The sequence below is a fragment of the Amycolatopsis sp. NPDC045836 genome, from assembly GCF_056431745.1.
Window position 1 is genome coordinate 453,192 of the sequence record NZ_JBWKKF010000003.1, and the last position, 50,673, is coordinate 503,864.

49 protein-coding genes (1 of these 49 cut by a window edge) are annotated in these 50,673 nt (G+C 72.3%); 16 read left to right on the forward strand and 33 right to left on the reverse strand.

Annotation, left to right across the window (positions count from 1 at the left end; genetic code table 11):
- Positions 1-326: the 3' end of a 5'-3' exonuclease gene (locus AC07EG_RS07125; protein ID WP_478252110.1), read on the forward strand. It extends 622 nt beyond the left edge of the window; only the last 326 of its 948 coding nucleotides appear in the window; its start codon lies beyond the left edge, outside the window; its stop codon occupies positions 324-326.
- A 94-nt stretch (positions 327-420) separates the two neighbouring features.
- Here the strand turns inward: AC07EG_RS07125 and AC07EG_RS07130 are convergent, their stop codons facing one another.
- The 5 genes from AC07EG_RS07130 to AC07EG_RS07150 form a co-directional block, all read right to left on the reverse strand.
- On the reverse strand, positions 421-1,632 hold the full coding sequence (locus tag AC07EG_RS07130; protein WP_478252111.1) for a GNAT family N-acetyltransferase: 1,212 nt from the start codon (positions 1,630-1,632) through the stop codon (positions 421-423).
- Between the two features lie 9 nt (positions 1,633-1,641).
- Entirely contained in the window at positions 1,642-2,022 is a 381-nt protein-coding gene (locus tag AC07EG_RS07135) for a DUF4333 domain-containing protein (RefSeq protein WP_478252112.1), read from the reverse strand.
- A gap of 37 nt (positions 2,023-2,059) precedes the next feature.
- A complete protein-coding gene (locus AC07EG_RS07140; protein ID WP_478252113.1) occupies positions 2,060-3,268 on the reverse strand; it encodes a GNAT family N-acetyltransferase in 1,209 nt (402 codons plus the stop codon).
- A gap of 42 nt (positions 3,269-3,310) precedes the next feature.
- Positions 3,311-4,141: a DUF4333 domain-containing protein gene (locus tag AC07EG_RS07145; RefSeq protein ID WP_478252114.1), complete on the reverse strand. Its 831-nt coding sequence runs from the start codon at positions 4,139-4,141 to the stop codon at positions 3,311-3,313.
- A gap of 101 nt (positions 4,142-4,242) precedes the next feature.
- Positions 4,243-7,005 carry a DEAD/DEAH box helicase gene (locus tag AC07EG_RS07150; protein ID WP_478252115.1) on the reverse strand — a complete coding sequence of 921 codons (2,763 nt, stop codon included), beginning with the start codon at positions 7,003-7,005 and terminating at the stop codon, positions 4,243-4,245.
- An 81-nt stretch (positions 7,006-7,086) separates the two neighbouring features.
- Between AC07EG_RS07150 and AC07EG_RS07155 the strand changes: the two genes are divergently transcribed.
- Positions 7,087-7,677, forward strand: a complete 591-nt coding sequence (locus tag AC07EG_RS07155; RefSeq protein WP_478252116.1) for a hypothetical protein — start codon at positions 7,087-7,089, stop codon at positions 7,675-7,677.
- On the opposite strand, the gene AC07EG_RS07160 is transcribed toward AC07EG_RS07155, so the two are convergent.
- The 7 genes from AC07EG_RS07160 to AC07EG_RS07190 form a co-directional block, all read right to left on the reverse strand.
- A complete protein-coding gene (locus tag AC07EG_RS07160) occupies positions 7,665-8,546 on the reverse strand; it encodes a diacylglycerol/lipid kinase family protein (protein ID WP_478252117.1) in 882 nt (293 codons plus the stop codon). The genes AC07EG_RS07155 and AC07EG_RS07160 overlap by 13 nt on opposite strands.
- The gene (tatC, locus tag AC07EG_RS07165) at positions 8,546-9,514 is read right to left on the reverse strand and encodes a twin-arginine translocase subunit TatC (protein WP_478252118.1); all 969 of its coding nucleotides are present in this window, start codon (positions 9,512-9,514) and stop codon (positions 8,546-8,548) included. The genes AC07EG_RS07160 and tatC overlap by 1 nt, the downstream gene beginning before the upstream one ends.
- Before the next feature lie 94 nt (positions 9,515-9,608).
- Complete coding sequence (tatA, locus tag AC07EG_RS07170; protein ID WP_478252119.1) at positions 9,609-9,938, reverse strand: Sec-independent protein translocase subunit TatA; 330 nt, start codon at positions 9,936-9,938, stop codon at positions 9,609-9,611.
- Positions 9,939-9,949: 11 nt separating this feature from the next.
- Positions 9,950-10,174 (reverse strand): bacteriophage holin, encoded by a 225-nt coding sequence (locus AC07EG_RS07175; RefSeq protein WP_478252120.1) that lies wholly within the window; start codon positions 10,172-10,174, stop codon positions 9,950-9,952.
- Between the two features lie 19 nt (positions 10,175-10,193).
- On the reverse strand, positions 10,194-11,144 hold the full coding sequence (locus AC07EG_RS07180; protein ID WP_478252164.1) for a helix-turn-helix transcriptional regulator: 951 nt from the start codon (positions 11,142-11,144) through the stop codon (positions 10,194-10,196).
- Positions 11,145-11,164: 20 nt separating this feature from the next.
- Positions 11,165-12,148: a helix-turn-helix transcriptional regulator gene (locus tag AC07EG_RS07185; protein ID WP_478252121.1), complete on the reverse strand. Its 984-nt coding sequence runs from the start codon at positions 12,146-12,148 to the stop codon at positions 11,165-11,167.
- 63 nt (positions 12,149-12,211) lie between these two features.
- A complete protein-coding gene (locus tag AC07EG_RS07190; RefSeq protein WP_478252122.1) occupies positions 12,212-13,042 on the reverse strand; it encodes an SDR family NAD(P)-dependent oxidoreductase in 831 nt (276 codons plus the stop codon).
- Positions 13,043-13,131: 89 nt separating this feature from the next.
- On the opposite strand from AC07EG_RS07190, the gene AC07EG_RS07195 reads away from it, so the two are divergent.
- Positions 13,132-13,689, forward strand: coding sequence for a TetR/AcrR family transcriptional regulator (locus AC07EG_RS07195; RefSeq protein ID WP_478252123.1), 558 nt, complete (start codon positions 13,132-13,134; stop codon positions 13,687-13,689).
- 134 nt (positions 13,690-13,823) lie between these two features.
- On the opposite strand, the gene AC07EG_RS07200 is transcribed toward AC07EG_RS07195, so the two are convergent.
- Positions 13,824-14,849, reverse strand: a complete 1,026-nt coding sequence (locus tag AC07EG_RS07200; protein WP_478252124.1) for a WD40/YVTN/BNR-like repeat-containing protein — start codon at positions 14,847-14,849, stop codon at positions 13,824-13,826.
- 153 nt (positions 14,850-15,002) lie between these two features.
- Here AC07EG_RS07200 and AC07EG_RS07205 point away from each other — a divergent pair, with 153 nt between their 5' ends.
- Positions 15,003-15,419 carry a DUF6069 family protein gene (locus tag AC07EG_RS07205; RefSeq protein WP_478252125.1) on the forward strand — a complete coding sequence of 139 codons (417 nt, stop codon included), beginning with the start codon at positions 15,003-15,005 and terminating at the stop codon, positions 15,417-15,419.
- A gap of 106 nt (positions 15,420-15,525) precedes the next feature.
- Here AC07EG_RS07205 and pafA read toward each other — a convergent pair whose 3' ends face one another.
- Positions 15,526-16,884 carry a Pup--protein ligase gene (gene pafA, locus AC07EG_RS07210; RefSeq protein ID WP_478252126.1) on the reverse strand — a complete coding sequence of 453 codons (1,359 nt, stop codon included), beginning with the start codon at positions 16,882-16,884 and terminating at the stop codon, positions 15,526-15,528.
- A gap of 183 nt (positions 16,885-17,067) precedes the next feature.
- Here pafA and AC07EG_RS07215 point away from each other — a divergent pair, with 183 nt between their 5' ends.
- Positions 17,068-18,444, forward strand: coding sequence for a phosphatase PAP2 family protein (locus AC07EG_RS07215; protein ID WP_478252165.1), 1,377 nt, complete (start codon positions 17,068-17,070; stop codon positions 18,442-18,444).
- Between the two features lie 57 nt (positions 18,445-18,501).
- Here AC07EG_RS07215 and prcA read toward each other — a convergent pair whose 3' ends face one another.
- The 4 genes from prcA to dop all read right to left on the reverse strand — a co-directional run bounded on the left by prcA (position 18,502) and on the right by dop (position 21,995).
- A complete protein-coding gene (prcA, locus tag AC07EG_RS07220) occupies positions 18,502-19,260 on the reverse strand; it encodes a proteasome subunit alpha (RefSeq protein WP_478252127.1) in 759 nt (252 codons plus the stop codon).
- Between the two features lie 37 nt (positions 19,261-19,297).
- Entirely contained in the window at positions 19,298-20,152 is an 855-nt protein-coding gene (prcB, locus tag AC07EG_RS07225) for a proteasome subunit beta (RefSeq protein ID WP_478252128.1), read from the reverse strand.
- Between the two features lie 58 nt (positions 20,153-20,210).
- Positions 20,211-20,405 (reverse strand): ubiquitin-like protein Pup, encoded by a 195-nt coding sequence (locus AC07EG_RS07230; RefSeq protein WP_113692219.1) that lies wholly within the window; start codon positions 20,403-20,405, stop codon positions 20,211-20,213.
- A gap of 87 nt (positions 20,406-20,492) precedes the next feature.
- On the reverse strand, positions 20,493-21,995 hold the full coding sequence (dop, locus tag AC07EG_RS07235; protein ID WP_478252129.1) for a depupylase/deamidase Dop: 1,503 nt from the start codon (positions 21,993-21,995) through the stop codon (positions 20,493-20,495).
- A gap of 56 nt (positions 21,996-22,051) precedes the next feature.
- Between dop and AC07EG_RS07240 the strand changes: the two genes are divergently transcribed.
- Positions 22,052-22,570 (forward strand): NUDIX hydrolase, encoded by a 519-nt coding sequence (locus tag AC07EG_RS07240; RefSeq protein ID WP_478252130.1) that lies wholly within the window; start codon positions 22,052-22,054, stop codon positions 22,568-22,570.
- 13 nt (positions 22,571-22,583) lie between these two features.
- Here the strand turns inward: AC07EG_RS07240 and AC07EG_RS07245 are convergent, their stop codons facing one another.
- The 6 genes from AC07EG_RS07245 to arc all read right to left on the reverse strand — a co-directional run bounded on the left by AC07EG_RS07245 (position 22,584) and on the right by arc (position 28,786).
- Positions 22,584-23,204: a hypothetical protein gene (locus AC07EG_RS07245; RefSeq protein ID WP_478252166.1), complete on the reverse strand. Its 621-nt coding sequence runs from the start codon at positions 23,202-23,204 to the stop codon at positions 22,584-22,586.
- Positions 23,205-23,259: 55 nt separating this feature from the next.
- Entirely contained in the window at positions 23,260-24,198 is a 939-nt protein-coding gene (locus AC07EG_RS07250; protein ID WP_478252131.1) for an aldo/keto reductase, read from the reverse strand.
- Between the two features lie 84 nt (positions 24,199-24,282).
- Positions 24,283-25,335 carry a glycoside hydrolase family 5 protein gene (locus AC07EG_RS07255; protein WP_478252132.1) on the reverse strand — a complete coding sequence of 351 codons (1,053 nt, stop codon included), beginning with the start codon at positions 25,333-25,335 and terminating at the stop codon, positions 24,283-24,285.
- A 117-nt stretch (positions 25,336-25,452) separates the two neighbouring features.
- Positions 25,453-26,472, reverse strand: coding sequence for a hypothetical protein (locus AC07EG_RS07260; protein ID WP_478252133.1), 1,020 nt, complete (start codon positions 26,470-26,472; stop codon positions 25,453-25,455).
- Between the two features lie 34 nt (positions 26,473-26,506).
- Positions 26,507-26,854 carry a hypothetical protein gene (locus AC07EG_RS07265; RefSeq protein ID WP_478252134.1) on the reverse strand — a complete coding sequence of 116 codons (348 nt, stop codon included), beginning with the start codon at positions 26,852-26,854 and terminating at the stop codon, positions 26,507-26,509.
- Between the two features lie 117 nt (positions 26,855-26,971).
- Positions 26,972-28,786 carry a proteasome ATPase gene (gene arc, locus AC07EG_RS07270; protein WP_478252135.1) on the reverse strand — a complete coding sequence of 605 codons (1,815 nt, stop codon included), beginning with the start codon at positions 28,784-28,786 and terminating at the stop codon, positions 26,972-26,974.
- A 221-nt stretch (positions 28,787-29,007) separates the two neighbouring features.
- On the opposite strand from arc, the gene AC07EG_RS07275 reads away from it, so the two are divergent.
- Both AC07EG_RS07275 and AC07EG_RS07280 read left to right on the forward strand, forming a co-directional pair.
- Positions 29,008-29,811: a hypothetical protein gene (locus AC07EG_RS07275; protein ID WP_478252136.1), complete on the forward strand. Its 804-nt coding sequence runs from the start codon at positions 29,008-29,010 to the stop codon at positions 29,809-29,811.
- A gap of 28 nt (positions 29,812-29,839) precedes the next feature.
- Positions 29,840-30,436: a hypothetical protein gene (locus AC07EG_RS07280; protein WP_478252137.1), complete on the forward strand. Its 597-nt coding sequence runs from the start codon at positions 29,840-29,842 to the stop codon at positions 30,434-30,436.
- A gap of 393 nt (positions 30,437-30,829) precedes the next feature.
- Here AC07EG_RS07280 and AC07EG_RS07285 read toward each other — a convergent pair whose 3' ends face one another.
- Positions 30,830-31,657, reverse strand: coding sequence for a tRNA (adenine-N1)-methyltransferase (locus AC07EG_RS07285; protein ID WP_478252138.1), 828 nt, complete (start codon positions 31,655-31,657; stop codon positions 30,830-30,832).
- Positions 31,658-31,718: 61 nt separating this feature from the next.
- Positions 31,719-32,810: a site-2 protease family protein gene (locus AC07EG_RS07290; RefSeq protein ID WP_478252167.1), complete on the reverse strand. Its 1,092-nt coding sequence runs from the start codon at positions 32,808-32,810 to the stop codon at positions 31,719-31,721.
- Positions 32,811-32,972: 162 nt separating this feature from the next.
- On the opposite strand from AC07EG_RS07290, the gene AC07EG_RS07295 reads away from it, so the two are divergent.
- From AC07EG_RS07295 to AC07EG_RS07305, 3 genes are all read left to right on the forward strand, one after another.
- Positions 32,973-33,860, forward strand: coding sequence for a RecB family exonuclease (locus AC07EG_RS07295; RefSeq protein WP_478252139.1), 888 nt, complete (start codon positions 32,973-32,975; stop codon positions 33,858-33,860).
- Positions 33,857-34,645: a thioesterase family protein gene (locus AC07EG_RS07300; protein ID WP_478252168.1), complete on the forward strand. Its 789-nt coding sequence runs from the start codon at positions 33,857-33,859 to the stop codon at positions 34,643-34,645. Before AC07EG_RS07295 ends, AC07EG_RS07300 begins: the two co-directional genes overlap by 4 nt.
- 103 nt (positions 34,646-34,748) lie before the next feature.
- Entirely contained in the window at positions 34,749-35,684 is a 936-nt protein-coding gene (locus AC07EG_RS07305; RefSeq protein ID WP_478252140.1) for a ParA family protein, read from the forward strand.
- A gap of 517 nt (positions 35,685-36,201) precedes the next feature.
- On the opposite strand, the gene AC07EG_RS07310 is transcribed toward AC07EG_RS07305, so the two are convergent.
- Genes AC07EG_RS07310 through AC07EG_RS07320 form a run of 3 tightly spaced genes read right to left on the reverse strand, consistent with a single transcriptional unit; the run spans position 36,202 to position 38,299 of the window.
- Complete coding sequence (locus AC07EG_RS07310; protein WP_478252141.1) at positions 36,202-37,146, reverse strand: AEC family transporter; 945 nt, start codon at positions 37,144-37,146, stop codon at positions 36,202-36,204.
- 7 nt (positions 37,147-37,153) lie between these two features.
- Entirely contained in the window at positions 37,154-37,999 is an 846-nt protein-coding gene (hisG, locus tag AC07EG_RS07315; protein ID WP_478252142.1) for an ATP phosphoribosyltransferase, read from the reverse strand.
- A 36-nt stretch (positions 38,000-38,035) separates the two neighbouring features.
- Positions 38,036-38,299, reverse strand: a complete 264-nt coding sequence (locus tag AC07EG_RS07320; RefSeq protein ID WP_113692234.1) for a phosphoribosyl-ATP diphosphatase — start codon at positions 38,297-38,299, stop codon at positions 38,036-38,038.
- A 173-nt stretch (positions 38,300-38,472) separates the two neighbouring features.
- On the opposite strand from AC07EG_RS07320, the gene AC07EG_RS07325 reads away from it, so the two are divergent.
- Positions 38,473-39,246 (forward strand): class I SAM-dependent DNA methyltransferase, encoded by a 774-nt coding sequence (locus tag AC07EG_RS07325; protein ID WP_478252143.1) that lies wholly within the window; start codon positions 38,473-38,475, stop codon positions 39,244-39,246.
- 61 nt (positions 39,247-39,307) lie between these two features.
- On the opposite strand, the gene AC07EG_RS07330 is transcribed toward AC07EG_RS07325, so the two are convergent.
- Positions 39,308-40,012, reverse strand: a complete 705-nt coding sequence (locus tag AC07EG_RS07330; RefSeq protein WP_478252144.1) for an HAD family hydrolase — start codon at positions 40,010-40,012, stop codon at positions 39,308-39,310.
- 9 nt (positions 40,013-40,021) lie between these two features.
- Positions 40,022-43,582 carry a methionine synthase gene (gene metH / locus AC07EG_RS07335; RefSeq protein WP_478252145.1) on the reverse strand — a complete coding sequence of 1,187 codons (3,561 nt, stop codon included), beginning with the start codon at positions 43,580-43,582 and terminating at the stop codon, positions 40,022-40,024.
- Positions 43,583-43,633: 51 nt separating this feature from the next.
- Here metH and AC07EG_RS07340 point away from each other — a divergent pair, with 51 nt between their 5' ends.
- From AC07EG_RS07340 to AC07EG_RS07355, 4 genes are all read left to right on the forward strand, one after another.
- Positions 43,634-44,530: a PAC2 family protein gene (locus tag AC07EG_RS07340; protein WP_478252146.1), complete on the forward strand. Its 897-nt coding sequence runs from the start codon at positions 43,634-43,636 to the stop codon at positions 44,528-44,530.
- Positions 44,531-45,643: an MFS transporter gene (locus AC07EG_RS07345; RefSeq protein WP_478252147.1), complete on the forward strand. Its 1,113-nt coding sequence runs from the start codon at positions 44,531-44,533 to the stop codon at positions 45,641-45,643.
- A 64-nt stretch (positions 45,644-45,707) separates the two neighbouring features.
- On the forward strand, positions 45,708-47,222 hold the full coding sequence (locus AC07EG_RS07350) for an MFS transporter (protein WP_478252148.1): 1,515 nt from the start codon (positions 45,708-45,710) through the stop codon (positions 47,220-47,222).
- The gene (locus AC07EG_RS07355) at positions 47,219-47,809 is read left to right on the forward strand and encodes a class I SAM-dependent methyltransferase (protein WP_478252149.1); all 591 of its coding nucleotides are present in this window, start codon (positions 47,219-47,221) and stop codon (positions 47,807-47,809) included. Before AC07EG_RS07350 ends, AC07EG_RS07355 begins: the two co-directional genes overlap by 4 nt.
- Here AC07EG_RS07355 and AC07EG_RS07360 read toward each other — a convergent pair.
- On the reverse strand, positions 47,797-50,436 hold the full coding sequence (locus AC07EG_RS07360) for a P-loop NTPase fold protein (RefSeq protein ID WP_478252150.1): 2,640 nt from the start codon (positions 50,434-50,436) through the stop codon (positions 47,797-47,799). The two genes, AC07EG_RS07355 and AC07EG_RS07360, sit on opposite strands and share 13 nt — an antisense overlap.
- 63 nt (positions 50,437-50,499) lie before the next feature.
- A partial coding sequence (locus AC07EG_RS07365; RefSeq protein WP_478252169.1) for a poly(ethylene terephthalate) hydrolase family protein occupies positions 50,500-50,673 on the reverse strand: 174 nt, incomplete at its 5' end.

The following is a 50,673-nucleotide window of genomic DNA, read 5'->3' on the forward strand; positions in this document are numbered from 1 at the left end:
TGCCCGGCATCGGCGAGAAGACGGCCGCGAAGCTGATCACCCAGTACGGCTCGCTCGAAGCACTCGTCGAGGCGGGGCGGAACGCGGACAAGGACCTGCCGCTCAAGACCCGCATCCGGCTGGCCGAGGCGGCCGAATACCTCGCCGCCGCCCCGACCGTGGTGCGCGTGGCCGCGGACGCGCCGGTGAAGATGTCCCGCCCGGACCGGGTCCCCGCCGAACCGGCCGATCCCGCGCGGGTCGCGGAGCTGACCGAACGCTGGGGCCTGGGGACTTCGGTGGACCGCCTGCTCAAGGCCCTGCCGGTGGCCGCCAACCAGGAGTAGGCCCGGGCAGGACTCCCGCGGCGATTCCTGCTCGGGCTGATCGGCGGGTTTCGGCACCACGGACGAGTGTTGGGGCTCTCGCTCGAAGCCGTGGTCAGAAGTAGGTACCGCACCACGGCCGGGTGTCGACGCGGAAGAGTTCATCCGCGGCGGCCAGGGCAGCCGGGTCGCCGGCGGTGAGGCGGCCCGCGGCGGCCAGCGTGCTCGCCCGCCACTCCCCCAGGTACAGCATCGCCAGCACCTCGGGGTCCAGGCGCAACTGCGCCGGGGCGTCCGTCCGCGTGGCGCCCTCCGGGGTGATCCGGTACGAGCCGGTGTTCTCCGGCAGCAGCCGATCCTCCAGGCCCACCACCACCGGCGGCGCCTCCCGGTACGCACGGGCCGCCAGCGCCGCGCCCGCGTCCAGCAGGCGCAGCCAGACGTGGTCCTCCAGCCCGCTGACCCGCACCGCCCTGCTGTCGGTGACCAGGGCCCGCAGTGGTTCGTCGACCGGCCGCAGTGGGGCGCGGACCTCGGCGACCAGGTCCACGCCGAGCAGGAAGCGCCACAGCCCGGCCGCGGCACCGGGGTCGGCGGCGTGCAGGTCCCGGACCTCCAGCAGCGCACCGCGCTCGGGATCGGCCGGGGTGCGCTGGTCGGTGGTGCGGAACACGGCGAAACCGTCCTCACCGCCGGGGCCGGTGTGCACGGCGACCCGGTGCCCACCGCGCACCTGCCGGTCGTGGTAGGCGGGCCACCACAGCTCCGGCCGCTCGATCATGCCCGGCCGGTACAGCCCGATCCGCCGGTACAGCTCCGGCACCCGGGTCACCGCCTCGGCCGGGCTCAGCAGGCGCACCCGCCCGGTCACCGGGACCTCCGGCCGCAGCGCCGCCCGCGACCGGTCGATCCACAGGTGCTGCCCGGAGGTGGCGACGCCGTAACCGAAGCGGCCGTAGATGGTGGCTTCACTGGCGTGCAGCGCCGCGAGCAGGTCACCGCGGCGCACGCAGTCGCGCAGTTGCTCGGCCAGCAGCGTGGTGACCACCCCGCGGCGGGTGTGGTCGGCCCGCACGGCCACCCCGTCGACCGCCGCCGCGGGCAGGGTCTTCCCGCCGGGCACGGCGAGCGAGGTGGCGAACGAGCTGACCAGCCCGACCGGGGCCGCGCCGTCGAACGCGGCGAACTTCCGGTCCGCCGGGAACGACCGGCTGACCTGCGCCCAGCCCGGATCGTCGGGCGGGCTCGTGTGCAGCGCCTCCAGCAGCAGGCCGTACACCGCCCGCTGCTCTCCTTCGGTGACCGGGCGCACTTCCAGTTCGTCCATGCCCCGAACCTAGCCGGGCGCACCAACCAAATATTCGCCCTCGTCGGTCCGCACGGTGATCGGCACCGGCCGCTGCTCCGCGCCGATCTGCGCCTGGCAGTCGAAGGTGTGCCCGGTCCGCACCGGCTGCCCCGGCGGGCAGAGCACCGTGCCGAGTTCGGTGACGCCGAAGTTCTCGGTGAGCACCCGGCGCACCCCGTCGGCCACCGCGGCGTGGTCGAACAGCCGCGGTGGCGGGCTCAGCGAGGGGGCCGCGGTGGTGGTGACGGCCGGGGGTGGAACGGGCGCGGTGGCGGACGGCGCGGCAGGCGCCGGTTCCTGGCTCTCGCAACCGGCCAGCGCTCCCGCCAGCACGGCGGCCAGCCCAAGGGCGGCATGGCGGCACCGCACCCCGTACACCCCCCGAACTGCTGCTGAACAGGCAAGGTCAGAAGAAAGTACCGCACCACGGGGCGGTGCGCGTGCCGAAGAGTTCGTCCGCGAGCGCGGGGGCCGCCGGGTCGGCCGCGTCGATCCGGCCCGCCGCGGCGAGCGCGCGAGCGGTCCACGTGCCGAGGTACAGCATCGCCAGTTCCGCCACGCCGATCCGCAGCTGCGCCGGGCGCTCGGTCCGGCTCACCTCGCCGCCGTCGATGGCGTACCGGCCGGAGTTCGACGGCAGCACCGCGTCGGTCACCTCCAGCACCAGCGATCCCGGTCCGTACGCGCGGGCGGCGAGCGCCGCGGGCACGTCGACCAGCCGCAACCACAGCTCGTCGGCCTCACCGGTGGTCGTGCAGGTGCGCGGGTCCTCGAACACCAGCGGCACCGCTTCACCTGGCGGCCGATACGACGCGGAGATCCGGTCGATCAGGTCCACGCCGAGCAGGTAGCGCCACAGCCCGGCGTCCGCCGTGCTGTTCGCCGCGTGCAGCATTTCCAGGTGCAGCACGCTGTCCGCGTCGAAGATGCGGTCGGCGTAGTAGCAGGCGAACCCGTCCGGCCCTTCGGCGCCGTGGTGCACCACCGTGACGTGGGGCTTGTCGCCGCGGCGGAACCCGGCTTCGCAACCCGCCCACCACCAGGGCGACCGGCTGAGGTGGCCGGGGCCGTGCGCGGGCAGCGCCGCGTAGAGGCCCGGCAGCCGCTCGAGCGCCTCGTCCAGGTCGAGCAGCTCGATCTCCCCGCCGAGCGGCACCCCCTGGCGCAGCCGCGCCCGCCGGGTGTCCACCGTGTACGAACGGCCGACGGTGGCGACGCCGTAACCGAAGCGGCCGTAGATCGAGCCTTCGGTGGCGTACAGCCCGGCGATCGGCACGCCCCGGGCCGTGAAGTCCTCGAACTGCGTGCGGATCAGCTCGGTGAGCACCCCGCGGCGCGTGCGGTCCTGGCGGACCGCGACGCCGGTGACAGCGGCGAACGGCACCCGCCCGCCACCGGGCACGGTCAGCTCGGCGTCCATCGAGCGCGCGGTGCCGACCAGCTTCTCGTCGCCCGCGCCGAACACGCCGAGCGTGCGCCCGGGCTGGTAGCACCGCACCCCGGTGCGGGCCCAGTCTTCGTCGCTGCCGGGGGCCAGGTGCAGGGCGGCGCGGAACAGCCGGTTGGCCAACCGCGTGTCGTCCCCGTCGAGGGTGCGCAGGGTGTACTCGCTCATGGTCCGATCTTCGCCGTCACCACCGCGGCCGTGCCACCCGATTTACTTGGGCGTGCCGACTTCGTAGGTGCCGTCCGCCTCGTTGACCACCTTGATCGGCACCGTCTTGGTGGCACCGCCGATGGTGGCCTGGCAGTCGAACCCGGTGCCGTTCTTGACTTCCTGGCTCTCCGGGCAGCTCACCCCTTCGACGCCCTGCACCTGGTAGTTCTCGGTGAGCACCTTCCGCACCGCGTCCTGCATGGCGACGTTGTCGAAGACCTTCTTGTTGAACGGCGCCGGCCAGACCAGCAGGGCCACCGCGACCAGCGCGACCACCACCACCGCGCCGAGGCCGATCCACAGCGCCTTGCCGGACTTCTTGCCCTGCGGCTGGGCCGGCTGCTGCCCGTAACCCGGCTGCTGGAAGTCGTACTGCGCGGTCTGGCCGTACTGCGGCTGCGGCCCGGTCTGCGGATAACCCGGCTGCTGCGCGTACTGCTGCTGGCCGAATTGCTGATTGGGGTCATAACCCGGCTGTTGCTGGCTGTACTGCTGCTGGCTCGAATCCTGGCCCGGCTGTTGCTGGCCGTACTGCTGCTGGCTCGGATCCTGCCCCGGCTGCTGCCCGTACTGCGGTTGGTTCGGGTGGTACCCCGGCTGCTGGCCGAACTGCTGGTTGGGGTCGTAACCCGGTTGCGGCTGGCCGTACTGCTGCTGGTTCGGGTCCTGCGGATAACCACCCGGCTGCTGGCCGTACTGCTGCTGCGGATAACCCGGCTGCGGTGGCTGGGCGGGGAACCCACCCGATGGCGTGCCCTGCGGTGTTCCCCCGCCATGGCCCGGCTGCTGGGCCCACTGCTGGGGGTCGTTGCCGCCGTACGGCGTGCTCATCTTCTCGCCTCCGCGATGTCCGGTGTGCTGCGTCCCCGGCGATCCAACCACAGGCCGGGGTGCAATTCACGTAACGAATGCCCTGTCGATCAGCACCGTTGTCAAGCCCCGCCCGCGGCGACCACGCCGCGGCGGACCGCGCGCACCGCGTCGGCGGCGGCCGCACCGACCGGATCGCCCTTGCCGAGCACGTCCCTGATCTGGTCGAGGAGGTCGATGACCTGCCGCGACCAGCGCACGAAGTCGCCCGCCGAGAGCTCCTGCCCGTTGGCCTCGGCCGAGGTCAGCACCTTCTCCAGCGACTCACCGCGTGCCCACCGGTAGACCGGCCAGGCGAATCCGGCGTCCGGCTCGCGGGTGCGGTCGAGCCGGTGCCTGCGCTCGTCCTCGGCCAGTTCCGCCCACAGGCGGGCGGTTTCCTGCCACGCCTTGGCCACCGCGCCCTGGGGCAGCCGCGGCTCCCCCGCCGAATCCCGGCGCGCCTCGAACACCAGCGTGGAGACCACCGCGGCCAGCTCCGGCGGGTTCAGCCCGGCCCACACGTCGTTGCGGATGCACTCGGCGGCGAGCAGGTCGGACTCGCTGTAGAGCCGTGCGAGCCGCTTGCCGTGCTCGGTCACCGCCGCTTCCGGGTCGTCGCGCAGGTAACCGCGTTCGGAGAGCAGCCGCAGGATGCGGTCGAAGGCCCGCGCCAGCGAATGGGTCGTGGCCGCGACCTTGCGCTCCAGCTGGGTGTTCTCCGCGGCGAGCCGCTGGTAGCGCTCGACCCAGCGCAGGTTCGCCTCGCGCTCGGCCAGCCCGTGGCTCGGGTGCGCGCGCAACGCCCGGCGCAGCGCGGCCAGTTCCCCGTCGTCGTTCGCCGTGGTGCGCCGCTTTCCGCGCCCCGGCGGGGAAATCCCGGCGTTGCGCAGACTGGAGGCGATGTCGCGGCGGGTTTTCGGCGAGCGCAGTTCGACGTGCTTGGGCAGCCGGATCCGGCCGAGCGCCTCCACCGGCGCCGGGAAGTCCGCCACCGACAGCGGGCCGGACCAGCGGTCCTCGGTGACCACCACCGGCCGCGGTTCACGCAGCGGGTCCAGCCCGGGGTCGACCACCACGGCCAGCCCGGCGCGGCGGCCCTGCGGCACCGCGATCACGTCGCCCCGGCGCAGCTTCTCCAGCGACGCCGTGGTCTGCGCGCGGCGGGCCGAGGTGTTCTGCCGGACCAGTGCCTTCTCCCGGTCGGAGATCTTCCTGCGCAGCTCCACATAGGACAGCATTTCGTCGAAGTCACCGGTGATGGCTTCGCGATAACCCTTGAGCGCCTCGGAGTTCTTCTCGATCCGGCGGGCCGTGCCGACCACCGACCGGTCCGCCTGGAACTGCGCGAAGGACTGCTCCAGCAGCGTGCGGGCCTCCGCGGCACCGAGCTGCGCGACCAGGTTGATGGCCATGTTGTAGCCGGGCCGGAACGAGGAGCGCAGCGGGTAGGTGCGGGTCGAGGCCAGCCCGGCGACCTGCTTCGGGTCCACCCCCGGCTGCCACACCACCACGGCGTGGCCCTCGACGTCGATGCCGCGGCGCCCGGCCCGCCCGGTCAGCTGGGTGTACTCGCCGGGCGTGAGGTCGACGTGCGCCTCGCCGTTGTACTTGACCAGCTTCTCCAGCACCACCGTGCGGGCGGGCATGTTGATGCCCAGCGCCAGCGTCTCGGTGGCGAAGACGACCTTGACCAGCCCGCGGACGAACAGCTCCTCGACGGTCTCCTTGAACGCCGGCAGCAGGCCCGCGTGGTGCGCGGCGATGCCCTGCTCCAGCGCTTCGCGCCACTCCCAGAAGCCGAGCACGCCCAGATCGCCCTCGGGCAGGTCACCGGTCCGGGTGGCGATCACCCGGCGGACCTCGGCGGCTTCCTCGGGGGTGTTGAGCCGGAGGCCGGAACGGGCGCACTGGGCCACCGCGGCGTCGCAGCCCGCGCGCGAGAAGATGAACACGATCGCCGGCAGCAGCCCGGCGCCGTCGAGCTGCTCGACCACCTCCACCCGCGACGGCGGCCGGAACCGCGGCCCGCGCGGCGGGGCGCCGCGGCGGCCGCGGGCGTGCCGCAGGGCGTACGGCGTGGAGAACCGGGCGCCGACCTCCTCCACGCGGCGCAGCAGCGTCGGGTTCATCTGCAGTTCGAGGTCGCGGCCGCTGTCCCCGGCGAACAGGTCCAGCAGCCTGCCGCCGACCAGCATGTGCTGCCACAACGGCACCGGGCGGTGCTCGTCGACCACCACCGTGGTGTCCCCGCGCACCGCGACCAGCCACTCGCCGAACTCCTCGGCGTTGCTCACCGTCGCCGACAGCCCGACCACGCGCACGTGCTCGGGCAGGTGCAGGATGACCTCTTCCCAGACCGCGCCGCGGAACCGGTCGGCGAGGTAGTGCACCTCGTCCATCACCACGTAGGCCAGCTCGTTGATGGTGGACGACCCGGCGTAGAGCATGTTGCGCAGCACCTCGGTGGTCATCACCACGATCTGCGCGCTGCCGTTGATCGCGGTGTCCCCGGTGAGCAGGCCGACCGCCTCGTTGCCGTAGCGGGCCACCAGGTCGGCGTACTTCTGGTTCGACAGCGCCTTGATCGGCGTGGTGTAGAAGCACTTGCGGCCCTCGGCCAGCGCCAGGTGCACGGCGAACTCGCCGACCACCGTCTTGCCCGCCCCGGTCGGGGCGCAGACCAGCACCCCGTGCCCCTCCTCCAGCGCCTCGCAGCCGCGGAGCTGGAAATCGTCGAAGACGAAGGCGGATTCGGCCGCGAACCTGGTCAGCTGGGGAAACCGGGAGCGGCGCCTGGCCTGCCCGTAGGCCTCGGCGGGCGAGAGTGCGGAGCTGTCGGACACGATCTCAGCGTTTCACATCCCCCGGCGGGCGCGCATTCGGCAGGCCGGGAACCGCGGGCGCGCCCGCTCCATCTGATCGGCATGACCACTTCGAAGGAGGCCGCCGGGATGGACACCGGGCCGTCACCGCTCGCCTGCCCGCAGTGCCGCGAGGTGGACCAGGTCCAGCACGTGCCGGCGGTGCACCAGGGCGGGCGCGTGTCCTACCGGGGCGTCGGCCCGGCCTCGTCCGGCAACACCGGCTACGCCACCCCGTACCACGGCGTCGCGACCAGCGCGGTGTCCGCCTCGCTGAACCCGGCGCCGCCGGTCCGCGCCGGCGGCGGGTACCTGGCGCTGGGGGTGCTCGGCACCATCTTCAGCGGCGTCGCCCTGCTGGTCGCCCTGTCCCTGACGGTGGCTTCGGAGCACCTCGGCCTGATCAGCCTGTTCTGGACCTGGATCTGGCCCGCGCTCGGCGTGGGCCTGACCGTGCTGGGCTTCCTGCAGTACTCGCACCGCAACCGGGCGAACGCCCGGATGCGGCTGGGTTCGCAGCGGGTGCTGGAGGTGTGGGCGCGTGCCTGGTTCTGCCACCGCTGCGGTGGCGCCTTCTTCCCGGAGAGCGGCCAGCTGATCCCGCTGCCCGCGTTCCGCGCCCACCTGTGGCAGATCGGCGACTACCGGACCTGAGCCCCGGCCAGGCGCAGCGCTCCGGGCACGCAGCGCACCGTCAGCGGCAAGCCGCCCTGCGGCTCACCGTCGGCGTAGGCGGGCCAGTCCGCACCCTCCAGCACGACCTCGGCGGCCCGCAGCGTCTGCACCGCCGGGTGCGCCAGGTGCTGCCCCGCCCGCAGCTTCGGCAGCATCCGCACCAGCTCGGCCCGGCTCGCCCGGCCGACCACGGTGACGTCGAACAGGCCGTCGTCGGGCCGGGCACCGGGGCAGATCGGGATGCCGCCGCCGTAGTAGCCGGTGTTGCCGATGGCCACCATGGTCGCTTCGAGTTCCAGCGTGGCCCGTTCGGTGCGCACCAGCAGCGGTTTCGGCCGGAAGGCCGCCAGTTCGGCGACGATCGCCAGGTCGTAGCGGCGGGGACCGCTCGGCCAGCGCAGCCGGTTCGCCCGCTCGCTGACCAGCGCGTCGAACCCGGCGCACAGCACCGTGCCGAACCACGAGCCGCCCACCCGGCCCAGGTCGATGCGCCGCTCTCCCCCGCCGACCACCGCGTCGGCGGCGGCCAGCGGATCGTCCGGGACGCCGAGGGCGCGGGCGAAGTCGTTGCCGGTGCCCGCTGGGACCAGGCCGAGCCGGACCTCCCGCCCGGCGCAGAACTGCACACCCTGGTGCGCGGCACCGTCTCCGCCGAGCACCACGAGCAGGTCCAGCCCGGCGGCCGCCGAGGAGTGCATCAGCGCCCGCGACTCCTCGACGGTGTTGGCCACCAGCAGGTCGAGCCGGTCCACCGCGGCACGCAGGCGTTCGGCGACCCGGCCCGCGATCCGCGCGGCGGCGCCGTGCCCGGAGGCCGGGTGCACGGCCAGCGCCGCGTGCCCGCCCACTAGGTGATGTCGTCGGTCTTCGACCCGCCGCGCTTCGGGCCGTCGGCGGGCACCGGCTCCGGCTCGTCGATGCTGCTCGGCGTGTAGTCGAACGGCGCGGCCTCGTCGTCGTCGAGCTGGTCCCAGCCCTCGTCCTGGCGCTTCTTGTCCAGCCTGCGGTCGTGGAACCGCGAGATCTGGATGGCCAGCTCGCTGAGCAGGGTCAGCGCCCCGGCCAGCGCCAGCATGGAGAACGGGTCGTTGCCGGGGGTGGCGAAGGCGGCGAAGACGAACAAGCCGAAGATGATGCCGCGGCGCCACTTCTTCAGCTGGGCGTACTTCAGCACCCCCACCTGGTTCAGCATCACCATCAGCAGCGGCAGTTCGAAGCTGACGCCGAAGATGAGCAGCAGCGACAGCAGGAACGAGATGTACTTGTCACCGGCCAGTGCGGTGCCGAACTCCTCCCCACCGAACCCGACGAGCAATTCCAGCGCGCCGGGGATCAGGGCGAACGCCAGCACGGCACCGGCCGCGAACAGGATGCTGGCGAACGCGACGAAGGTCATCGCGTACTTGCGTTCCTTGGAGTACAGGCCCGGCGCGATGAACGCCCACAGCTGGTACAGCCACAGCGGGGCGACCAGCACCATGCCGGCCACGATGCCCACCTTCAACCGGACCATGAAGGCTTCGAACGGCTGGGTCTGCAGCAGCGTGCAGCCCTTGCCGTCGAACTCGATCCGCATCTCGGTGGGCAACGCGCAGTACGGGCCGGTGACGATGTTACCGAGGGACGGGATCGGCCCGAGCGTCACGCCGAACCAGATGAAGCCGAACACACCCCCGGCGACGATGGCCAGCAGCGCGTACCCGAGCCGCCTGCGGAACTCGTAGATGTGCTCGATGAGCGTCATCGTGCCGTCGGGGTTGTGCCGACGGCTCCTCCTGCGCCGCTTGCTCTTGCGGCTGGTGCCCTCGTCCGCCACTGCGGGTCCGTTCTGCTCTCAGGGACTGGGGAGTACGACGAACAGCGCCGCGCGGCACCGGTGCGGCGGCCTCCGCCGGTGCCGCGCGCGGGGTTCAGCCCGAGGACTTCGGCGTGCCGTCCGACGGGGTGGTCGCGGGCTGCTGCTGCTTCTTCAGCTCGTCGAGCTGGCGCTGCAGATCGGCGACCTGCTTGTCGGTACCGGCGGGCGGCTGCGGCAGCGCCTTGGGTTCGACGGCGGTCGCCGCCTCGGCGGGCGCCTCCGGCGCGTCCTTGTCCTTGTCCTTGAGGTCCTTGGTCTCGGCCTTGAAGATCTTCATCGACTTGCCGATCGACCGCGCCGCGTCCGGCAGGCGCTTGGCACCGAACAGCAGGACGACGACCAGAACCAGGATGATCAGGTGCCACGGCTGCAGAGCGTTCATCTCTGGCCTCCCTATCGCTCTATCGTGTGAATCTTACGCGGACCACGCCGCTGTGCCACGGCGACTCCGAGCGCGGCCGACCGCGCCCGCAGCAAACCAGCACGGTCACCGGCAGCCGTAGTCACCATGCTGGTGGTGCGGCGGAGCGTGCGCAAGCCTCGGCGCAGGCGAATCGCCAACAACGCGAGCAGGGCGAACCCGATCACCACGAGCACGATGCTCAGCACGTAGGACACGAGGACAACCGTACTGGAATCAGGTGGCCGGGAGGTGACGCGCCCTGGCCAGGCCGTCGAGCGCCCGGCGTCGGACAGCTGACGCGAGCTCGGCGGGCCGCTCCACCCGGACCCCGCCGCCGAGGCCGAGCACCAGGCGGACCATCCACGATTCGTCGCCGTAGCGCATCCGCACGCGCAGCCTGCCGCCGTCCAGTTCGGCCAGTTCCTCACACGGGTAGTACTCGGCCACCCAGCGCAGGTCGCGTTCGAGCACCAGGTCGGCTTCCCCCTGGCCGGGGCGCTCGGCGAACACGCCGTGCGAAAGATCGGTCGGCCGGGCCTCCGGCGGTGGTGCGGCGCGCTCGTCGAGCACCTCGGCGTGGTCGATGCGGTCCAGCCGGAACAACCGCACGCCCTCGGCGCGGCGGCACCACGCCTCCAGGTAGCCGAAGGTCTGCACGATGAGCAGGCGCATCGGGTCGACCGTGCGCTCGGTGATCTCGTCCTTCGACGCGGTGTAGTACCGCAGCCGCAGCGCCCGGCGGGCCTTGAGCGCCTCGCTGACCGTGCGCCGGGCACGGGCGGTGTTCTCCGCTTCGCGCACGCCCGTGCCGACCACCACGCCGGACGGCCGCGCCTCCCCGGTGGCGGCCTCGATCTTGGCGATCGCCCGGTTCACCGCGTCGCTCTCCACCACGCCGGGGGTCTCCGCCAGCGCACGCAGCGCGACCAGCATGGAGGTGGCCTCGGCACCGGTCAGCCGCAGCGGGCGGCGCATCCCGGCGTCGAAGGTGACGGTGACCGTCTCGCCCGCGAAGGACAGGTCGATCAGGTCGCCGGGGCCGTACCCCGGCAGCCCGCACATCCACAGCAGTTCGAGGTCCTTGCGCAGCTGGCGCGGGCTCACCCCGAAGTCGCGCGCGGCCTCGGCGATCTCGATGCCCGGCCGGGCCAGCAGGTAGGGCACCAGCGCCAGCAGGCGCGGCATGCGCTCGGTGGAACCGCGGCTCACCGGCCCGCCCCCACCCCGTGCGCGATCGCTTCCAGCCTGCCGCGCACCGCCTTGGCCAGCACGTCCGGTTCCAGCACCAGCACGTCCGGCGCGTGCCCGGCGATCCAGTCCGCCGCGCTCTCCGGGTAGTACAGCTCGATCTCCATCACGTCGCCCTCGACGCCGTCGACGGTCAGCCGGTCCACCGGCTTCGCCCGCCGCCGCACCCCGGCGGCCCGGCCGGCGGCCACCCACAGCAGCGCCGGGGTGGTCGGGCTCGGCTCCGGGTCGACCGCACCCGCGACGTACTCGAGCAGGTTCACGTCCTCCGGGCGGCGGACCTCACCCCGTTTGCCGAAGGGCCGCACGTCCCCGCTGATCCGGGACAGCCGGAAGCAGCGGGTGGCCCGGCGATCGCGGTCGTGGCCGACCACGTACCAGCGCGCCTTCCACGAGACCACGCCCCACGGCTCGATCGTGCGCAGCAGCCGCTCGGGTGAATCGCTGCGGCGGTACTCGAACCGCACCGGCTGCCCGGCCTGGACCGCGGCCAGCAGCGGGGAGAACGCCGGTTCGGTGCGCACCCTCGGCTCGACCGCGGGCTGCGCGTGCTGGTCCACCTCGACCCCGGCGGCCCGCAGCTTCACCAGCGCGGCCTGCGCCTGCCCGGTCAGTTCCGGGGAGTCCCACAGGCGCACCGCGAGCGCCACCGCGGCGGCCTCGTCCGGGGCCAGGTCGATCTCGCCCAGCTCGTAGTCGCGGCGGGCGATCCGGTAGCCCTCGACCGGGTCGAAGCTGGAGTTGCGGCCGGTCTCCAGCGGGATGCCCAGCTCCCGGAGTTCGGTCTTGTCCCGCTCGAACATCCGGAAGAAGGCGTCTTCGGTCGCGGCATCGGCGTAACCGGGCACGATGCCGCGGATCCGCTCGGCGGTCAGGTACTGCCGGGTGGCGAGCAGGGCGAGCACCAGATTGACCAGGCGCTCGGCGCGGGCGGTGGACACCCGGACACAGTAGCCCGCCGCCGGTCACCCGTTGCCGAGGTCCGCCCGTCGCGCGTCCGCGCGTCACGCCCGCGACCGGAGCGCCGCCGCGGTCAGCTCGCCGAGGCGCCGGGCGCGGTCCGGGTCCAGCGTCGGCAGGTCCGGCGGGAGCGCCTTCCGCCGGTCGTAGGCGAGCAGGCGGCCGTCCGGTTGCTCGTCGAGCAGTTCGGTGATCGGCGCGATCGCCTCGGCCACGGGTTGCGCGAACAGCTTCGCCAGCGCCTTCATCAGCGTCCGCTTCGGCTGCGGCAGGTCGGCGTACCCGCTGTCGGTGTAGCCGGGGTGGTGCAGCAGGTACTTCGTGCGCCCGCCGGGGTGCTCGGCCACGTAGGCCACCGCCTGCAGCTCCGACGCCCGCCCGGCCTGGAGCATCGCCCGCAGCAGGCTGTACTTCCTGCGCAGGGCCAGGTCGTCCCAGTGGATTCCGCCCTTGCGGGTGCCCACCCCGCCGACGCTGACGATCATCGGTGCGGTGCCGCGCTCCAGCAGCCCGGTCAGCCCGTGGCTGAGCAGGAACCGGCTGGTGTAGTAGAGCGAGAAGTGCCCTTCGAACCCGTCGGCCGTCTCGACGCGGCGCGGGAACGCACGCATCGCGGTGAGCACGAGCGCGTCCAGGGAGTCGTGCCGGGCGGTCACCTCCTCGATCACCCGCCGGTTTTCCGCGACCGAGGTCAGGTCCGCCGGCAGGAACGCCGCCCGGTCACCCGCGCCGATCCGCTCGGCGTGGTCGAGGAAGGCCCGGCCCCGCACCGGGTTGCGCCCGATCACCGTGACCCGGGCACCGCGTTCGAGGTAGTGCCTCGCCAGCGCCGCTCCCATGCCCGTGGTACCGCCTGAAACCACCAGATCCCGCATTGCCCGCCCCAGAAGTCATCGATTGGTGACTTAATTAGGCTAGCCGGGTACCCCGAGGGATGTCAACGATCGATGACTTAGGAGGTCCGGTGGACCACCGGCGTGACCGCGCGGCCACCCGCGCCCGCCTGCTCGAAGCCGCCCGCCTGCGCTTCGCCCGCGACGGGTTCGACGGCACCAGCGTGCGTGACGTCGCCGGGGACGCCGACGTGGACCCGGCACTGGTGTTCCGCTACTTCGGCTCGAAGAAGAAGCTGTTCGACGAGGCCACGACGGTGCCGGCGACCGAACTGTTCGACGGGCCGCTCGAGGAGCTGCCCGCCCGGCTGCTCGGTTCCATCGCCTTCCAGGACTGGCCGAGCCACGCCGGGGAACACCCGCTGATCGCCATGCTGCGCTCCTCGGGGCACGCCGACACCCGGGCGCGGCTGCGGGAAGAGGTGTGCCAGACCTACGTCCGTGCCCTGTCCGAACGCACCGGCGGCGGGCCGGACGGGGACTTGAGGGCGGAGCTGTTCAGCGCCTGGATGGTCGGCATCGGCGTGCTGCGCTCGGTGATCGGCACCCCGGCCCTCACCGCCGCGACGCCGGAGGACCTGGAACCACACCTGGCCAAGGTGATCGCCGCGCTGCTGGACGACGACTGACCCAGGCGCCACCGCCGCATGAGCGGCTGACCTCGCTCCCCTGCACCCGGTGAACCACCGAAGCCACCAGGCACCAGCACCATGGCGTGAGCGCTGAGCGGCCCGCCAGCGCGCCCTGCCTCGCAGGAAAGCGCCTAAGCGAGCTTCGCCACGCGGCCGCCGGCGCCCGAGGCCCAGCAGGCGCCGCGTGCGGTGCAGTCGACGCTGTCGAAGCTGCCGCTGTCGAAGGAGGCCCAGTGCCTGCCGCCGTCGAGGCTGAAGTCGCTGCCGGTGGGGCCGACGGCCAGCGCGGTGTGGTGCCGCCAGGCCACGCCCGAGCGGTAACCCGCGGGCGGGGCGGGCGGCCGGTCCCACGTCCGGCCGCCGTCGCGGGTCAGGGCCAGTGCGGGCACGGGTTCGCTGGGGGCGGCGTAGTCCCCGCCGATGGCGAGCCCGCGCAGCCGGTCCCGGAAGCCCAGCGCGAACACCCCGGCCGACTGGCTGCTCACCAACGGCGTGTCCGCGACCGTCCACGTGCGGCCGCCGTCACGCGAGTGGAAGACCCGGGCGGTGGCACCGCCGCCGCTGCCGAACCACGCCTCCTGCTCGCCCTCCGTGGTCAGGCACTGCCCGCTCGCGGCGAACCCGGCCTCACCGGGCAGGGCGGGCGGCAGTCCGGCAGGCGGCACCTCGGCCCAGCTGCGCCCACCGTCCGCGGTGGACAGGAGGCGGAACCGGCCGTCCACCGGATCGCTCATCGCCAGGCCGCGCTGGTGGTCGAAGAACGAGATGCAGTCGTAGAAGGCGCGCTCGTCGGGGTTGTCGAAGGACAACTGCCAGCTCGCACCGCCGTCGTCGGTGCGGTAGATCTTCGCGGCCTGGCCGGTGCCCGCCGACATCACCACCGCGTGCCGGTCGTCGAACGCCTCGATGTCGCGGAAGTCCAGCGCCGCCGTGCCCGGGGGCGCGACCGGCTGCCACGAGGCACCGCCGTCGGTGGTGCGCAGCACCGTGCCCCGGCTGCCGCTGACCCAGGCCACCTGGCCGCTGACCGCGCCGAGCCCGCGCAGCTGCGTGGTCACGCCGGTCGGGGTGAGCTGCCAGGCGGGCGGGCCGTCGGCGGCGGCGGGCAAGGCGGCGCCCAGCAGCAGGGCGGCGAACACCAGGTGGATCTTGCGCATCGGGCAACCCCCATCGCGTCGGCGCCAGATGACTACCAGATCGTCGCCGATCACGCAAAGCGCACGGCATCAACCAAACAGTGGAAGTGCGGCCGCGGCGGCAGCCATATCGTCGGGGACGAACCCGTCAAACGGTGTTACCAGGAGGCCGCAATGACCACTTCCACCGCACCGAACGCCCAGCACCGGTCCACGGTGCTCACCCGGGTCGGCGGCATCGTGGCCGCCGCGGTCGCCGTGTCGCTGGTCTGGGCGCTGGCCGTGCCGGTGCTCGACGTGGACCTCACCGTGACCAGCATCGGCGGCGCCGCGGCGCAGACGGTGACCCTGCCCGCCATCCTGCTCGCCACGGTCGGGGTGTCCCTGCTCGGCTGGGGCCTGCTCGCCCTGCTCGAGCGCAAGGGCAAGGGCCGCCTCTGGACCTTCATCGCGGTCGCGGTGGTGGTGCTCTCGCTGGGCAGCCCGCTGCTCGCGAGCGGACCGGTGGACGCCCGGGTCACCCTCGCGCTGCTGCACGTCGTGGTCGGCGCCGTCGTCATCCCGGCCTTCCGGCGCGGCGCGCCCGCCTGACCAGCGGGCGGCCGGGTCGCCCAGCCCTTGCCCCTGCCCGGCCGCCCGCCGAATGCGGGGAACGGGGCCGTGCTCGCTTGCCCGGCGAGCACGGCCCCGTTCCCCGTCAGAGCGAGCTGATCAGGCGTTCCACCCGCTCGTCGACCGAGCGGAACGGGTCCTTGCACAGCACGGTCCGCTGCGCCTGGTCGTTCAGCTTGAGGTGCACCCAGTCCACGGTGAAGTCCCGCTGCGCGGCCTGCGCGGCGGCGATGAAGTCGCCCCGCAGCTTGGCCCTGGTGGTCTGCGGCGGGGTGTCCTTGGCCAGCTCGATCTCGCCGTCGTCGGTCACCCGGCGCACCAGGCCCTTGCGCTGGAGCAGGTCGAAGATGCCGCGGCCGCGCCGGATGTCGTGGTAGGCCAGGTCCAGCTGGGCGATGCGCGGGCTGGACAGGTCCAGGTCGTGCTTGGCGCGGTACCGCTCCACCAGCCGGTGCTTGATCGCCCAGTCGATCTCGGTGTCGATCTTCGAGAAGTCCTGCGTCTCGACCGCGTCCAGCGCCCGGCCCCACAGCTCGACCACCCGTTCGGCGGTGGCACCGGAGCCGTTGGTCTTCACGTGCTGCGCCGCCCGCGCGTAGTACTCGCGCTGGATCTCCAGCGCCGACGCCTCCCGGCCACCGGCCAGGCGCACCTGCCGCCGCCCGGTCAGGTCGTGGCTGATCTCGCGGATGGCGCGGATCGGGTTGTCCAGGGTGAAGTCCCGGAACTGCACACCCTGCTCGATCATCTCCAGCACCAGGTTCGCCGCGCCCACCTTGAGCAGGGTGGTCGGCTCGGCCATGTTCGAGTCGCCGACGATGACGTGCAGCCTGCGGTAGCGCTCGGCGTCCGCGTGCGGCTCGTCGCGGGTGTTGATGATCGGCCGCGAACGGGTTGTGGCGCTCGACACACCTTCCCAGATGTGCTCGGCCCGCTGGGACAGGCAGTACACCGCCCCGCGGGGGGTCTGCAGCACCTTCCCGGCCCCGCAGATGAGCTGGCGGGTGACCAGGAAGGGCAGCAGCACGTCGGCGATCCTGGAGAACTCACCCGCCCGCGTGACGAGGTAGTTCTCGTGGCAGCCGTAGGAGTTGCCCGCCGAGTCGGTGTTGTTCTTGAACAGGAAGATGTCGCCGCCGATGCCCTCGTCACCCAGCCTGCGCTCGGCGTCGACGAGCAGGTCCTCCAGGATCCGCTCGCCCGCCTTGTCGTGCGTGACCAGCTGCGTGAGGTCGTCGCACTCGGCCGTCGCGTACTCCGGGTGGGATCCGACGTCCAGGTACAGGCGCGAGCCGTTCGACAGGAACACGTTGGACGAACGCCCCCACGAAACCACCCGCCGGAACAGGTACCTGGCCACTTCGTCCGGTGACAACCTGCGCTGCCCGTGGAAGGTGCAGGTCACCCCGAACTCTGTCTCGATCCCAAAGATCCGCCGCTGCATGCCACCAGAGTATGCGCAAGTGCCCCCAAGTCGGTGCGCCGTTCGGGCGTCGGCGTTGCGTCGGTTACGTTGCACCACGTGTTCAGGCACATCACGCGCCCGCTGCGCCAGGTCGGCGAGACCGACCGCGCGCTGGTCCGCCGCAGCGCCGCGCTCCCCAGGTCCCCCGCCGACCGCGCCCTGATGGCGCTGACGCGTTCCGCGAACAAGGGCAGGCTGTGGTGGGTGGTCGCCGCGGCCATCGGCGCCCGCAAGGGCACCGGCAGGCGGGCGGCGATGCGCGGGCTGGTCGCCATCGGCGGCGCCAGCCTGACCGCCAACCTGATCGGCAAACCGCTGTTCCCGCGCCGCCGCCCGGCCGCCGAGGAGGTACCGGAGCACCGGCGGCTGGTCAAGCGGCCCACCTCGTCCTCGTTCCCGTCCGGGCACTCGGCCTCGGCGGCCGCGTTCACCGCCGCGGTGGCGATGGAATCACCGGCGCTGGGCCTGGCGATCGCGCCGATCGCGGCCGCGGTGGCCTACTCGCGGGTGCACACCGGCGTGCACTGGCCCAGCGACGTCGGCGCCGGCGCGCTGATCGGCGTCGGGGCCGCGTTCGCCACCCGGCACTGGTGGCCGGTGCACCCGGCCGTGCCCGGTGACACCGCGCACCCGGCCGAAGCCCCGGTGATGGTCGACGGCGAGAACATGCTCGCCCTGGTCAACCCGCGTTCCGGGATCGACGGCCAGGACCCCACCGAGGACGTCCGGTACGCCTGGCCCAAGGCGACCATCGTCTACCCGGACCCCGACCGGGACATCCGCGTCCAGCTCGCCGCGGAGATCGAGCGGCGCGGGACGGTGCGGGCGCTCGGCGTGGCGGGCGGGGACGGCACCGTGGCCGCGGTCGCCTCGGTGGCCGCCGAGTACAAGCTGCCGCTGGCACTCATCCCGGCCGGCACGCTCAACCACTTCGCCCGCGACGTCGGCGTGCGGTCCATGCCGGACGCCGACGCGGCCACCGAGGCGGGTGCCGCGGTCGGCATGGACCTCGGTGAGGTCATCGTGCAAGGCGCCGGCGAGACCGAGCGGCGGTGGTTCGTCAACACGGCCAGCATCGGCGGTTACCCCGAGATGGTCCGGATGCGGGAGAAGCTGCAGGACAAGCTGCCCAAGTGGCCCGCCGCGGCGATCGCCATGGTGCGCAGCCTGCGCAAGGCGCGGCCGCTGGAGGTCGAGCTGAACGGGCACCGGACGTCGATCTGGCTGATCTTCGTCGGGAACGGCCCGTACATCCCGAAGGGTTTCGCCCCGGCGCACCGGCCCGCACTGGACACCGGCCTGCTCGACGTGCGGTACCTGCGGGCGGACGTGCCGTACTCGCGGGCCCGGTTCATCGCCGCCGCGCTGACCAACACCCTCGGCACCAGCCACGTCTACCGCGAGTACGACGTGCCGGAACTGGAGGTCAAGGTCCTCAACGGCAACCGCCGCGTGGCCACCGACGGCGAGGTGGGCCCGCTCGGCTCGACGTTCCGCTTCAAGTCCAAGCCCAGCGCCCTGGCCCTCTACCGCCTCTGACCCCGGACACCGGTGTGGGGGCGCACGGGAGTCCGTGCGCCCCCACGTTCCGGTGGCCTACTTCTTGCTGTCGTCGTCCGACGGTGCTTCGGCGGACTCGGCTTCGGCGGGGGCCTCCTCCGGCTTCGGCAGCAGCGCTTCGAGCGCGGCCCCGCTGATCCGGCGGAACGCCCGCCCGGCCCGCTCCCGGTCCAGCACCGCGACCTCGAGCTTGCCGACCTCGCCGCTGCCGCCGTTGGAGTTCGGCGCGCTCGCCTGCAGCGCGGCCACCGCCACGCCGACCGCGGCGCCGAGGTCGAGGCCCTCTTCGTAGGTGTCCTTGAGCTTCGAGGTGATCGGGTCGGTCTGGCCGCCCATCGCCACGTACCGCGGCTCGTCGCCGATCGAACCGTCGTAGGTCAGCCGGTAGAGCTGGTCGTCGGCCTGGGTGGCGCCCACCTCGGCCACGCAGATCTCCACCTCGTACGGCTTGAGCTGGTCGGTGAAGATCGCGCCGAGGGTCTGGGCGTAGACGTTGGCCAGCGCCCGCGAGTTCACGTCGCGGCGGTCGTACTGGTAGCCCTGCAGGTCCACGTACTTGATGCCGCCCCGGCGCAGGCTCTCGAACTCGCTGTACCGGCCGACCGCGGCGAAGCCGATCCGGTCGTAGATCTCCGACACCTTGTGCAGCGTCGTCGACGGGTTCTCCGCCACGAACAGCACGCCACCGGCGTACTTCAGCACCACGACACTGCGCCCCCTGGCAATGCCCTTGCGCGCGAGCTCGGAACGCTCGCGCATCAACTGCTCGGGCGACGCGTACAGCGGCATCGTCACTGCGGTGGCTCCACTCTCTCGAACGGGAAGGTTGTACTCAGCCCTGGCGGCCCGGGCGCTGCGCCCGGCCGTTGACGACCGCCTCGGCGACCGCTTCGGCCTGCTCGGCGGGCAACCGCACCGCACCGTGCTCGGCGGTGATGGTGACCGCCGTGGGGAAGATGCGGCGCACCAGGTCGGGCCCGCCGGTCGCGGTGTCGTCGTCGGCGGCGTCGTACAGCGCCTCCACCGCCACCCGCACGGCCCCTTCCAGGTCCGCGTCCGGGTCGTGCAGCTTCTTCAGCGACGACTTGGCGAACAGCGACCCGGACCCGATGGCGTGGTAACCGCCGTGCTCCTCGTACCGGCCGCCGGTCACGTCGTAGGACACGATGCGGCCGCCGCGCTTCGGGTCCGCCGCCTCGGTGTCGTAACCGACGAACAGCGGCAGCACCGCCAGCCCGGCCATGGCCACGTCCAGGTTGGCCTTGACCATCATCGACAGCTTGTTCGTCTTGCCGTCGAGCGACAGCGGCACGCCCTCGATCTTCTCGTAGTGGGCCAGCTCGACCGCGTACAGCCGGACCATCTCCAGCGCCAGGCCCGCGGTACCGGCGATGCCGACCGCCGAGTACTCGTCGGTGACGTAGACCTTGTCCATGTCCCGCGTGGCGATCAGGTTGCCGGTGGTCGCCCGCCGGTCACCGGCGATCAGCACCCCGCCGGCGAAGGTGACCGCGACGATGGTGGTGCCGTGCGGCACGTCCAGCCCGCCCGGCTGGGCACCGGCCCCCCGGCGGCCGGGAAGCAGGTCCGGTGCCTCCGAGCGCAGGAAGTCGGTGAACGACGACGAGGTCGCCGTCAGGTACGACGCGGGCAGCGCGAAGCCCGAGTGGTTCGAGGTGTTGTCCATACGTGCTCGTTTTTCCCATCAACGAAGATCAGCGGGACCGGTGGTGCGCGCGGGAGCCCTACTCCCCGCCCTTCTGCACATAGGCGCGGACGAAGTCCTCGGCGTTCTCCTCCAGCACGTCGTCGATCTCGTCGAGGATGGTGTCCACGTCCTCGCCGAGCTTTTCGCGGCGTTCCTGACCGGCCGGGGCGCCGCCCTCGACCTCTTCGTCGGAGTCACCGCCGCCGTGCCGCTCGATCTTTTCCTGAGCCATCTCGCCTCCCGGTGTGGCCGTTGTGCTTCAGCCTACCCAGTGGAACCGACGTTCGGGGTTCCGACTGGATCAACTGCGGGTGCCGCTCTAGTCCGAACCGGTGAGCGCCTCGACCAGTTCTTCAGCGGTCGCCGAGTCGTCGAGGAGCTTGCCGACGTGGGCCTTCGTGCCGCGCAGGGGCTCCAGCGTGGGGATGCGCACCAGCGACTCGCGGCCGACGTCGAAGATCACCGAATCCCAGGACGCCGCCGCGATCGAGGTCGCGTACTTCTCCAGGGTGCGGCCGCGGAAGTAGGCCCGCGTGTCGGACGGCGGGGTGGTGATCGCCGCGCGCACCTCCTCCTCGGTGACCAGCCGCTTCATCGAGCCGCGGGTGACCAGGCGGTTGTACAGGCCCTTGTCCAGCCGCACGTCCGAGTACTGCAGGTCGACCAGGTGCAGCCGCGGCGCCCCCCAGTTGAGCTGGTCGCGGGCGCGGTAGCCCTCCAGCAGGCGCAGCTTGGCCGGCCAGTCCAGCCGGTCGGCGCACTCGGCCGGGTCGCGGGCCAGCGCGTCGAGCACCTCGCCCCAGACCCGCAGCACGTCCTTGGACTGGCTGTCGCCGCCGGTCCGGTCCAGGAACTCCGAGGCCAGCTCGTGGTAGGCGAACTGGATGTCCAGTCCGGTGAACTTGCGCCCGCCCGCCACCTCGACCTTGGTCTTGAGCGTCGGGTCGTGGCTGATCTGGTGCACCGCGCGCACCGGCTCGTCCAGTTTCAGCTGGTCGAAGCGCATCCCGGACTCGATCATGTCCAGCACGATGGCGGTGGTGCCGAGCTTGAGGTAGGTGGAGTACTCGGCCAGGTTCGCGTCGCCGATGATCACGTGCAGCCTGCGGTACTTGTCCGCGTCGGCGTGCGGCTCGTCGCGGGTGTTGATGATGCCGCGCTTGAGCGTGGTCTCCAGGCCGACCTCGACCTCGATGTAGTCCGAGCGCTGCGAGAGCTGGAACCCGGCGTCCTCGCCCTGCGGCCCGATGCCGACCCGGCCGGAGCCGGTGACCACCTGGCGCGAGACGAAGAACGGGGTCAGCCCGGAGATCACCGAGGTGAACGGGGTGGACCGCGCCATCAGGTAGTTCTCGTGGGTGCCGTAGCTGGCACCCTTGCCGTCGACGTTGTTCTTGTACAGCTGCAGCGCCGGCTGGCCGGGCACGGTGGCCGCGCGCATCGCGGCCTCCTCCATCACCCGCTCCCCCGCCTTGTCCCAGATCACCGCGTCGCGCGCGTTGGTCACCTCGGGAGCGGAGTACTCCGGGTGCGCGTGGTCGACGTAGAGCCGGGCGCCGTTGGTCAGGATGACGTTGGCCGCGCCGAGGTCCTCCACGTCGGGGTCGTGCCCGGAGGTGCCCGGCCCGGCGAGGTCGAACCCCCTGGCGTCGCGCAGCGGCGACTCCACCTCGTAGTCCCACCGGGCCCGCCGGGCGCGCGGGATGTCCGCCGCGGCCGCGTAGGCCAGCACCACCTGGGTGGAGGTCAACACCGGGTTGGCCGTCGCATCGCCCGGCACCGCGATGCCGTACTCGACCTCGGTTCCCATGATCCGCCTCATACCGTCCACCCTACGGGGGCGCGGGGACGTGACAACTCACCGGTAGCCGCGTTTGGATGCGTGTCGTGGACGACGAACTGGTCGCGGTGTACGACGAATCCGGTGCGGCGGTCGGCGCGGCACCGCGCTCACGGGTGCGGGCCGAAGGGTTGTGGCACGCCGCCGGGGTGGTGCTGGTGCGCTCGCCGGACGGCAAGAAGGTCTACCTGCACCTGCGCACGGACACCAAGGACGTGTTCCCCGGCACCTACGACTGCTGGGCGGGCGGGGTGGTCGCGGCCGGGGAGAGCCCCGCCGACTGCGCCCGCCGGGAACTGGCCGAGGAACTCGGCATCCGGGGGGTGCCGCTGGAACCGGTGTTCACCCACGTGTACGACCAGCCGCCGATGCGCTGCCACAACTTCGCCTTCGAAGCCAGGTGGGACGGCCCGATCACGCACCAGCCGGAGGAGATCGTCTCCGGGGAGTGGATCGAGCTGACCGAACTGCGCCGGATGGCCGAGGACCCGTCGAGCCCGCTCATCCCCGACGGCAGGCTCGGCATCCTCGAGTGGTTCCGCCGCTTCGGGCCGTGAGAACTCAGAGAGCTCAGGAGGACACGCGGACCAGCGCGGCCGCGCTGATCGGAGCCAGCCGCTTCGCCGCGTCGGTGGCGCGGGCCTGCGTGCTCGCGGCCACCTGGACCGCGGAGATGACCTCACCCCTGGCGAGCAGCACGGTGCAGACCGCGGCGCCCCGGTCCGTCTCGCACCACGCCCGCTGCGCTTCGGCACCGGTCGGGGTGAGCTGCACCGGGGAGGCGCCGGAGCAGATCAGCCGGTTGACCGCTTCGGCCGCCGCGCCGGTGGTGACCAGCACCTGGTGGCTCAGCGAGGCGCCGGAGGGGTACTGCCAGTCCCCGCGCTGGCGCTGTTCGGCGGGCACGGAGTCGACCAGCGGCGCCAGGCACTTCGACGGGGTGCCCGGTTTGGCCGCCTTGCGCACCTCTTCGGCGGCGACGTCGGCGTCGGTCAGCAGCGCGGGCCGGGTGGCGGTCCGGTCCTGGGGCGGCGGTGTGGCGGCCGGAGCCGGTGCCGGGGCCGCCGGCGTGACCGGCGCCGAAGACGGAACCGGGTCGTCGTAGTAGGTGTCGAGGTCGTTCGGCCGATCGGCGCAGCCGGCCAGCCCGGCACACGCGACCGCCGTGGCCGCCAGCGCGGCCACACGCACCTGACGCAACCTGCAACCCCCTCGGGTTCCGCTGTCCGTACCGCGCAGACTGTATCTAGTTCCACTCCAGGCGGGCGCGGTGGGCCCAGTACTCCGCCGGCGGTTCGCGCAGCGCGAGCAGCCGGTCGAGTTCGGCGTCGTCCAGGGAAACCGTGGTGGCGCCCAGGTTCGACGCCAGTTGCGCGACCCCGGCCGGTCCGGTGAGCACCGCGTCGGCGAACGGTTGCGCGAGCGCGGCGGCGATCGCCACCGCGTCCGCGGTCACCCCGTGCGCGGCGGCCAGTTCGCGGACCGGTTCCGGCGGCTCGGCGACCAGGCGGCCGTTGGCCAGGGTTTCCTTCAGCATCACCAGGTTTCCCGCCGCGTGCGCTTCGCCGAGCACCGCGCCGACGGAGGGTTCGAGCGGGTTCCAGGTCGACTGCACGGCGGTGAACACGGGACGGCCCGAGCGCTCCAGTTCGAACGCGCGCCGCACGGTGTCCGCCTGCGCGGGACCGGAGGTGGAGAACCCGACGCGAACCCCGCCGCCGGCCAGCGCGGCGAGGCGGTCCAGGAGCGCGCCGTCGGTGAACAGTGGACTGTCGATGGTCAGCGAATGCACCTGGTACACCGAAATCCGGGAACCGAGCAGGGCGCCGCTCTCGGCCCACTGCTGCTCGAACCGGGCGAGCGAGTGCTCCTTCTCCTCGTGCACCGCGGCGTCGAGGCGCCAGCCGCCGACGTAGGCGTAACCCCATTTGCTGGACACGGTCACGTCGGTGTGCCCGCGTTCGGCGAGCCAGCCCGCCAGGAACTCCTCGGACCGCCCGTAGGACCGCGCCACGTCGACCCAGCGCACCCCGGCCGCGTGGGCCGCGTCGAGCACTTCCCAGGTGGCCGCGCGCATGGACGCCACGTCACGCTCCCCGGGCAACGCGCTCTCACGGCCGAGGTTGATGTACGCGGGCCTGCCGAGCGCGGCCAGCCCCACTGCGATCTCCGGGTTGTCTACCACGGGTAGACGGTAGCCGCGGAGATCGCAGTGGGCAGGAGGGGCCGGCGCGCAGCTCCGCCGAGGTGGTGGTGGGCGACGGGCGGGTCAGGAGGTGGGGAAGTTGTCCGCGGACCGGATGCGGTCGCGGATCCACACCCCGGCGGGCTTCAGCGGCCCGGTACCGGTGAAGCTGCTGCCCGCGCAGGTGCCCTCCTTGAACACCGCACCCGACCGGAAGTCGTCGGAGAAGTTCCAGTTCGTCCAGCTGATCTTCTTGCCGGCCAGGAAGTCCAGGTACTTCTGCGAATAGGCGAAGTCGTTCCCGCCGTCACCGGTGTAGGTCTGGGTGCCGAACTCGGTGACGAAGAGCGGCAGCTTCGACGCCGCCCGGGTGAGCGCGTTGAAGTACTCGTCCCGGTGGGAGGCCGCGTAGAAGTGGAACGTGTACATGAAGTTGCTCGCCTTGATCGGGTTGTTCACGATGTCGGCCTCGGTGCGGCCGTCGGAAACACCCAGCGAACCCCAGCCGTGCGTGCCCACGAGCACCACGCCGTCCGGGTCCTGCGCGCGGATGACCGGGATCATCTGCTCGGCGTAGCTCTTGATGCCCGCCCAGCCGACCCCGTTCGGCTCGTTCGCGATGTCGTAGATGATGTTCGTCTTGTCCTTGTGCCGCTTGGCGATCTCGGTGAAGAAGGTCTTGGCGCGGCCCAGGTTGTGGTTCGGGTCGCCGGGACTGAGCTGGTGCCAGTCGACCAGCGCGTACATGCCCCGCTTGGTCGCCTCCTCGATGAAGTTGTTCACCAGCGCGGTGAACTTCGCCGGATCGGTTTCGTAGCCGCCTTCCTGGATGTACATCGAAATCCGCAGCACGTCGGCCTTCCAGTCGCCGGCCAGCGCGTCCAGCGAAGCCGCCTTCACGCACTGGGCGTACCACTGGATGCCGTGCGTGCTCATGCCGCGCAGTTGGATCGGCTTGCCGTACTGGTTGCACAACTGCAGTCCGCAGACCTTCAGCTGGCCGTTGACCGCCGCGGGCGAACCCGGTGGCAGCGCGGTGACCGCCGCCGGTGCCGCCTGGGCCGCGCCGGGGACCGGCAGCAGGAACGCCGCGGCCAGCACCGCCGCGGCACGGAGCCGGATCTTGGTCCAACGCATACGAGTTTTCCTCTCTGACCAGGCGGCGGGATTAGACAGGAAACTTTACTTACTAATGAAGCGAGCCCGACAGTAGTGACCTGGTTCACAGCTCGTCAAGAGTTCACCCCGTCCGGCCTAGCGGCGGTAGGTGAGCAACAGGTGGTCGTGCGCCGGGCGGAAGGTCGTGCTCCCGGCAGCCACCAGGTGCTCGGGCAGCGCACGGAGCCAGGCTGCCGGATCCTCGGCGAAAGCCGGTGAACCACGCAGCAGGGCGGTCACCTCGTGGCCGTACCGGCCCAGCACGGTCACCTCGCCCGCCGCGGTGACGCCGAGCCACGCGTACTCCAGCACGTAATCGCCGATCCGCACGGCGATCTCCGCGCCGGGCGGGGGAACGCGCAGCCTGCCGACCTCCTGCACCGAGACCCAGAACTCCGCGTCGCGCAGGCGCTCGGCCTCCCGCCGAGCCCAGTCCTCCGGTGCCGCGGCGAAGCCGTCACCGGGCAGCCGGCCGTCGAATTCGCCGTTCGCGCCGAGGTGCGCGGACCAGCGCACCGAACCGCGCTCGTGCATCGACACCACGACCTCGCGGCCGGGCGCGGCCACCCGCCGCTCCCCCGACGGCACGGCCAGCCGCGGCACGTCCACCCCGCCCCGGACCGGGTCGACGCCCAGCAGCGACTGCTTCCGCACGGTCGCCCCCGGCGCCAGCACCCAGCCCTCGGTCAGCTCCACCCCGGGACGCGCACGCAGCTCGTCGAACACGTCCGGCCCCGCGGGCACCTCGCCGGTGCACCGGAGCAGGCCGTACCGGTCCAGTTCGGCGGTGAACCCCGGCCCGCGGGCGAACAGCGGACCCCGCGGCTCCGGCAGCACCACCCGCCGGATCCGCTCCACCACCGGCTCCCCCGCCACCCCGCGCACCCACGCCACCGGGTCCAGGCCGGGCCGGAACCCCGCGACCCGGGGGCCTTCGAACGCCAGCACCCCGCCGTCCGGGGCCACCACCAGCGAAAGCCGGCCCGGCACGGTCAGCCGCAGTTCCCCGCCCGGCGCGGCGAACCCGCCCGGCAGCCGCCGCACGCCCGCCCGGCGCCGCTCGTCGGCCCGCGCCCCGGCCCAGTCGCGGTGATCACGCTGGTAGAAATCCGTCATCGCCCGAATCGTCCCGGAATCGAACGCGCGGGCGTCAGCCCTCGCCGCTTTCCCGGCGCCGCATCAGTTCGAGCCACTGGTCGGAGTTCAACACCTGCCGGTGCAGTTTTTCCAGGCGCGCGGCGGGCGCGCGCACATATCCCTTGCCGAACACCGGTGCGATCTGCCGCAGGCTCGCCCCGGCTTCCCTGGCGGCCAGCAGGGCCCAGTCCGAAGCGTTCGCGCAGGCCGTCGAAGCGGCCCGCAACTGCCCGAGCAGGCCGATCAGTTCGTCCGCGCTCAGCTCACCGCGCCGGGCAGATTCGGCTACCGTCCGCAGCCACTCGTTGATCTGACCGGGGGTCACCGGCGGCTGGGGGGACGGGTACTCATCACCGCTCATGGCCCGGAAGTATAGGCCGTTATACATCGATCGGCGGCGGGGACACGCCGGGAAAATGGACGGGCGGTGCACCGGACAGCTCCGGTGCACCGCCCTCTTTGGAGAGCCTGTGCTCGCCTACAGGTACTGACCGGTGTTGGTCGCCGTGTCGATCGCCCGGCCGGAATCCTGGTTCTTGCCGGTGACCAGCGTGCGGATGTAGACGATCCGCTCGCCCTTCTTGCCGGAGATCCGGGCCCAGTCGTCCGGGTTGGTGGTGTTCGGCAGGTCCTCGTTCTCCGCGAACTCGTCGACGATCGCGTCCAGCAGGTGCTGCACGCGCAGGCCGGGCTGCTTGGTCTCCAGCACCGACTTGATCGCCGCCTTCTTCGCCCGGTCCACGATGTTCTGGATCATCGCGCCCGAGTTGAAGTCGCGGAAGTAGAGCACCTCCTTGTCCCCGTTGGCGTAGGTGACCTCGAGGAACCGGTTCTCGTCGCTCTCCTCGTACATCCGCTCGACGGTGTGCTGGATCATCGCGTCGAAGGTGGCCTTCGGGTCCCCGCCGAACTCGGCGAGGTCGTCGGCGTGGATGGGCAGCCCCTCCTGGAGGTACTTGGAGAAGATGTCCTTGGCACCCTCGGCGTCCGGACGCTCGATCTTGATCTTCACGTCCAGCCGTCCCGGCCGCAGGATCGCCGGGTCGATCATGTCCTCGCGGTTGGAGGCGCCGATGACGATGACGTTCTCCAGCCCCTCGACCCCGTCGATCTCGGAGAGCAGCTGCGGCACGATGGTGGTCTCCACGTCGGAGGACACCCCGCTGCCGCGGGTGCGGAAGATCGAGTCCATCTCGTCGAAGAACACGATCACCGGCGTGCCCTCGGACGCCTTCTCCCGCGCCCGCTGGAAGATCAGGCGGATGTGCCGCTCGGTCTCCCCGACGAACTTGTTCAGCAGCTCCGGGCCCTTGATGTTGAGGAAGTACGACTTCGCCTCCGAGCCGTCGCCCGGGTCGTCGCCCCTGGCCAGCGCGACCTTCTTGGCCAGGGAGTTGGCCACCGCCTTGGCGATGAGCGTCTTCCCGCAGCCGGGCGGGCCGTAGAGCAGCACGCCCTTCGGCGGCCGCAGCTGGTACTCCAGGTACAGGTCGGAGTGCAGGAACGGCAGCTCCACCGCGTCGCGGATCTGCTCGATCTGCCGCCCCAGCCCGCCGATGTCCTCGTAGCTGACATCGGGAACCTCCTCCAGCACGAGGTCTTCGACCTCGGCCTTCGGCACCCGCTCGTAGGCGTAGCCTGCCTTGGAGTCGACCAGCAGCGAGTCGCCGGGCTTGAGCGTCTGCTCGGCCAGCGGGTCGGAGAGGTAGACCACCCGCTCCTCGTCCGCGTGCCCGACCACCAGCGCCCGCGAGCTGCCACCGGTGACCTCGGGGGCGAGCACCTCGCGCAGGGCGCACACCTCACCGGTCTGCTCGTAACCGCCGCCCTCGACCACGGTCAGCGCCTCGTTCAGGCGCAGCGCCTGACCCCGCCGCAACGTCTCCACCTCGACCGCCGGGGAGACCGACACCCGCATCTTCCGGCCGGAGGTGAACACGTCGACCGTGCCGTCCTCGTACGCCGCGAGGAATACTCCATATCCGCTCGGCGGCTGCGCGAGGCGGTCCACCTCCTCACGGAGAGCGAGCAACTGGCCGCGAGCCTCACGCAGCGTCTCGACCAATTTGTTATTTCTTTCGGTCAGCTGACTGACCCGTTCCGATGCCTCGGCGAGCCGCTGCTCCAGCACCCGGTTCTGTCGCGGCGAATCGGTCAGCTTCCGGCGCAGCAGGGCAACTTCCTCTTCCAGGAAGCGGACCTGCCGCGCCTGCTCATCCGACGTGTTCCCAGCTCCACTCGTATCTGATGGGTCGGCATCCTCCGGCCGACCTCCGGGAAGGTCGTGTTGCATGTCGGCACCTCCTCGGAGTGCTTTTCAGTCCACGGTACCGGCGATCACCGACTTGAGAAGCCCTAACCGCATCACAGGATCGGCGCGTCGCGCAGGGATCACGGGGTTCCCCCGAGCGCAATGGTCCAACCCGGTAAAGGCGAAACCGGGCCGACCGCTACCGTGCGTCTACATCGCTCGCGCCGTCATCCGGACGTGTACCGACTTCCTAGGGGGCAGTCATGACCTATCCACCGCAGCACCCCGGGGGCCCCGGTCCGTACGGCCAGCCGGGCTACCAGGGGCAGCCGTACAGCGGACCGCAGCCGCAGTACCCGCCGCAGGCGCCCGGCTGGGACGCGTTCCACCCGGCCCCGCAGCAGCCGCCGCAGCCTCCTCAGCCGCAGCAGGGCGGCTGGGAGCAGCCGGGGTGGCAGCAGGCGCCCGCCCAGGACCAGTACGGCTGGGACGCGTTCAACGCGAACCCGCCGCAGCCGCCGCAGCCGCCCGGCGGGTTCGGCGAGGAACCGCCCAAGAAGAAGAAAACCGGGCTGGTCGTCGGCCTGGTGGCCGGGGCGGTGGTGGTGCTCGGCGGGGCGGTGGCCGCGGTGCTCCTGCTCACCGGTGACGACGGGGACACCGGCCAGCTCGCGCAGCAGAACCCCACGTCACAGGCCCCGCAGCCGGGTGGCCAGGTGCCGCCGCCCGCGTCCGGGAAGCCGAGTTCGGGCAAGCCGGGCGGCGACAGCGGGGACACCGGTTCGGCCGCCGACAAGTCGGACGTGCGGGCGGCCGGTCAGAAGGCCGTCGACGCGATCAACGACCGCGACGTGGACCTCGCCAAGGAGGTCGCCTGCAGCCCGGAAACGGTCACCCAGTCCGACATCGACAAGATGCCGCAGGGCGTCGAGGCGAAAGTCGTCGGCGAGCCGGTCATCAGCGGGAACACCGCTACCATCGACGCCGAACTGTCGTACCAGGGGCAGACGGAGAAGTCGCCGATCAAGCTGACGAAGGAAGCCGCCGGGTGGTGCGTGGGCAGCTGAGCCGGGCGCCGGGGGACGAGGAACGGGCATGAACCAACCACCACAGGGGCCGTACGGTGGGCAGCAGTACGGCGGTTACGGACAGTATCCGGCGCCGCAGCCGTACCCACCGCCGGGTGGCTGGCCCGGCGAGCCGAACTCCGCAAGGCAGAAGAAAACCGGATTGGTCGTCGGCGTGTCGATCGGCGCGGTGATCCTGATCGGCGCGGTGGTCACCCTCGTGCTGGTGCTCACCGGCGGCGACGAAGAGCCGCCCGCCGCCCAGCCGCCGCTGCCCGCCCCCTCGGCCTCCGCGCCGCCGTCGAAACCGGCGCCGAGCTCGGCCGCCGGGGGCCGCGGCGAAGACACCCCGGAGGCCGCCGGCGACGTGGTCGTCGAGGCGCTGAACACGAAGGACGCGCGGAAGTACGCGACGATCGCGTGCAACGTGCAGAAGGACGCCGACGTCCAGGGCCTGCAGGACACCTGGGACCGAGCCGGGGACATCACCGCGAAGCTGGCGAAGCCGGTGGAGGTCAGCGGGGACAGCGCCACGGTGACCGTCCGGGTGGAGGGCGGGGGCAACTTCAAGGAGACCCCGTTCAAGCTGGTCAAGCAGCGCGCGAAGTGGTGCATCCCCGGCTGACCCGCGCGCGAGCGGCGCCCGAGCCCGGCGCGAGCGGTGCCCGAGCCCGGCGCGAGCGGTGCCCGAGCCCGGCGGTAGCCGAGCCCGGCAGCAGGCGGGTTCTGGCAACGGCGAAGGCCGAACCCAGCGCGAGCAGCAGCCGAGTCCGGCGGCGGGCGGTCCAACGGCAGCCGAGTCCAGCGGCGGGCGGGTCCAGCGGCGGGCGGGTCCAGCGGCAGCCGAGTCCGGCAGCGGGCCTGCCCCGGCGGGAGGCAGCCGATCCGGTGGACAACGGGCGGCGTCCGGCAGGCGGGCCCGACAGCGGCGACAGCTGAGCCCCCAGCGGGCCGATCGAGCGGCACCTCCGGCGCTGCGGGGCTACCAGCGCGGCCCCGCAGCGGCCGCTCCCCCGGGTCAGCCCTTGCTCGGGCGGCGCTTCAGCTTCAGCGGGGTGACGCCGTCGGCCAGGCGGCGGGTGGTGAGCAGGAAGGCGGTGTGCGCGACCATCCGGTGGTCCGGGCGCACCGCCAGGCCGACCACGTGCCACGGCCGCATCAGCGTCTCCCACGACTGCGGTTCGGTCCAGCACTGCTGCTCCCGCAGCGCCTCGGTGACCCGCGACAGCTGCGTCACCGTGGCCACGTACACGGTCAGCACCCCACCGGGCACCAGGTTCCGCTGCACCGACGGCAGCACGTCCCACGGCGCCAGCATGTCCAGCACCACCCGGTCCACCTCGCCGGTGTGCTCGGCCACGTCCCCGACGGTCAGGTGCCAGTTCTCCGGGCGGCCCCCGAAGAACCGCTCCACGTTCTTCACCGCGTGCTCGGCGTGGTCGTCCCGCACCTCGAACGAGGTGACGCTGCCCTCGTGGCCGACGGCCCGCAGCAGCGAGCAGGTCAGCGCCCCCGAACCCGCACCGGCTTCGAGCACCCGCGCGCCGGGGAAGATGTCGCCCCACATCACGATCTGCGCGGCGTCCTTCGGGTAGATCACCTGCGCACCCCGCGGCATGGACAGCACGTAGTCCGGCAGCAGCGGCCGCAGCGCCAGGTACGAGGTGCCACCGGCGGAGACCACGATCGACCCCTCCGGCTGCCCGATGAGCTGGTCGTGCGCCAGCGCGCCGCGGTGGGTGTGGTACTCGCCGCCTTCGGTCAGCACCATCGTGTAGTGCCGCCCCTTCGGGTCCGTCAGCTGCACCCGATCACCAACCCGAAACGGGCCCCCTGCCGACGCCACCGTGCGATCCTCCCGGTCTGAAAGCGGAGATCAGATCCTTTCAGACCGCTCGCGCGGGCGATCAGCCGGGACGCCGCCCGCTCATCGCCGCGCGCAGGTCCTCTCGGCGCAGCACGCCCGCCGGCCTGCCCTCGTCGTCGACCACCAGGAACTGCCAGGCGGCGGTCTCCCGCACGCGCTCGGCGATGTCGTCACCCGGCTCGGACAGCAGCAGCACCGACTCGGCCCGGATCGGCTCGGCGGCCAGCTCCGCCGGCGACTGCGGGGACTGCGTGGCCAGCCGCTCGGCGGCCGTGGCGTCGAGCAGGCCGGCGGCCACCCCGTCCGCGCGCACCAGCACCACCCCGCGCCCGGCCGAGGCGGCCAGCGCGTCGGACACCGGGCTCTCCGCGGGCAGCTGCAGCACCGGGCGCACCAGGTCGGCCAGCTCCAGCCCGTCCGGCCAGCCGCGCCGGGACTCCGCGGCCAGCTCCGCTGTGGCCCCCATGGCGACGAACCAGGCGGTCACCACGCACACGCCCAGCCGCAGCCACTTGTCGTCGCTGCCGCTGGCCAGCCCCCAGACCGCCCACACCAGCAGGCCGACCGCGACCGCGCCACCGCCGAACACCGCGGCCCTGGTGCCGGTGGAGCGGGTGCCGGTGATCGCCCACACCCCGGCGCGCAGCATCCGCCCGCCGTCCAGCGGCAGCCCGGGCAGCAGGTTGAACACCGCGACCGCGAGGTTGGCCACCGCGCACTGCGCCACCAGCAGCCAGACCGCGCCCCCTTCGGGCACGGCGAGCAGCAGCAGCGCGCAGATGCCCGCGAGCAGCACCGAGACCACCGGGCCCGCCGCGGCGACCAGGCCCTCCTGCCCCGGTTTGCGCGGCGTCCTCGCCACCTCGGACAGCCCGCCGAGCAGGAACAACCGCAGCCGCCGGACCGGGATGCCCAGCCGCAGCGCGACCACGCAGTGGCCGAGTTCGTGGGCGAGCACGGACAGGCCGAGCAGCACCGCGAAGGCGGCGGACAGGGTCCACGACAGCACCGGACCGGCCCCCGGCAGCAACCGCCCGACCAGCGGCGCGTACAGCACCACGACCAGCAGTGAGCCGACCCACCACGAGGGCGCCAGCAGCACCGGCACGCCGTCGACGCGGAACAGCAGCAGCCCGCCGTCCAGCGCCGACTCGCGGCGCGCCGACGACCGCACCGAGCCGCTGTTGCTCCTCACGCGGACAGCCTAGAACGAAGGGTGTGGGAACGTGGTGATCCGGCGGGTGACGCGCGCCCGTCACCCGGTTTGTCGTACCCCTGTCCTAGGGTGCGGGGTATGTCAGCGCCCCTGCCCACCACGAACGACGAACCAGCCCCCGAGGTCCGCCGCCGTCCCGCGCTGTCCCCGTCCAGAGCCAGCGACTTCAAGCAGTGCCCGCTGCTCTACCGGTTCCGCGCGGTGGACAAGCTGCCGGAGACGCCGACGAAGGCCCAGCTGCGGGGCACGCTGGTGCACTCGGTGCTGGAGAAGCTGTTCGCCCTGCCGCAGGCCGAGCGGCAGCGCGACCGGGCGCAGGAACTGCTCGACCCGGCCTGGGCCGAGCTGTCCGAGCAGCTGCGCCCGGAGTGGATGCAGCTCTTCGGCGAGGACCAGGGCGACGTCGAGACCTGGCTGCGCTCGGCGGGCAAGCTGGTCGACGCCTACTTCCAGCTGGAGGACCCGGCCCGGCTGCAGCCGGAGGCGTGCGAGCTGCACGTGGAGACCGAACTGGGTTCCGGGGTGCTGCTGCGCGGTTACATCGACCGGCTCGACGTGGCGCCCACCGGCGAGATCCGGGTGGTCGACTACAAGACCGGCGCCGCGCCGCGCGAGATCGGCGAGGCCAAGGCGCTGTTCCAGATGAAGTTCTACGCGGTGGTGCTCTGGCGGCTGCGCGGGGTGGTGCCGCGCCAGCTCAAGCTGATGTACCTGACCGACGGCCAGTCGCTGGCCTACGCGCCGGACGAGCCCGAGCTGCGGCGGTTCGAGCGCACCCTGGAGGCGATCTGGCAGGCGATCCTCAAGGCGGGCAAGACCGGTGACTTCCGGCCGAACCCGAGCAAGCTCTGCGGCTGGTGCGACCACCAGGCGCACTGCCCGGCCTTCGGCGGCACGCCCCCGGAGTACCCGGGCTGGCCGGAACCGGACGCCGGCGAGGAGACCGCACTGGACCGGGCGGACTGAGCGTGACGGCCTTCTACGAACCCCTCGGCGACGGGCGGTTCGCCCCCACCGAGCACACCGAGGGTCCCTGGTCGCCGGGTGCCCAGCACTTCGGGCCGCCGTCGGCGCTGCTGGTGCGCTCGCTCGAAGAGGTGCCCGCGGTGCACGACAGCAGGCTGGCCAGGGTCACCGTGGAGATCCTCGGCCCGGCGCCGCTGACCGAACTGCGGGTGCGGGCGCGGCTGGAGCGCCCCGGCCGGTCGGTCGAACTGCTCTCGGCCGAGCTGAGCGCGGGTGAGCAGGTGGTGGCGCGGGCGTCGGCGTGGCGGATGATCACCTCCGACAGCACCGAGGTCATCGGCGGGGGCGCCGAGCCGCTGCCCCCGCCCGAAGCCGCTGCGCCCGCCGAGTGGCCGGAGCACTGGGGAAGCGGCGGCAGCGGTTATCTCGCGGTCACCGAATGGCGGGCGGTCCGCGGCTCGATGAGCCGGCCCGGACCGGCCACGGTGTGGGGCCGCCAGCTGGTCGCGCTGGTCGCCGGGGAGAAGCCGAGCCCGCTGCAGCGGCTGTTCGCGGTGGCCGACTCCGGCAACGGGGTGTCCAACTACCTGGACCCGCGCCGCTGGTGGTTCATCAACACCGAGCTGACCGTGCACATCCAGCGGGAACCCGCCGGCGAGTGGATCGGGCTGGACGCGTGCACGGTGGTCGGGCCGGACGGCATCGGCACCGCCACCAGCCGGTTGCACGACCCCGCCGGGCAGGTCGCCACCGGGGCGCAGGCGCTGCTGGTGCGCCCGCGCTGATCGGCGACACCCGGCGACACCTGCGGATATCCCACCGCTGGCGCGGTGCATCCAATAGCCTTCGTCGACGGACCAAACCACGAGCACGCGGGAGTCCCCTGGCATGCAGATCACCTCGGTGGTCAACCAGAAAGGCGGGGTCGGCAAGACCGCGCTCAGTGTCGGCGCGGCTGCCGCCCTCGCCGAGCAGGGCCGCCGGGTCCTGCTCATCGACCTCGACCCGCAGGGTCACGCCACCACGGAGATGCTGGGCCTGCCGGAGGCACCGGCGCACCTGCCGAGCATGGCCAAGGCGCTGACCAAGATGTGGCGGGGCCCGGTCGAGGAGCTGATCGTCAGCCACCCGCGCAGCAACATCGGCCGCGGCGGGGCCTTCGACGTGATCCCGACCTCCCCCGGCATGTTCGACCTGATCCGGCGGCTGGACCAGTTCCGGGTGCCCGGCTGGCAGCTGGCCAGGGTGATCCAGTTCGCCAACTACGAGCACGTGATCATCGACTGCCCGCCGGCGCTGGACGTGCTGACCAACAACGCGCTCACCGCCACCCACGGCATCCTGGTGCCGGTGCAGCCCGACCGCACCAGCATCCGCGCGCTGCGGCTGCTCAACGACCAGCTCAACTACGTGCAGCAGCTGGTCGGCCGCGGCCCGATCACCTACTTCGGCCTGGTCCCCGGCCTGTACCGGCGGCCGATGTCGACCTACGCGGTGACCGCGATGCACGAGCTGCAGACCTTCGGCATCCCGATGCTCGCGCACGTGCCGCTGGGCGTGGTGATGAACGAGGCCGCCAGCCGCGGCGTGCCGGTGACCACGTTCGCGCCGGAGACCGCGCAGGCGGTGGCCTTCCACCAGATCGCCAGGGCGCTGGAGGACCGGCGGCAGAGCCAGCCGGTTCCGGCGCTGGTCCCCGCCGAGACGGAGTTCGTCTTCGAGGACTTCATCACCGAGGTGGCGCACACGCGCAACGTCAACGACAACGGGGTGCGGAAGAAGCTCTACGACCTGATGCCGAAACGACCACGACCGCCCCGCTGACGACCCCGCTGCCGAAGCTGCCGCGACCACCTCACCGACCTGGCGACCCAGCCGCGTGCCGGGGTGCCGAACGAGGCCGACTGCGACGGATGACGGCTTGGCCACGCGAGGCGGAATCGCCCCGGCAAGCGGCCACCACCCAGAATCACTCGAACAGGCCGATGCCGAGACCGCCGCCACCACCCGACCTCACCCGACAGGCCGATGCCGGGACCGCCGCGCCCGTCCCGCCGACACTCCCGGCCACGTGCCCACCGCCACCACCAGGCGCACCCACCGGCGACGGCTGACAACGCAGGCAAATTCGCCCCGGCAAGCGCCACCACCCGGATTCGCTCAAGCAGCTCGATGCCGAGACTGGCGCCCCCGGCCGCGCCGAACGTAGCCGACGGCGACGGATGGCGGCCGGGCAGCGCAGAGCAAGCTCGCCCGTCTTCTGCCCGAGGTGCCGAAACCCGGGCCAAGCCGACGGCAGCGGGCGGCCCGCGAGGCGAGTTCGCCCAGCGAGCAGCTCCCCCTAAGCGACGGCTCCGCCGAGCAGCCAGGCGATCAGGGTGAGCGAGCCCATCGACAGCAGCGTCGAGATCAGCACGCAGTTCCGGACGAACCGGACATCAACCGCGTACTGGCTCGAAGCGATGAACACGTTCTGCGCGGTGGGCAGCGCCGCGCAGAGCACCGCGGCGAACAGCGACGGGCCGGTCAGGCCGAGCAGCAGGCCGATGCCGAGGGTCACGCCCGGCTGCACCAGCGCCTTGCCCAGCACCACGACCACCAGCTCGGCGCGCCGCCGCTCCCCCGGCGGGCCGGGGGCGACCTGGTCCCCGCGCAACGACATGCCGAGCACCAGCAGCGCGCACGCCACCCCGGCGTCGCCGAGGGTGTGGACGGGTTCCAGCACCACCGCGGGCAGGTCGATGCCCAAGCCGCCGACCAGCAGGCCGAGCAGGGAGGCGGCGATCACCGGGTTCCGCACCGGCAGCAGCACCAGCCGCCGCCAGCGGGGGCCGTCGTCGCGGGGGACGTCCGACTCGATGGCGGCCAGCATCGACGGCATCATCAGCAGCGACTGGAACAGCAGCACCGCCACGATGAACGACGAACTGCCCAGCACCTGCAGGGCCACCGGGATGCCGAGGTTGCCGGCGTTGACGTAGCTGGCCGCCGCCGCGGACAGCGTGCGCTCGGCCCGCCGCCGCCGGAACACCCAGGTCGACAGGGTGAACGCGAGCAGCGCGACCACCGCCGTGCCGAGCACGAAAGCCAGCAGCCCGCGGTCGGCCAGCGCGGAGAACGGCGTGCCGATCAGCGTGCTGAACAGCACCGCGGGCATGGCGACCTGGAAGGCGAGCCGGGTCAGCACCGCGTCCGCGCGCTCCCCGAGCACACCGAACCGGCTCAGCAGGTAACCGAGCCCGGTCAGCGCCCAGATCGGCGCGAACGCGGTGAGCGCACCCCCCACCGCCGGGCTACAGCCGGCAGGAGCGGATGTCCGAGGCCAGCACCGCCTTGGCCCCGGCTTCGGCCAGCTCGTCCATGATCCGGTTGACCTCCTTGCGCGGCACCATCGCGCGCACGGCCACCCAGTCGGGGTCGGCCAGCGGCGCCACGGTCGGCGACTCCAGGCCCGGGGTGATCGCGATCGCGGTGTCCAGCAGCGACCGCGGGCAGTCGTAGTCCAGCATCATGTAGTGCTGGGCGAAGACCACCCCGCGCAGCCGGGCCGCGAGCTGGGCCTTGGCCTTGCTGTCCTCGCCGCCCGCCCGCTGCACCAGCACGGCCTCGGACACGCAGATCGCGTCGCCGAAGGCCACCAGGTTGTGCTGGCGCAGGGTCCGGCCGGAGCCGACCACGTCGGCCACCGCGTCGGCCACGCCGAGCTGGATGGAGATCTCCACCGCGCCGTCGAGCCGGATCACCTCGGCCTCGATGCCCTGGCGCGCCAGGTCCTCGCGCACCAGCCGCGGGTAGGAGGTGGCCAGCCGCTTGCCCTGCAGGTCGGCGGGCCTCCAGTCGCGGCCGGCCGGCGCGGCGTAGCGGAAGGTCGAACCACCGAACCCGAGCGCCAGCTTCTCCTCCACCGGGGCACCGGAGTCCAGCGCCAGGTCGCGGCCGGTGATGCCGAGGTCCAGCTCGCCGGAACCGACGTAGATGGGGATGTCCTTGGGCCGGAGGAAGAAGAACTCGACCTCGTTGGCCGGGTCGAGCACGGTCAGGTCGCGCTGCTCATGTCGCTGCCGGTACCCCGCTTCACCGAGCATCTCCGAGGCGGACCCGGCCAGCGCTCCCTTGTTCGGCACAGCGACACGCAGCACGTCTTCAGCTCCTTCGGCAAAAAGTGTCCGGCGGTACTACAGGTACCGGTAGACGTCCTCAGTGGACAAACCGCGGCCCAGCATGAGCACCTGGACGCGGTAGAGCAGCTGGGAGATCTCCTCGGCGAGCCGCTCGTCGGACTCGTGCTCGGCGGCGATCCAGACCTCGCCCGCCTCCTCGAGCACCTTCTTGCCCTGGGCGTGCACCCCGGCGTCCAAAGCGGTCACCGTGCCCGATCCGGCGGGCCGCGTGCGCGCGCGCTCGGCCAGCTCCGCGAACAGCTCATCGAAGGTCTTCACGGTCTGCAGATCCTTCCACCCGGGGTTCGCGCCCGCCGACCGGGGCCGTCCCGGCTGCCAGACCGATCACACCCGGCCTGCTCCGAACGGTCCAGTCGATGTTGACGTCCCGCGTTCCGTCCACTTATGTCAGAACGGTCCTCGGTATCTGGGAGACAACGGGAAGAAGTGATATGGAGAACCAGCGATCACTGGAGAAGCTGCAGATCAGGCTGCCGGAGCGGCCCGACGAAATCGACCAGGACGCGGAGTACTGCTCGGTTCTGCTCGACGGTGAATGGGTCGACATCCGCTTTCACGACTACCAACGCATCTACCGAATTCACGGGCTGTACGAGCAGTTGTTCCACGAAATTCTCGATTGCCGTTCCCCGGACGTCATCGCGAAGTTGCTCAAGGAGCAGTTGCAGCAGGACGGCTACGACGCGGCCGGCCTGCGGGTGCTCGACCTCGGCGCGGGCAACGGCCTGGTCGGCGAGCAGCTGCGCACCATCGGCGTCGGCCACCTGGTCGGCGCGGACATCATCCCGGAGGCGGCGGAGGCCGCGCACCGGGAGCGACCCGAGGTCTACGACGCCTACCACGTCGGCGACGTGACCGCTCCGTCCGAAGAGACCGCCGCCGCGCTGGCGGAGGCGAAGTTCAACACCCTGGTCTGCGTGGCCGCACTGGGTTACGCGGACATCCCGCCGAGCGCGTTCCGCGCGGCGTTCAACCTGATCGGGGACGGCGGCTGGGTCGCCTTCACCATCAAGGACCGGTTCCTCACCGAAGAGGACACCTCCGGCTTCGCCGGGTTCATCAAGACCTGCCAGGACAACGGCGTCCTCGAGGTCCGCTCCTCGGAGCGCTACCGGCACCGGCTCAACATCAGCGGCGAGCCACTGCACTACGTGGCCGTGGTCGGCACCAAGCACGCCGACATCCCCGCGGAATTCCTCACCTAGCCCCACCCCGGAGCGCCACGGACGGCCCGTTCCCGGCGCCGGGAACGGGCCGTCCGTGGCGTCAGCCGTGCGCCCGCAGTCCGGCCAGCGTGTCGGGGCCCACGCCGACCAGCGTCTCCCGGAACACCCGGCGCGGTCCCGGTGCCACCGCCACGTCGTTCGGCACCACCAGCACCGTGCAGCCCGCGGCCACCGCGGCTTCGGTGCCCGGCGGGGAATCCTCCACCGCCACGCAGCGCGCCGGGTCCACCCCGAGCAGGCGCGCGGCCAGCAGGTACGGCTCCGGGTCCGGCTTGTTCCGGCCACCGACCTCGTCGCCGCAGACGGTGACGTCGAAGAACTCCCGGCCGATGGTGTTCAGCGCCAGTTCGGTCAGCTCCCGTTCGGTGGAGGTGACCAGCGCCGACGGGATGCCCGCCGCGCGCACCGCGGCCAGCGCCTCGCAGGCACCCGGCCGCCACGGCAGCGCGTCGCCGAACAACTCGGCGGTGCGCGTGCGGATCCAGGCGGCGATGTCCGCCCGCAGCTCCGGGGTGTCCGGCTTGCCCAGGGTGCGCAGCAGGAACCGGGTGGTGGTCTCCATGTTGGACCCCACGAGGGTGGCCCGCTGCGCTTCGCTCAGCTCACCACCGAGCCACCGGGCCACCTCGTGCAGCGCCACGTCCCACAGCTTCTCGGTGTCGACCAGGGTGCCGTCCATGTCCCAGAGCACCGCGGCGAGCCCGGTCCCGGCTCCCGTTTCGTCCACTGTGGACGTCTGCGTCACGTATCTCTCCTAGGTGTTGAAGTACTTCGCTTCCGGGTGGTGGCAGACGATCGCGTCGGTCGACTGCTCCGGGTGCAGCTGGTACTCCTCGGACAGCTTGACCCCGATGCGCTCCGCGCCGAGCAGGTCCACGATCTTCGCCCGGTCCTCCAGCTCGGGGCAGGCGCCGTAACCGAGGGAGAACCTGGCTCCACGGTACTCGAGTTTGAAGTACCGCTCGATCTCCTCGGGGTCCTCCTCGGCCACCGCGGCGCCGCCGGCGAAGTGCAGCTCCTCGCGGATGCGGCGGTGCCAGTACTCGGCCAGCGCCTCGGTGAGCTGCACCCCGAGGCCGTGGACCTCCAGGTAGTCGCGGTAGGCGTTGGCGGAGAACAGCTCGTTGGCGTAGTCGGCGATCGGCTGGCCCATGGTGACCAGCGTGAACGGGATCACGTCCACCTCGCCTGCCGCTACCGCCGCCTCGCGCGGGCGGTAGAAGTCGGCCAGGCACAGCCGCCGGTCGCGGCGCTGGCGCGGGAAGGTGAACCGGGTGCGCTCGGGCGCGTCCGGCCGCGGCTCGGTGAGCACCACCACGTCGTCACCGTCGGCCACGCACGGGAAGTAGCCGTAGACGACCGCCGCGTGCGCGAGCACGCCGTCCGCGGTCAGCTTGTCCAGCCAGTACCGCAGCCGCGGCCTGCCCTCGGACTCGACCAGCTCGTCGTAGGTCGGCCCGGTCCCGCCGCGGGCGCCCTTGAGCCCCCACTGGCCCATGAACGTGGCGCGCTCGTCCAGCATCGCCGAGTACTCCGCCAGCGGCACGCCCTTGATCACCCGGCTGCCCCAGAACGGCGGGGTCGGCAGCGGCACGTCGGTGGCCACGTCCGAGCGCGCGGGCGGCGGCTCCTGCTCGGCTGCCTCCTGCTTGGCGCGGCGGGCCTCGGCGATCCGGTTCGACCGCTCGCGGCGGGCCTTGCGCTCGGCGCGCTTGGCCTCCTCCTCCTGGCTGAGCACCGGCGACTCACCGCGCTTGGCGGCCATGATCGCGTCCATCAGGCGCAGGCCCTCGAAGGCGTCCCTGGCGTAGCGGACGTCACCGAGGTACATCTCGGTAAGGTCGTTCTCCACGTACGACCTGGTCAGCGCGGCGCCGCCGAGCAGCACCGGCCAGCGGGCGGAGACCCCGCGGGAGTTCATCTCCTCCAGGTTCTCCTTCATGATCACGGTGGACTTCACCAGCAGGCCGGACATGCCGATGGCGTCGGCCTTGTTCTCCTCGGCGGCGTCCAGGATCGAGGTGATCGGCTGCTTGATGCCCAGGTTCACCACTTCGTAGCCGTTGTTCGACAGGATGATGTCGACCAGGTTCTTGCCGATGTCGTGCACGTCGCCCTTGACCGTGGCCAGCACGATCCGGCCCTTGCCGCCGGAGTCGTCCTTCTCCATGTGCGGTTCGAGGTAGGCCACCGCCGCCTTCATCACCTCGGCGGACTGCAGCACGAACGGCAGCTGCATCTGGCCGGAGCCGAACAGCTCGCCGACGGTCTTCATCCCGGACAACAGCGTGTTGTTGATGATTTCCAGCGCCGGGCGGGACTGCAGCGCCTCGGCCAGGTCGTCGTCGAGGCCGTTGCGCTCGCCGTCGACGATGCGCCGCTCCAGCCGCTCGAACAGCGGCAGCTTGGCCAGTTCCTCGGCCCGCGACTCCTTCGACGAGGACGCCGTCACGCCCTCGAACAGCCGCATGAACTCCTGCAGCGGGTCGTAGCCGTCGGCGCGGCGGTCGTAGACCAGGTCGAGCGCGACCTTGCGCTGCTCGTCCGGGATCTTCGACATCGGCAGGATCTTCGAGGCGTGCACGATCGCGGTGTCCAGCCCGGCCTGCACGCACTCGTGCAGGAACACCGAGTTCAGCACCTGCCTGGCGGCGGCGTTGAGGCCGAAGGAGATGTTCGACAGCCCCAGCGTGGTCTGGACCTCGGGGTGGCGCCGCTTGAGCTCGCGGATGCCCTCGATGGTCTCGATCGCGTCCCGGCGGGACTCCTCCTGACCGGTGGCGATGGTGAAGGTCAGCGCGTCGACGATGATGTCGGATTCGGCCAGCCCGTACTCCCCGGTGATCTGCGCGATCAGCCGGTCGGCGATGGCCACCTTCTTCTCCGCCGTGCGGGCCTGGCCCTCCTCGTCGATGGTCAGCGCGACCACCGCGGCGCCGAACTCGGCGACCATCTCCATCACCTTGGTGAACCGGGACTCCGGGCCGTCGCCGTCCTCGTAGTTCACCGAGTTCACCGCGCAGCGCCCGCCCAGGTGCTCCAGGCCGGTGCGGATGACGTCGATCTCGGTGGAGTCGATCATGATCGGCAGCGTGGAGGCGGTGGCGAAGCGGGAGGCGATCTCGGCCATGTCCGCCGAACCGTCGCGGCCCACGTAGTCCACGCAGACGTCGAGCATGTGCGCGCCGTCGCGGGTCTGGTCGCGGGCGATCGCCACGCAGTCCTCCCAGCGGCCATCGAGCATCGCCTCGCGGAAGGCCTTGGAGCCGTTGGCGTTGGTCCGCTCGCCGATCATCAGCACGCTGGCGTCCTGCTCGAACGGCACCGCCTGGTACAGCGAGGACACGCCGGGTTCCGGGCGCGGGCGGCGTCGGGCGCGCTCCACCTCGCCGACCGCGGCGACCAGCTGGCGGATGTGCTCGTCGGTGGTCCCGCAGCAGCCGCCGACCAGACCGACGCCGAACTCGCGGACGAACCCGGACAGCGCCTCGGCCAGCCCCTCCGGGCCGAGCGGGTAGACCGCGCCGTTCGGGCCCAGTTCGGGCAGCCCGGCGTTGGGCATCACGGTCAGCGGCACCCGCGCGTGCTTGGACAGCTGGCGCAGGTGCTCGCTCATCTCCGCCGGGCCGGTGGCGCAGTTCAGCCCGATCAGGTCGATGCCCAGCGGTTCCAGCGCCTGCAGCGCGGCGCCGACCTCGGTGCCGAGCAGCATGGTGCCGGTGGTCTCCACGGTGATCGAGGCGATGATCGGCACCCGCCTGCCCTCGGCGGCCATCGCGCGGTGCGCGGCGATGATCGACGCCTTGGTCTGCAGGATGTCCTGGGTGGTCTCGACCAGCACCGCGTCGGCGCCACCGGCCAGCAGCCCGCGCACCTCCTCCACGTAGGCGTCGCGCAGGCGGCTGAACGGGGCGTGCCCCAGCGTGGGCAGCTTGGTGCCGGGCCCGACCGAGCCCAGCACGAACCGCGGCTTGTCCGGGGTGGCGAACTCGTCGGCGGTCTCCCGCGCCAGCCGCGCGCCGATCTCGGACAGCTCGAAGATGCGCTCCTCGATGCCGTACTCGGCGAGATTGGCGAAGTTGCAGCCGAAGGTGTTGGTCTCGACCGCGTCGGCACCGGCTTCGAGGTACCCGCGGTGGACCTGGCGCACCACGTCCGGCCGGGTCACGTTCAGGATTTCGTTGCAGCCTTCGAGACCGTCGAAGTCGTCCAGGGAGAGGTCGTGTGCCTGCAGCGCGGTTCCCATCGCACCGTCGGCGACCACCACCCGGTCGGCGAGCGCGTCCAGCAACGGCGAAGAGAGTCGTTCGGCCATGGTCCCCAGCCTACGGTCAGCGCCACCCCCGAGAGGTCGTAGGCTGGCACAGTGAGTGAGCCCGAACAGCCGAACCGCCCGCACACCGAACCGGTCGCCGAGGCCGCCGACGACGGCAAGCCCGTCATGGTGGTGGCCTTCGAAGGCTGGAACGACGCAGGTGACGCGGCCAGTACCGCGATCGAGCACCTGCAGCTGAACTGGGACGCCACGCCGCTGGTCGAGCTCAACCCCGACGAATACTACGATTTCCAGGTGAGCAGGCCGACCGTCCGCATGGTGGACGGGGTCACCCGGAGGGTGGAGTGGCCGACCACCCGGTTGGCGGTGTGCCACCCGGCCGGTTTCGGCCGCGACGTGGTCCTCGTGCAGGGTCCCGAGCCGAACATGCGCTGGCGCGCCTTCTGCGGTGAGCTGCTGGAGCACATGGAGCACCTCCAGGTGGCCACCGTGGTCACGCTGGGCGCACTGCTGGCCGACACCCCGCACACCCGCCCGGTGCCGGTCACCGGCACCGCCTACGACGCGGCCGCCGCCGCCCGCTTCGGCCTGGAGCGCAACCGCTACCAGGGCCCGACCGGCATCGTCGGCGTGCTGCAGGACGCGTGCGTGCAGGCGGGCATCCCGGCGGTCTCGGTGTGGGCCGCGGTCCCGCACTACGTCTCGCACCCGCCGTCGCCGAAGGCCACGCTGGCGCTGCTGCACAAGCTCGAGGACATCCTGGACGTGGAGATCCCGCTCGGCGCCCTGCCCGAGCAGGCCGAGGAGTGGCAGCGCACGGTCTCGGAGATGGCCGACGAGGACGAGGAGATCCGCGACTACGTGCGCTCGCTGGAGGAGCGGGACGCCGAGATCACCGTGGACGAGGCCAGCGGCGACAAGATCGCCGCCGAGTTCGAGCGCTACCTCCGGCGCCGGCGCCCCGGCGGGCTCGACGGCCCCCGTTAGTTGGCCGGGCTCTACCTCGGCGGGCTGCTGGGCCCGTTCGGCGCCGGTGTGGTGGTGTCGATGCTGCCCGAGCTCGCCGCGAGCTACCGCACCAGCCCGGCGGGCGCGGCCTCCGCGCTGACCACCTACCTGCTGCCGTTCGCGCTGGTCATGCTGGTTTCCGGCACGCTCGGGCAGCGGTGGGGGGTGGCCCGCACGCTGCGCTTCGCCTACGCCGCGTACGCGGTGACCGCGGTGCTCGCCATGGTCGCGCCGTGGTTCTGGCTGTTCCTCACCGCACGCGGGCTGCAGGGCACGGCCAACGCGTTCATCACGCCACTGCTGCTGGCGCAACTGGCCGCGGTGACCCCGGCCGGCCGGCTCGGGCGCTCGCTCGGGCTGTTCGCCGCGATGCAGGCGCTCGGGCACACCAGCGCGCCGCTGCTCGGCGGGCTCGCCGCCGAGTGGTCCTGGCCGTGGGCCTTCGCCGGGATCGCGGTCACCGCGCTGGCGCTGGCCGCCGCGCCGCTGCCCGCCGATCCCGCCGCGGCCGCACCGGGGCCGCCGGTGCCCTGGCGCGCCGCGCTCCGGCCGTCGATCCGGCCCGGCCTGCTGATCTTCCTCGGCTGGGGCTGCCTGGCCGGGCTGTCCTTCCTGGTCGCGTTCCGGCTGGAGGACACCTTCGCGCTCGGTTCCGGGTGGCGGGGGCTCGCGCTCACCGCGTTCGGTGCCGCCGGCTTCCTCACCGCCCGCCTCGCCGGTGCGTTCGCCGACCGGTTCGGCCCGGTCACCGCGGTGGCCACCGGGGTGCTCGGCGGTGGTGCGGTCGTCGCCGTGCTCGGGCTGGCCGGTTCGCTCCCGGTGCTCGTCGGGGCGTGGGCGGCGGGCGGGGCGCTGGCCCAGCTGCTCTCGGTCGGCACCAACACCCTGGTGATCACCGGGGCCGGGGCCGCGCGCAACGGCGCCATCTCGATCGTCCAGTCCCTGCGGTTCACCGGCACGGCCTGCTCCCCGGCGGCCTTCACCGGGCTCTACCACGCCGACCCCCGGCTCGGTTTCCTGCTGCCCGCGGGCCTGCTGGTGCTGTTCGGCGGGCTGCTGCTGGCAGTCCCTGTCAGGGGTTGTCCGACCTGAGGATGACCTTTTATCCACCTCTCCTCCGTCGTGCCGGGCACCGCCGGCAGGCAGGATGATCGGCATGGGGAGGACGGAAGCGCTGGTGCGCCGGCGGTGGGCGGTGCTGGGCATCCTGTGCGCCAGCCTGCTGCTGGTGTCCATCGACGCCACCGTGCTGCACATGGCGCTGCCCGCGATCGCCGCCGACCTGCGGCCGGACGCCACCGAGCAGCTGTGGATCATCGCCGTCTACTCGCTGCTGGCCGCCCCGCTGCTGCTGGCCTTCGGCACGCTCGGCGACCACTACGGCAGGCGGCGCGTGCTGGTGCTCGGGTACGTGGTCTTCGGGCTGGCGTCGCTGGCCGCGGTGTTCGCGGTGAACGTGGCCGTGCTGATCGCCGCGCGGGCGGTGCTCGGCGTCGGCGGGGCGATGATCATGCCGGCCACCCTGTCCATCCTGCGGCAGGCCTTTCCCGACCGGGCCGAGCGGCGCACGGCCATCGGCGTCTGGAGCGGGGTGGCCGGGTCCGGCGCGGTGCTCGGGCCGCTGCTCGGCGGCTTCCTGGTGCAGGAGTTCAGCTGGCACGCCGCGTTCGCCATCAACGTGCCGGTGATGCTGGCCGCGCTCCCGCTGACCTACTGGCTGATCCCGGAGTCGGCGGATCCGCCCGCCGGGAAGTGGGACCCGCTCAGCGCGCTGCTCGCCGCCGGTGGGGTGCTCGGCGTGGCGTTCGCGATCAAGCAGACCCCGCACGGCGGGTCGATGCTCGTGCTGGGCCCGGTCGCCGGGCTGGCCGGGGTGGCGCTGCTGGTGCTGTTCGTCCGGCGGCAGCGGCGGCTGGTCTCACCGCTGCTGGACCTGGCGTTGTTCCGGCGCCGCGCGTTCAGCGTCGCGGTCGGCAGCGTGCTGCTGGTGATGCTGTCGCTGGTCGGGCTCGGGCTGCTGTTCGCCCAGTACCTCCAGCTGGTGCTGGTGCTCTCGCCGATGGACGCCGCGCTGCGGCTGCTGTTCGTGATGGTCGCCGCGGTGGTGGGCAGCCTGGTCGCCGCGCCGCTGCTGCGCCGGTTCGAGGGGCGCGCGGTGACCGTCGCCGGCTTCGCCGTGGTCGGGCTGGCGCTCGGCGCGGCGGCGCTGTGGCTGGACACCGCGGAGAACCTGTGGCTGCTGGGCCCGGTGCTCGTCGCCGTCGGCTTCGGCATCTCGGTGGCGCTGACCGCCGCCTCCGACGCGCTGCTCGCGGCCGCGCCCGCCGCCCAGGCAGGCGCGGCGTCGGCGGTCGAGGAGACCGCCTACGAACTGGGTGCCGGACTCGGGGTGGCGGTGCTGGGCAGCATCGCCGCCGGGGTTTACACCGCCGCTTTCCCCGCTGTTCCGGGAGTCCCGCCGCGGGAGGCGGAACTCGCCGGGCGCGGGCTGACCGACGCGGCCGAGGCCGCGTCGGCCCTGCCGGAACCGGTGGCCGCGCACCTGCTGGACGCGGCCCGTGGCGCGTTCGTCGACGGCATGACCGTCGCGCTCGCCGCCGGTTTCACCACCTTCGCCGTCGCCGCGATCGCCGCGGCCCGGCTGCTACCGAAGACAGGAGCCACACGGTGACCACAACCACGACCACGTCCACGACCGAAATCAGAGCGGGCTGGCGCACCCCGGCCGCGCTCTACCGGCTGATCAGCTCGCCCGCGCTGCGGGCGGCGTTCGGCTGGGACCTGCGCGGCCGCGACGTCCGCTGGGTGCGGCCGGTGCCCGGCATGACCTGCGTGGAGGTCGGCAGCGGTGGCGGGTTCTACACCCGGGCGCTGGCCGCGCACCTCGGCGAGGGCAGCGAACTGGTCGCGCTGGACCCCGACGAGGGCAGCCTCGGCGCGCTGCGCGAGCGGATGACCGGCGCGCCGGGGGCGCGGCTGACCTACCAGCCGGGCGACGGGTGCGCCCTGCCGCTGGCGGAGTCCAGTGTGGACGCGCTGTTCTACGGCTACAGCCTGGAGGAGTTCGGCGACCCGCTGGCCGCCGTGCACGACGCGCACCGGGTGCTGCGCCCCGGCGGGCAGCTGGTGCTGTTCCTCTGGCGCCCGGTGATCGGCAGGCGCCGCCGCACCCCGGTGCTCGAGCTGCTGGACTCGAAGTTCACCAGGGAGCGGGTTTCGGCCGGACCGCAGAACATCCGCCTGTCCTACCGCCGCTGACCGGTCCTGGGCACCAGCGCGTAGGAGAACCGGCAGATGCGGGGTGCCCACAGCTGCAACGCCGAGACGTCGGGCAGGACCACCTCGGCGGAAACGCGGCCCAGCCCGGCGTGCAGGTGCCGCCAGTCGCCGAGCTGGTCCTCGTCGATGGGCCCGGCGACCCGGTTGGCCCCGTCACGTGGTTCGAGGTCGGCGACGAATCCCGCCCAGTCGCCTGCCGGGTCGCGGTGCAGCAGCCCGCCACCGATCCCGCTTGCGGGGTCGGGCCGGGTGTCGAGCACCGGGCCGAGCAGCCGGGCGTGCGCGGTGAGCAGCGCCAGCAGGAGCACCACCGCCTGGTACTCCCCCGGTTCACCTGGCCGGCCGAGGAACCGCGAGGCGTCCGACAGGTCACGGGTGGCGCGCACCATGCGGTAGAGGTTCAGCAGCCGCTTCGCCTCCCGCGGCGTGCCGACCAGCGAGTCCAGGGTGGACAGCAGGTGCAGCTCGGGTTCGGACAGCGGCCGGGGTTCCGCCGCGGCCACCACTCGCCGGGTGTCCACTTCGGACCCGTGCTCGACGTCGATGGCGGCCTCGTCCGGCTCGGGCTCCTCGAACCGGCGCACCGGTTCCCGGTCTTCGGCCCGCACCAGCGAGCGGAGCAGCCTGCGCATCCCGTCCGGCGCCAGCCCCGGCAGCACCAGCGGGATGTTGACGATCTTCTCCAGGTAGTCCTCGGGGGTCAGCCGCGCCGCGGCGCCGTCTTCGGCGAGGATCTCCGCGTAGTGGCTGCGCAGCGCCCGCAGCAGCCAGCGGGGATCGACCCCGACGACCACCACGAACAACTCGAACGCGAGCAGCAGGTGCACCGCCTGCAGCACCTCGACCACCTGGCGCGGGCTGCAGCGGTCCAGGTCGTCGATGTAGAGCACGATCCGGTCCACCGGGCGCCGCGGGGTGACCCCGTGGTCCCGGTCGGCCCGCCACTCGGCCATCAGCTTGACCAGCTGGTCGAAGTCCTTGCGGATGGTGGAGACGATGCCGAGGTTCCCGGCGTAGGAGTCGCTGCGCGCGCGGTCGGCGAGAAAGGTGTAGAGGCGGTGGCCGGGGGTGAGGCGGGTCAGCTGCCTGCCCAGTTCGCCCACCTGGGAGACCACCTCGGCCAGCTGCGCCTCGGCGACCCGCTGCCGGGCTTCGGCCGCGCGCAGGGCTTCCAGTTCCTCCGGCAGTTCGGTCCCGGCCCTGATCCCGGTGTGCAGTTCCTCGCTCAGTTCGCGGAGCCCGCGCAGGCCCGCCCGCACCCGCGTCAGCAGGGTGAGGCCGGTGCCCGCGAGCACGGTGAACACCGCGGCGGTGCCGGCGAGCCACTCGCGCGCCAGCGGTGCCACCACCCCGGCGGCGAGGACCACCACGGCCAGCGCGAGCGCGATCCTGCCGTGCCGCTCGCCGGGGAGCCGCCGGAGCACCGCCGCGTCGTCGAGCGAACCACGCAGCTGCTCGGCGAGCAGCCTGCCCTGTTCGGCTTCCCCGGGCACACCGAGCTTTCGCCACAGCTGATCGGCCTGCTCGCGGAACTTCGCCGAGTTCCGCAGCGCGGCGACGAGCACCTTGGCGCTGCGCTCCCGCCCGGCTGCCGCCCGGTCCACCTCGGCCTGCAGCGTGGCCGCGGTTTCGCGGGCTTCCTCGGTCTCCGCCTCCAGCTGGCGGCGCTGGTCGAGCCGCTCGGCGAGTTCGGCGCGGAGGCGCTCGGCGCGTTCCGGGGACCTCGCGTCGATTCCGGCCAGCTGCCGGAAGATCTCGTCGCCGAGGCTGGCCCAGAGGTTGCTGTCGGCGTAGTGCCAGGCGTTGAACCCGATCTGCACGACGTCCTGGGTGGCCAGTCGCTCCACTTCACCGCGGAGCAGGCCCATGAAGTAGCTCTTGCCGCTGCCCCACTCGCCGAACACCCCCACCGACAGCGGCAGCGGCGTGGCCGGATCGGCGATCACCGTGGCCAGCATCGACACGTACGGCGCGACGCCCAGCTGGTCCTCTTCGAGCGGGATGTTGCGGTTGGGGTCGACGAGGTCCCGGCTGACCCCGCCTTCGAGCGGCGCCTCGCTCGCGTTCGTTCCGGCGAAGGCGTTGCGGATGGCATCGGTGCTCTGCCTGCTCTTGCCGATGAACACCAGGCGCCGCAGCGGTCCGCCGGTTTCCCCGGCGAGTGCGGTGATCGCCGCGGGCACCACCGCGCCGGCCGCGATCGCGGGCGGATTGCCCAGGCGGCCGGAACTCAGCAGCGGCAGGCCCAGCGTGGTGACCCCGGAGCGGGCTGCCAGGGCGATGGCGCTCGTCGCCGCCCTCGCGGCGTGCTCGCGCCCGGGGTCGGCCGAACTCTCCGAGGTGACGAAGATGACCAGCAGCGGGCTGGGACCGGGCAGTTCCATCGTCCGCGGGGTGGCCGGGGTGATCTCGTCGAAGGGCACGCCTTGCCAGTCCGCTTCGGGGAACTGCTCCGCCAGCGTCTCGCCCAGTTCACCGAGGCCCTGGCCGACCGGCACCACGATCGCGTCGAGTCCCAGCTCCCACGGCCGCCTGGTCCGGACCACCGAGCACTCGACGGAACCGACCACGCCGAGCTCGCGTTCGTACTCCTTCGCACCGGCCATGGGTCCGGAACCCTACCGGCACGGCGAAGGGGCCGTGAGCGCGCTCACGGCCCCCGGTTCCCCTCAGCCGTTGGGGCAGGTGCTGCGGAACTCTTCGACCAGCGTGGACTTCGACGGGCCGGGGCAGAGGAACTGCTCGTAGCGGGTGTCGTTGTCCACGAACCGCTTCAACCACGAGATCATGTACTTGGCCTGCGTGGTGTTGGGCGTGTTCGGGAAGAAGTGGCTGGCGTTGTT

What these genes read in the sequence shown, in the direction of transcription:
- AC07EG_RS07130 (WP_478252111.1), bottom strand. Translation starts at nt 1,632, where the DNA reads ATGGACGAACTGGAAGTGCGCCCGGTCACCGAAGGAGAGCAGCGGGCG.
- AC07EG_RS07140 (WP_478252113.1), bottom strand. Translation starts at nt 3,268, where the DNA reads ATGAGCGAGTACACCCTGCGCACCCTCGACGGGGACGACACGCGGTTG.
- AC07EG_RS07145 (WP_478252114.1), bottom strand. Translation starts at nt 4,141, where the DNA reads ATGAGCACGCCGTACGGCGGCAACGACCCCCAGCAGTGGGCCCAGCAG.
- AC07EG_RS07155 (WP_478252116.1), top strand. Translation starts at nt 7,087, where the DNA reads ATGACCACTTCGAAGGAGGCCGCCGGGATGGACACCGGGCCGTCACCG.
- tatA (WP_478252119.1), bottom strand. Translation starts at nt 9,938, where the DNA reads ATGAACGCTCTGCAGCCGTGGCACCTGATCATCCTGGTTCTGGTCGTC.
- AC07EG_RS07180 (WP_478252164.1), bottom strand. Translation starts at nt 11,144, where the DNA reads ATGCCGCGCCTGCTGGCGCTGGTGCCCTACCTGCTGGCCCGGCCGGGC.
- AC07EG_RS07190 (WP_478252122.1), bottom strand. Translation starts at nt 13,042, where the DNA reads ATGCGGGATCTGGTGGTTTCAGGCGGTACCACGGGCATGGGAGCGGCG.
- AC07EG_RS07200 (WP_478252124.1), bottom strand. Translation starts at nt 14,849, where the DNA reads ATGCGCAAGATCCACCTGGTGTTCGCCGCCCTGCTGCTGGGCGCCGCC.
- AC07EG_RS07205 (WP_478252125.1), top strand. Translation starts at nt 15,003, where the DNA reads ATGACCACTTCCACCGCACCGAACGCCCAGCACCGGTCCACGGTGCTC.
- pafA (WP_478252126.1), bottom strand. Translation starts at nt 16,884, where the DNA reads ATGCAGCGGCGGATCTTTGGGATCGAGACAGAGTTCGGGGTGACCTGC.
- AC07EG_RS07215 (WP_478252165.1), top strand. Translation starts at nt 17,068, where the DNA reads ATGGCGCTGACGCGTTCCGCGAACAAGGGCAGGCTGTGGTGGGTGGTC.
- prcB (WP_478252128.1), bottom strand. Translation starts at nt 20,152, where the DNA reads ATGGACAACACCTCGAACCACTCGGGCTTCGCGCTGCCCGCGTCGTAC.
- AC07EG_RS07230 (WP_113692219.1), bottom strand. Translation starts at nt 20,405, where the DNA reads ATGGCTCAGGAAAAGATCGAGCGGCACGGCGGCGGTGACTCCGACGAA.
- dop (WP_478252129.1), bottom strand. Translation starts at nt 21,995, where the DNA reads ATGAGGCGGATCATGGGAACCGAGGTCGAGTACGGCATCGCGGTGCCG.
- AC07EG_RS07240 (WP_478252130.1), top strand. Translation starts at nt 22,052, where the DNA reads ATGCGTGTCGTGGACGACGAACTGGTCGCGGTGTACGACGAATCCGGT.
- AC07EG_RS07255 (WP_478252132.1), bottom strand. Translation starts at nt 25,335, where the DNA reads ATGCGTTGGACCAAGATCCGGCTCCGTGCCGCGGCGGTGCTGGCCGCG.
- AC07EG_RS07260 (WP_478252133.1), bottom strand. Translation starts at nt 26,472, where the DNA reads ATGACGGATTTCTACCAGCGTGATCACCGCGACTGGGCCGGGGCGCGG.
- AC07EG_RS07265 (WP_478252134.1), bottom strand. Translation starts at nt 26,854, where the DNA reads ATGAGCGGTGATGAGTACCCGTCCCCCCAGCCGCCGGTGACCCCCGGT.
- arc (WP_478252135.1), bottom strand. Translation starts at nt 28,786, where the DNA reads ATGCAACACGACCTTCCCGGAGGTCGGCCGGAGGATGCCGACCCATCA.
- AC07EG_RS07275 (WP_478252136.1), top strand. Translation starts at nt 29,008, where the DNA reads ATGACCTATCCACCGCAGCACCCCGGGGGCCCCGGTCCGTACGGCCAG.
- AC07EG_RS07280 (WP_478252137.1), top strand. Translation starts at nt 29,840, where the DNA reads ATGAACCAACCACCACAGGGGCCGTACGGTGGGCAGCAGTACGGCGGT.
- AC07EG_RS07295 (WP_478252139.1), top strand. Translation starts at nt 32,973, where the DNA reads ATGTCAGCGCCCCTGCCCACCACGAACGACGAACCAGCCCCCGAGGTC.
- AC07EG_RS07305 (WP_478252140.1), top strand. Translation starts at nt 34,749, where the DNA reads ATGCAGATCACCTCGGTGGTCAACCAGAAAGGCGGGGTCGGCAAGACC.
- AC07EG_RS07325 (WP_478252143.1), top strand. Translation starts at nt 38,473, where the DNA reads ATGGAGAACCAGCGATCACTGGAGAAGCTGCAGATCAGGCTGCCGGAG.
- metH (WP_478252145.1), bottom strand. Translation starts at nt 43,582, where the DNA reads ATGGCCGAACGACTCTCTTCGCCGTTGCTGGACGCGCTCGCCGACCGG.
- AC07EG_RS07350 (WP_478252148.1), top strand. Translation starts at nt 45,708, where the DNA reads ATGGGGAGGACGGAAGCGCTGGTGCGCCGGCGGTGGGCGGTGCTGGGC.
- AC07EG_RS07360 (WP_478252150.1), bottom strand. Translation starts at nt 50,436, where the DNA reads ATGGCCGGTGCGAAGGAGTACGAACGCGAGCTCGGCGTGGTCGGTTCC.